Below are 47,483 nucleotides of genomic sequence, written 5' to 3'. Positions count from 1 at the left end.
CGCCTGCAAAATTGATGCAGGATCACTTGGCGGCTAAAGCCGCCTAAACGTTATGCACTTCAGATTTGAATCCGCGAAGTGTTTTTTTATTGTATTGAGATACAAGTTTATTAAGCTGTTGGGTTACTTTCTTGTAAAGCACTCATTGATGGGTCGCGTAAATAATTGAACAACATAGCTATAAATAAAATCACGGCAAACCCTGTGGCTAAGTAAAAGCCATAGCGCACATGGCCAAAGTAATCGCTGATCATACCCATAAATAAAGGAGCTAAAGCAGCTGATAATGCGGTAAAAAATAATATAACGCCGGCTACGGCTCCATGGCGCTCTGCAGGAAAACACGAGATACCTTTAGAGTTTAAAGTTGGATAAACCATAGACATAAATAAACCTGAAAGAGGTAGTAACCCTACAGCCCAGTCAACGCCACCAATAAGTGTACCCACATAACAAAGCGCAATGCCTAAGCTTAAATAAGCCATAACACCTTGCCAGCTATAACGATTTAGTAACCATACGGCAATAAAACGACCTGCAGCACGTAGTATAAAAAATATAGTAAGTGCATAAGTGGCAAGGAGCGGCCAAGAGCCTGTGTAGTCCTTTAATAGCGTTGGCATCCATACATAAATAGCCACTTCAGTCGCTACATAAAGTGCAATAGCTAAAGAAAAGCCAAGTGCATAAGGGTTTTTTACCATTTTCAGGGTGGTGGCCAAAGAGGCTGGCTTTTCAGTTGTTTTAACTACGTCAGGGTAGTCTGCGCGCCATGCTAATAAAGCAAGAATTAAACACATTACGCCCGCAATAATATACAGGTATGTCCAACTTACGTTTTGCACTAATAAAACACCAACTAGGGCAGGGCCTACAATAGCGCCAATGCCAAAAAAGCCCTCAACCTTGTTCATGGTTTTAGTATGGTCGTCGTTACTATGTGAAATATCGCCAAGCAATGCCAGTGCGCCGGTTTTAAATAAACCAATGGCCAAGCCTATGCAGCAAAGCAATACTAAAAAGAAGGTAAAACTGGTGCTAAATGCAAATAAAAAACAACTCGCAGAAAATATTAATAGACCTAGCATAATGGTTTTTTTACGGCCAAGGCTGTCAGCTAAAAAGCCTAAAAATAACCCACTAAAGGCTATTAATGCCATGGGAGCGTAATGAAATGCACTAGCTTGAGTCATGCTCAAACCGAAATCTTTTATAAGTTCGGGGATTATCATGCCGACTGCGTCAGAGGTCATGGCAAACATAAAAAACATCATGTATGTAAGCCAACGTATTTGTTGCAGTGGGTCGCTGCTTACGTGTGTGTGTGATTTTGTCATGTGTTTATTCCTCGTTAAATTCTCTATTAACACTTCGTAAGTCAGTCAGTTGCTTACTGTAGTATTACGTGAGCCACGAAATTTGTATGTAAAATTATTAAAAATTACTTGTAAATTCTTACTCGCTAGTTAAAGATATATCTTAATCGATTAAGTTTCAACATGGTAATCACATAATGATGAAGAATAAAGTTCAATTGATCACATATGCTGATCGAATCACTGGCCAAAATATAGGCGCGCTAACCACACTTTTAAACGGCCCTTTAAAAGGCGTATTTGGTGGTGTGCACTTATTGCCATTTTACAATCCTATTGATGGCAGCGATGCTGGCTTTGACCCTATTGATCATAGTGAAGTTGATTCTAGAATAGGCACTTGGGAAGACATACAAGTATTAGGTAAAGATCTCGACTTAATGGCAGACCTAATTGTTAACCATGTATCAGCGCAATCTTTTCAGTTTCAAGATGTATTAGCTAAAGGTAAGGCATCAGAATTTTGGGATTTGTTTTTAACCAAAGAAGATGTTTTTCCCGGTGGTATGAGCGAAGCTGAGCAAAAAGCAATTTACCGCCCGCGTCCTGGCAGTTGCTTTACCTCAATGAAATGTGGTGATGGTAAAACCTATGATTTTTGGACCACATTTACCGACAATCAAATCGATATAAATGTAAAAGTAGAAGCCGGTGTTGCGTATTTAAGTAACGTACTTACTAAATTTTCGGCTAACAATGTAAATATTATTCGTTTAGATGCGGCGGGTTACGCCATTAAGCAAGCGGGTACTAACTGCTTTATGCTTGATGAAACGTTTGGCTACCTAGATAACTTATCTAAGCAGGCAAACGATTTAGGCATGGAAACCATTGCAGAAATTCATAGCCATTATCAAACTCAGGTAGAAGTGGCAAAACGCGTAAATATGGTTTACGACTTTGCGTTACCACCGCTTATTTTACACAGCTTATTTAACAACGATGTAGATGCACTTCTCAAATGGTTACAAATTTCGCCACGTAATTGCTTAACCGTACTTGATACACACGACGGTATTGGCATTATTGACGCAGGACCAATGGGCGACAAAGCAGGGTTATTAAATGCACAGCAGATTGATAACCTAGTCGAAACAATGCACGGCAACAGCAACAATCAAAGCCGCCAAGCTACGGGCGCTGCGGCGAGTAATGTCGACTTATATCAAGTTAACTGTACGTACTACAACGCATTAGGTGCTAAAGACTTTGATTACTTACTGTCGCGTGCAATTCAATTTTTTGCTCCAGGTGTACCACAAGTTTATTACGGCGGCCTATTTGCTTGCGAAAACGACATGGAATTACTGACAAATACAAATGTTGGCCGTGATATTAACCGCCCATATTTAGATGCAAATATAATCGACAAAGCCTTAAATAAGCCTGTAGTAAAAGGTTTAATTGAATTAATTAAAATTCGCAATTCACACCCCGCGTTTGCAGGTGAATTTAGTGCCCAAGGTGAAGGCAGTATATGTTGTTTATCGTGGCAACTAGATGAGCAAACTATTTCACTTACTGTTGATTTTAAATTACGCCATGCGCTTATTACGCAAGTAAACGGTGATGAAGAAACAACGATTAACTTAAATTCATTTTTAGCTTAATACTATAAAAGTAATTTACAAACGCCATGTAAAGCAAAAGCCAAGCTTAAGTAGCTTGGCTTTTTAACACATAAAACTATTGCAAGGTTTGTAAGCTAACTACTCGCACCAATCTCTAATTCGTAACTGACTTCCTGAGTTTTTTCTTCTTTAGAAATAAATAATTCGGCGGCTATAACGCCTTTTTCTTGGCTGTTTTGATGAATAGTGGTGAGGCGAGGTACAAACCGGGCTGCTTCATCAATACCATCAAAGCCCACAATACGCAGTTCTTCACCTATTTTTATGCCTTGTTTTATTGCTTCTCGCATTGTGGCAAGCGCAATTAAATCACTCATACAAATAATAACGTTAGGACGCGGTGATGCACTAAGTACTTCTTTTGCAGCAATATTGGCAAAACGTTCGCTACTTTCAGGAATGTTCCAAATGCGATCGTCAGCTACCGTAATATTTGCCTCGCTTAAAGCGCGTTGATAACCACGTAAACGTTGATGCGAAATAGATTGTCCGGTTTCAAATTCGTGATGCTCATACACGCGGCATAATACGTTTTCATCAAGTAACCTAAGCCCTAATATAGCCACTTTATCGTTTTGATTATGTAGTACGTGTTTAGCAATTTCGTAACTTGCTTGCTCGTTATTAATATTTACAGAGGCATTGCGAGCAATATCAAAATCAATTGTCACTACATGTTTAGACACTGTTTTTAACTGCTCAACTAACGCGTTATTACGAGGGCGGCCATAACAAATAAAGCCATCTACAAAGTCGACCACGTTGTTAAGGTTATCGCTATTACCTGAAAACAATAAAACATTAATGCCATTTTTTTCAAGCACTGAGGTAACACCGCGCATAAAGCTACTAGCTACAGGGTCCGACACCATATACTCCACACTATCGGGCAGCACTAAAGCGACAATATTAAATGTGCCATTACGCAATGATTGCGCGGCCTTATTAGGCCCGTAATAGCCCAAATTTTTACACGCTGCGAGAATATCGTCTCGGCGTTTAGCCGATAGCTGATCAGGGCGATTAAACGCATTAGATACTGTCGCGTTAGACACACCTAACTCTTTAGCAATACTTTTTAGGGTCCAGCGGGTTTGCTTACTCATACCAATTCTTTACTCAATACTCATGTTAATAAACTAACATATTCAGGGCGTTAGCAAAGGGCAAATTTGCAAAATAGTCTTAATTGTTGGTGATTACACTTAAACTAAAAAGCCTAACTGCTTTAAAGCTATGCTAATACAGTGCTATATGATTTAAATAACATTATTAATTTTTGTGACACTTGGCTGATTGACGATTTTTAATTGGGGCGCTAACTTCATCTATAATTTGTGTTCACGCTTCTTTTATTAGGGCCTTATATAGGCTAAATAAGTGATTGCTAAATTAGGCTATGTATATCCACACACAGCCTAATATCACCTACAAGTCTCTTAAAGCTTGCTGAATAGGGGTTTTAAGTAATTTAACTAAAGGCGACAACGTTGCAGTTACACATAATATTAGTGTGGTTAAAAGTGCGATGAATAATGCAAGTAAGTCAAAGCCAAGTAAAGTTGATCCAATCAATTCATAAAAAATAAAACACGTAATGAGCGCCAATATAAAAGCAAAGAGTATTTGTTTGCAGCGATTAAAAACGATAAAACCGTCAGTAGCCCCTATAGCTAACAATACACAAATAGATTGTTTATCTAGCCTAAGTTGCGCGAGTACTTGATACCATAAGCCACTAAAGATCCCTGCAAGAATGATCAGTGTAATTATTAATCCAAACCAAAGTAAATCAGTTGATTGTTGATCAAATTTGGCCAAAATATCTGCTAATGTTGCTGCTTTATGGATATTAATATTTGAGGCTTGTTCGCTTAACCAACGATTAAAGTCACTGTTGTTACTAAGTGCGTCAATGTTGCTTGATAGAATTGAAAAATTTTTTAACACTTCCTCATCATATATATTCAAGGGTAAGTATAAAGTGGGCATAATGCTTTGCCTGCGACCCCAATGAGGAATATCCTCACTGATCCCAATAATTGTGAGTTGCTGGTTTTCTAAACCGTAACTAATCGTCGTGCCAATGAGTGAACTCAGCTCTTGCGTACTACTTAAATGCTTAGCAAGGGCGTGGTTGATGATCACACCATTTTGCCAATTAGCTAATTGTTTCCCTTGAACATCCACATCAAGTAAATCAAAAAAATGGCTACTCACATAGCTTGTTTTGATATCCATAGCTTCCTTTGCACCTTGCCCTGCAAGCGTATACTGTTGTAATTTTTCAAAAGGGGATGACAAAATTACTGCTTGCGGGTCTACTTGCTGTATCTTATTTAAGGCTTGGCGCCAAGAAATCGCAAAGTGTCCAGAGTCTACACTTACCTGAGCAACAGATAAGTTAATATTGCTGTGTTTATATTTTTGCCACTGAGAGAGAGCAACATTACTCAGCGCATAGGTGGCTGTTAGAGCAACGCTTAATTGAATGACTAAAATTCCTCCGGCTAACGCCTTTTGAAACAACGACACCCGAGTATTTGCCATACGAGTAAACAATGATCCCTTGAGCAAATTTACAAGGGGTATGAGTGAACATAAAATTACGCTCACAGTTATCATTGCGATTGCACTGATAAAACTTACACTATCTACAGACAAGTATTTATCAGTAAATAATAATTGGTAGCTGGTACTGCTAGTTATTAACTGACTAAGTAAGTATAGACTTAATACACTAAGCAAACTTATTACCACGATTTTCAGACATGAAAAAAGGAGCGCAGGTCGAATAAAGTCGTTCGATTGTGCGCCTAACAACTGTAAGGTTTTATACTCATCGGCAAACACAATAGCTTTACTGCTGGAAATTGAAAATAAACTAAATGTTAAAATAAAAAATAGCGTAACAATTAAACCTAATAATAATTGCCATAGTAGTACCATATGCTGATACGACTTAGGGTCAAAATTTATGCCCGAGAAAATAACTAGCGGCAATGGTGATTTACCAAAAGACATACCTTTAACACTTAAATCTATACTCTCCAATTGTTTTTTTGTTTGCTCAGGATCAAAAGACATTTTTGCAGAGAACACGCCATAATATAAAGGTGCAGCTTGTAAAAATCGGTCTACCATTGAGTCATTGGTAAAAGGAGTGGAATAGCGCAAAATATCTTCTGGTAGCCATACATCGACATGATTAACTCCCACTTGGTTATATTTTTTATTTAAAACACCAAGAATTTGTATACCTCGCTCAAGGCGTTTATAGGAAAGTATTTTTCCTTTAATATTGGCATCACTTTTGAGTGTTTCTCGCCAAAACTTTTCAGTGATCCACGCACCAGACACTTTGTTATTTTTTAGCACGTCAATCGCTAAATTGTCGGCCATATTGGGTGAAAAAATAGCACTTCTGACGTTGCTTAACTTTGCGTTATCAATCGAAAAGTTGAATTCTTTAAACACGAGCCATGATACATCTTCAACCATTGGTAGTGTTTTTAGCTGATCAAGCGCTTGTTTACTAACTGCACTTAAACGGTTATCTTCGCTCAACCTGCCTAGGGTATACAAAGGCTTATTTGTATTGGTCCAGCTTGGGTTTTCATAAAAAAGCATGCTGCCTAAGCGCAACGCGATACTTAAGAGGGCGGCGGTTAAAGCAAATCCAAGTAATAATATAGCCAGTTTTAAATATTGCCCACGCCAACGTCGCCATTGTGTCAACAGCTCAAAGCCTAGATTACTTACCATCATAATCTATCCGTCCATCTAAAATTCTGATTCGGCGCTTGCAGCGTTGTGCAACGCTTTCATCGTGTGTAACGACTATGAGTGTGCTGCCTTTATCACATAGCGTCTGTAATAACGCAATTACTTCATCACCCGTAGCTTGATCAAGGTTTCCCGTCGGTTCATCCGCTAATATCAGCGCAGGTTTATTTACCAGAGCCCTTGCAATGGCAACACGTTGCTGTTGGCCACCCGAAAGCTTATCTGGCGTGGTGGCGTGTTTGTCTAGTAACCCCACATCATTAAGCGCCTCTTTTGCACGGTCAATGTACTCACTAGATTTTATGGCTTTATTAAAGCGCATAGGCTGCACTACATTCTCCAGCACTGTCATACTGGCTATTAAATTAAAGTTTTGAAATATCCAGCCTATGTGGGCATTGCGCACCAAACTCTTTTGTTTACGGGTCAACGCTGTAATGTTTTCACTACGCAGTAAATAGTCACCAGCCGTTGGTTCATCGAGTAAACCAATAATAGATAATAGAGTTGACTTACCACTACCAGAAGGGCCCAAAATAGCGATTGATTCACCATCATTAATTGTTAAATTAATGTCTTCCAATACAGGCTTGGCATTGGCTGAAAATGACTTTGATACTTGCTCTAACGTAATTAACTGCTCCACTGTGCGCTCCTTAGCTGGGGTTGTTGTTTTTATTGTTATACCTATTTTTATTTTTACATCGCTTTTATAATTCAGTTAAATCATTTGGAAGTGTGCTTAATACTAAATCCCCTTCATTTAACCCAGCTAAAATTTCAATATATTGCTCACCCTGTAAGCCTATTGTTACTTCTTTAGCAAAAATTTCTCCCTCTTCGTATATATATACATTTTGTGTTAGTTGGCGAGGGTTTAAATAAATGGGTTTGGCGATACGTAATGCGTTTGCTTTGTCTGCTACTAATACGTTGGCAGCAATAGATAAGTTACTGATTGCAGATGTAGGTACTTGCTGTATAAATGCAGCTTCTAGTTTTATTTGATTCGCCTCAATACTTGGAAACACCCGCACAACTTTTGCGTTATATAAAGTGCCTTTAATTTCAACCTTCACAGGCATGCCTATTTTTATAGTATCAGCTGCGCTTGCGGGGGCGAGTAATTCGGCATAAAGGCTATTTTTATCTGATAGTTTAGCCAGTACCGTTCCTTTACTCACGGCTTGCCCAACATCAATTTCATCAAGCAACTCTGTTAAAATACCACCTTGTGAGGTTTTTATTTCAAGATTTTGTACATCGCTGTATGTGAGGGCGAGCTGTTGTTTTTCAGATTCAAGGGTTAGGTCTAATGCTTTTTCCTCATACTCACGCGCCGTTAAAAAAGCTTTTTCACTGCGTTTTGTTAAATCTAATTTTAAGCGAATTTGTTCAAGCCGCGTTTTAGCTTTTAAAAAATCAAGCTCACTTAGTAGCTGCTGTTTATGTAATACATCTAAAGTGGCAATTTCTTGCTCTGCAAATTTTAGTTCGCTTTGCGCCATAGCAACGTCGTTAGCCAGTTGCGTTGCTTCGCGCTGTAATTTAGCTAGTGCTGATACATGCATTGCTTGTGCTTTTTGCCAGTTTAATTTTGCTATATCGTATTGGCGTAATAACTGCGGGTTAGATAACGTAAGTACAACGGTATTGCTGGCTAAATGACTACCCGGCAGCACATTTAATTGGCTTACATGGCCATCAATTTGTGCCACTAAACTACTTGACACGCGGGGTTTTAACCGACCAAACACGGCAACTTGCTGCTGTACTGCACCTTTTTCTACCGCTGAATATTTGATTTCGTAAGCTTTATCACTAAATAATACCGTTAGCACAAGCCAAATTGTTACCACTAATACCAATACACCCAAAGCAAACAGTAAAACAGTTCGCGATTTTATTAAGTTAGAATCTTGCTTTGGAATAGTTAACATTTATTGCCCTTTTAGCTACTAAGCACGCATGGCGCTACAAATTAAACACTATTGCGGGTTGAACCCTATTAATGGGATCTCAATTAAATACCACGGGATAGTTGCATGCTTTTTCAGAGTAAGTGCAGCACTTTTTCGTCGTTTGATGGCTTTTATTAATGAGTCTGTAAAAGCCCCTCCTTCGGAATATAAGTAACTGCCATCTTTTGCAGTGGGTGTATCAAAGTATAAATACACATAATGTGTGTTTGTAGGTACTTGTATATTTGTAAAAGCGAGAAACTCTTCACGGGTGATATTAACGTTGAGTTGCTCACTGTTTAAGATACTTTTTAAATCAGGGGCGATTTTAATTGCCTCTTCATAGCTGAGCCAATGCTCGCTTTCAATATCAAAAATATAGCCTGTTTGGTAGTATGCATCGCCGCCTGCGTTTAAAAAAAACTGTTCAAAGGTATCAAAGCGCTTGGTAGTGCCGAGTTGCCACTGTTCTACTTTATTGGCTTTATCAGTAAAGCTTTTCATTTCTTCAGTGATCTGTATCTCGGCAAAGCTACTCATATGGGTAAAAAGTAATGCAGAGAAAGCGTGTTTTAGAAGGTGTTTTATCATTTTAATCTCCATTTAAAATGCAAACCCTAAATTGGGTACTTTCTATACTATCTAATGGTTTTTATTTTGTAAATAAAATGTTTATTTTTTAAAGTTAAACTAGACACTTATCATAAACCTTGCTTTTTTAGTCTAAATAAAAGCCACTCAAACACCCGTAATCTCTTTTAAAACGCCAATTAAAACACCCGTAATCTCTTTTAAAACGCCAATTAAAACAACATTAAACTCTTTTTTATATGCTGAGTAAAAGTACAGCAATAGATTGAACCAAAATAGGAACTCAGCTATGGTTTGTTTATTAATAAAAAATAAAAAACGAGTTAATTTATAGGCTCGTTACGTTCACAGAGAGTATGATGAAAAATCTAACTATTGGCTGGTTAATACTACTTCTTCTAATGAGAGGAGTTAAGTTGACTCAGGAACAAATTGTAGACGGGGAGCTAAATGGTCTAACTATAGTTTCATCAGCGATTTATCTTTGTTTAGTAGCCGTTGCCATTTACGGCATAGTGTCTAGAAAGAATATTGGCTACTTTTCTACTTTGAGCATACTAGGCTTGCTTAGTTTTGGTAGCGTGTTCGGCTTAATCTCATTGATACATACCCTGAACTATCCAGATTTCCTCGAGGAGTCTTTGTTCTGGATTATTTTAATTCAGGGTGTTGTTAGTTTTGTATTTTTTTGTGGTTGGGTTAAACACGGCAGGTTTCAAGTTGCCAAAACATAACAACTCGCCGTGAGGTGGGTAACTAGTAAAATTTAGCTATTGAAAACTTTAAAATGGTGCGCCTTTGAGCGGTATTAAATAAAACACGCATCTTAAATTATATATACCACAACATTTAAACGGATTTTTATGACTATAAAAACAAAAATAACCAATCATGTATTGCTCTGCGCTTTATTACTATCACCAGTTATAAATGCTGCACAAGAACCCATTCTACCTACTACACTTGAGCAGTGGCGCAGCATAACAGAGCGCGATATTAACGCGGCTTATAGTATTACTGCACAAAATCATCCTGGTATGTTTGATGTTAATAACCCAACTTTTCCTGATTTATTAAAACAAGCAAAAGCGGAGGCACTTAAACTCTCGGCTCAAGCGAGTGGGCCGCAGGCGCATGTAGCGGCAATTTCTCGTTTTAGTACTGTATTACAAGATGGCCACGCGGGTGCGTTTTCAAGCGTAGATAGACCCGCACGCCGCTGGCCGGGCTTTAGAACTGTGTGGCGAGGTGATGCGCTAAAAGTGTATTACAGCGAAACCAACAATATTAGTAAAGGCGACGTTGTAAGCCAATGTGATGGGCAAAGCACTGATACCTTAATGCGTGAGAGAATATTTAAGTTTCATGGTGAAGTTGCACAACCTGGGCATTGGTGGCAGCAAGGTTGGCGGTTACTAATTGACGAGGGCAATCCATTTTTAACTCCTCTAAAAGAATGCGAATTTGTTAAAGCCAATGGCGATACCTATACACACGTATTAAATTGGTCTGTGAGGCCTAAGTCAGCAAGTAAGCATTTAGAAAATGCCTACAACGGTGATGAACTCCCCATTGATTTAACGTGGCCTGAAAAAAACATTGGTTGGATTGCTATGCCTAGCTTTTCATCAACCGATAAACAAACTGCTGCCTACAATAAAGTGTTTGAAAAAATACAACAGCAACGTAGCAAGTTACTTACTGCAAAAGCCGTGGTATTAGATTTGCGCCATAACCAAGGTGGATCATCTTATTGGAGCTCACAAATAGCAAAAGGATTATGGGGCCAAAAAGTAGTAGAGCAAAAAGCAAATAATACTTCTCAAAACACGCAAGTATGGTGGAGAGCATCAAAAGATAATACTGACTATGTAGAGTCTTTATTGGACGTTGTAAAAGATCAATCCGAAGTACTGAAAACTTTTAAAACCGTCGCTGCTGGCATGGCTCTATCACTTGAAAATGATGCCCCGTTTTATGTAGAAGAAAAGACTAATACGCTAAATAACATACCACAAAAGCCTTTAGTGAGTGACTTTAAAAACAAGGTGTTTGTTATAGTGCCGCCGCAATGCGCTAGTGCTTGTTTAGATGCACTTGATAAGTTTAAGCTTTTTGAAAATACAACGTTATTTGGTGCACCAAGTAGTGCTGATTCTATGTATATGGAGGTACGTTTAGCTGATTTACCTTCAGGCTTAGGCAAAGTGATTGTACCTAACAAAGTATACGTAAACAGAGCGCGAGGGGCAGGGGATTTTTACAAACCCGATGTGGCGTATAACGGCCTTGATTGGACAACCAATGTGTTGCTTGAGCAAATAAAAACGCTATAAAAAAAGCCGCTTGTTGTAACAAGCGGCTTAACCTTCTAACTAGGAAATAGTTTAGAACGTGTAACGAGCACCAATTGAGTAACGAGGACCGTATTGATTAGCAAATAAGAACTGCTCTTCGTAACGTCCGTAACCTTCTTCGGTTGCATTGTTTAAGTTTATGCCATCAAAAAATACCGTTACGTTTTCGTTTACATCGTAGTTAACGCTCATATCCCATTGACCATACGCTTTAGCATATTGCGGAGGCGCATCAGCTGAACCTTGCGCTTGGCCTACACCAATTAGGTATGAGTCGCGCCATGCATAAGTAATTTTAACTGATAGGCCGTCTTTTTCGTAAAAGCCTTGGAAGTTAGCTGAGTCACTTAAGCCTGTAAGTGGTGCTTGTTGATCAAGGCTTTCGCTATCAAATTCAACGTCGCCATCTACAAACGTCGCGTTAACACCTACACCAAAACCGGTTTCACCAATTAAGTGCTGAACAGCTACTTCAAAACCATCTACCGATTTACTGTCGGTGTTTTGTGGTTGGCTAATATTCCATGTAATTAGCGGATCGTCGCTGTTTGGCTCAATAACGCCATTTGCATTGCCGTAACCGCTGGCAATCATTTGTGCAAAAATAGCGTCGGTTGTTGCTTGCTCGCCACGTGATTCAATATCGCTTACGGCTTGTAAGTAACGAGGGCCGTTTAAAATATCGTGCAAGCCATCAATAGTGGTTTGCGTAATGGTGGTTTGAATAAAGTTATCAACATCTTTTTTAAAGTAACCAACAGATGCGTAGCTGCCTTCTGCGTAGTAATACTCAAGTGATAAATCAAGGTTTGTTGATTCAAACGGTAATAAGTTTGTATTACCTTGGCCACCTGTACGAGAACCTGGTTTTGGGCTACCTGTTAAACTACGACCACCGGCTAGATTACCTAGTGGTGCACGCGACATTGTTTTACCCCAAGATACGCGGGCTACTACGTCTTCAGTTAAATCAACACTTACGTCGATTGAAGGCAGTAAAACATCGTAATCACCTTGTTGCTCTAAGAAGTTATCATCGCCGCCAGCAGCGTATTGCATGATCCACTCTGAAGCGCTGATCCAATTAACTTGATCTTCAACGCGTTGGCGCACAGTACTTGTTACGTCTGTTTGCTCATAGCGTAGGCCTGCATTTACTTTTACGTAGTAGTTACTTACGTCAAATTCCCAGCTTGATTGAACATAAAAGCTATTCGTTATTTCTTCTACGTAGCTCTCGCTATCTATTCCGTCTGCGTATGCATTAGCTGTATATGCATCGCCACCCGTTACATCAGCCGTTAAATAAGCAATTTGGCGCGCAACAGCTTCGTCAAAGTCATAGGTATAGTAGTAACCAGGTTGTAAGTCGCTGCCGCCGCCATCAAACTGATCTAAAAGGCCTGATGTGTCGTTGCGGGTAAACATGCTATCTGGGAATATTTCTGTATACGATGGGTTAAAGCCTGGACCACCTACTAAACCACTCCACGCGGTGTAACCACCGGTGTTTTGTTCTGTACGTGATGCGCCAAATTTAACTTTAACTAAACCAATGTCATAGCTTTCGTTATACCATGTTGTATGTAGCTGTAATTGTTCAATGTTTGATTCACCTGGTGAATGAATAAACTGACTAAAGTTTGAATCAATTTCGCCAGGCGTTAATTCACTTGTGCCATTTAACCAATTAACTTGTGCACTGGGTACTTCGCCCGTACGGTAATCATAAATTTTATTAGCTAGCTGATCAGAACCTAAAATTACTTGGCCGGCACTTCCCAGCCCATTATCGGCGCCGTTATCAGTTTCGTTTTTAGAGTCGTGGTAATCAAGCTCTACGTGCCACGTGTCGTTAATTTCCCAATCTAGATTTAAACCTAGAGAGCGCGCTTTTACTTCTGTAGTACCTTTATTAGCTGTGAATGATGCATCGTTACCGCTAATATCAGCATAAACAGCTGTACCATTTTCATCTAGTTCGTAGCCATTAATATTGCTACCAAAGTCGTTCCAAATACCCCAACCAATACTTTGAGAACCTGTTACAGCTTTACTTGCGGTGTAATCAAGTGTTGCTACAAAGCCATCTACCGGTGCAAACTGAAAAGTAACTTGTCCGTTCGTACGTTCACGTTCTACATCTTCAATAGAGTAGTTCATGTCTTTAGGGAAGTAGTAGTTACCTGATGTATCTGTACGGTTATCAACAACGTTGCTGCTATCTAAATCAGGTAGGTCTACGTTTGCTTGCCAGCCTTGAATATTGGCACTTTGTTTTTGAAAGTCACGCTCTTGGTGCGAAAACGAAAAACCAAAGCCAAAAGTGTCATCTACAAAAGTATTGCTGTAAACAGTAGAAAACTCTGGTGTTACGTCATCGCCAGCTTCGTTTGATGAGTCGTGGTTTGCTTTAACGGTTGCTGAAAAGTTCTGACCCGGCTTTTGAAAAGGGCGTGCAGTAGAAATATTAACCGTTGCACCTAAGCCACCGCTTGGCACGTCTGCACGTGCTGTTTTAAATACTTCAAGGGCACTTACACCTTCAGAGGCGATGTTTTCAAGGTTATACGAACGTGTATAACCTGTGCCCGGCATTTGGCGGCCATTTAAGGTAATTAAGTTAAACTCAGGGCCAAAACCACGTACTGTAATTTGGCTACCTTCACCGTTTGCACGGCTCACCGATACGCCGGTAATACGTTGTAATGATTCTGCTAAGTTGGTATCTGGGAATTTACCCATTTCTTCAGATGAAATGGCATCTACAATGCCAGAAGAGTCGCGTTTCATATCCATAGAACGAATAAGTGAACCACGAATACCTTTTACTTCAATAACTTCTACATCAGATGAAACGCTTGTTTCTGCTTCTGCCGCAATAGCTGTGTTTAATGTGCTCGCAGCAATGATGAGAGACACAGAAGCCGCAAGTTGGCTCTTTTTAAAATTGAATGTGTTCATAATAGCTCTGCTTTATAAAATGTTGTTGTGTAGCAATAGGCGCTAAGCGCCTATTGGTGTGTGTTTTATGGATTTGCAATAATCACGTTGTCTATACGGTAAAGCGCGCCATCGCCCATGTCCCAGCTAGGAAAAACCATAATTACGTTTAATGCGCTAATGTCTAAGCCGGCATCAAATAATTGCTGAAGAGAGAAGGTGTATGTTTGCCATTCGCCCGTTACAGGTACTTGGCCTTCAACACTGCTAGATAAAGCAAGCTCTACGGCACTCGATGTACCAATTGATTCAATTTTAAATAGCCATTGTGCGTCAATATCTGAAGGGGCTGATACAACTTTCATATCAAATTGAACTACACCATTTTCAAGTATTGCAGAGGCATCGAACGATACGTCTTCATCAGCAATAAAGCCCATTACTGTAGCAGTAGAACCAATGCTAAATTGCGCTACTGCGCCATGCGCGTCATCATCGGTTTCTGTTGTTGGTGTAGAGCCACCACAACAATCCCAAATACTCCACTGATCGGCAGCTGCATCTTTAAAGACAGTAAGCTCACCCGTTGCAGCTGGCGCTGCATTTGGATTATAAATCTTAACGTTATCTACACGGTAAACAGAGCCTTCACCTGCACCCCATGCTGGGAAAATCATTAGTACATCTATAGTACTTACATCTAAGCCAGCAGCTGCAAGATCAGACAGCTTAAACGTATATGTTTGCCACTCGCCAGTAACTGGCGCTACGCCTTCAACACTTGCCGTTAATTCAAGCTCTACTGCAGAGTCACCTTCGTTTGACTCAACTTTAAACAACCACGGTGTAGTTGGGTCACTCGGTGCAGACGTTACTTTTAAATCAAATTGAATAACGCCTTCATCTAAAATGCTACTAGCATCAAACGATTCACCTGCGCCACCTGACGATGTGCGGCTATTAAAGCCCATTACAGTAGGCTCTGCACCAATGCTAAACTCTGCGGTTAAACCATGCTCTTCATCATCCATAGCTTCAACAGGGGTTGAGCCACCACAACAATCCCACATTGGCCATGCTAGATTTTGCTCATCAGTAAAAATAGTAAGCTCAGGTGATACGCCTAAGTTATCTTGAGTAATCTCAACATCGTCAATTAAATAAACAGCGCCTTCACCTGCGCCCCATGCTGGAAACACCATGATCACATCAATTGCACTAATATCTAAATTTGCAGCATCTAGATCTTTTAATAAAAATGTATAAGTTTGCCATTGGCCAACAACAGGACTTACGCCTTCAATGCTATCTGTAATCGGCATTTCTAATGCGCTAGAACCTTCATTACTTTCAAGTTTTACAAGCCAAGCTGTATCAGCAGTGCCTGGTGCATTTGTTACTTTCATTTTAAAACGAACGTAACCTTCATCCAGCATTGGAGATGCATCAAACGGGCTGGCTTTTCCTGCTTCGTCAGTAATAAAAATCTCACGGCTAATAAAGCCCATTACAGTGGGTTCTGCACCTACTACAAATTCAACTACATTACCTTGGGTTTCATCTGCAACAATAGCGGGAGTAGATCCTCCACAACAATCCCATGCAGGCCAATTTGGATTAAATGACTCACCAAAAATAGTCAGTGGTGTTGCAATGCCTGTCGAAGGTGGGCTAGGAATTGGTGCATCGCCTTCAAGCAAAGCATCGTCTAGGCTATTGTAACCTGGGCGAATAGTTTCACAGCCTTTACCTGTTTCAGGGTTTGATGCACATTGATAAACACGTACGTAATCAATAGCAAAGGTTTGGCCGTTTTCAAATGCGCTAGCATCTATACCTAGATCATTAACGTTTTCAGGCCAGTCGCCGCCTACTGCTAGGTTTAGCAATAAGTGAAAGTCTTTATCAAATGGTGCGCTATCCCAGTGAGTTTCAAGCTCGCCAGAACCTTGTTCAAAGTATTCTGCAAACCAACCACGATGTTTTAGGCCTACAGCCTCACCACTTGCATTAGTACGCACTTCTGATTGACGCTGAGTTGCATAAAGGTAGCCATCTACGTACCAGCGAATTTCGCCTTCTTGCCATTCAACAGCATACGTGTGGAAATCATCTGCTGGATTAGTATCTTCAGGGAATTTGTATTCTTGCCCTGTGTAGCTGTTATCTGGCCACGCGCGTCCGTAATGAAGTGTACCGTGGATACTAGACTCTATACCGCCATCTTCATCTGGTGTTTTAAGGTTTACTGATTCTAAAACATCTATTTCGCCAGAACGAGGCCAAGTGCCGTAAACTTCATCAGTTGGCAGCATCCAAAATGCTGGCCAGCTACCTTGTCCTGATGGAAGTTTGGCGCGCACTTCAAAGCGACCATATGTAAAGTCGGCGTTGTAACGCGTATTTAAGCGCGCTGAAGTGTAAGGTTTTTCTGCACCTTCTTCAGCGGGTAGGGCAACAATGTTTAACACACCGTCTGCAATAAATGCATTTTGCTCACTGTCGGTGTAACACTGTTTCTCGTTGTTACCACCGCCATCGCAGTTTAATTCATAGTTCCATTTGTTTGTATCAATGGCTGAGCCTTCAAACTCGTCGCTCCAAACCATTTGCCAATCTGATACTGGCTCAGAGGCATCTACATTTTCAAAATTTGATTTAGTGGCAGAGTCACCACCACAGCCAGCTAACGTAACTAAAGAGATAGCGGCAAGTAAACGTGTAATGTGCGTTGTTTCAATGTTCATAACTGAACCCCGGTTTCAACAGATTATTGTCAGATTAATTGTTTTTTGAGCTTTGTTTTTCATGCTGTAAGCGCTTACATTTTAGATTGTGTTTTGTAAGCGCTTACAAATGATATTGTGGAGTACGCAAATGGTCAACATATTTGTTTATTTTATTTACAATTAGTTTACGGTAAGAGGCGTTTTAGTGTTACTTAATTCATAATAGGCTCTTTAATAAGAGCCTATTAAATATAGGACTAATCCGAGAATGTACGCGGTTTACTTATTTTTAAATGGCATGATCAATAAACCCCAAAGCGAGGCATTTTGCTTTTGGCTTGGGTATTCTTTTAAGCCAATATTTATATCTGCGTCGGCTTTTTTTGCTTTATCTTTGTAGCTACCAAATAATTTATCCCACCAAATTACACTAAAGCCATAGTTTGAGTTAGTTTCACTAACCACTTGGCTATGGTGAATTCGATGCAATATTTGCGTCATTAATATTAAACGCAGTGGTTTTTCAATGGCATTAGGTAGGCGTATATTTGCATGATTAAATAGTGCTAAACCATTAAGTGCTATTTCAAAAATAAGTACCGCAATGGCAGGTACGCCAAGAGCTGTTACTGCAATGAGCTTTATAAGTATGCTCAGTACAATTTCGATAGGGTGAAAGCGCAAGCCCGTACTTGTATCAACATGTGCATCGGCGTGGTGTACACGGTGCAAGCGCCATAAAATAGGCACTTGATGAAATAATCTATGCTGCCAATAAATTAATATATCGAGTAAAAGTATGCTCAATATAATAATTAAACTGCTTGGTAGGGCTATTTGATTAAATAAGCCAATGCCGTGCTCTTGATTGTAAAGTGCAACAGCGGTTAACCCAATGGGTACAACTAAACGTGCAATAACTGATGAAGCAAACACTAACCCAAAATTAGCAAACCAACGTGTACTGCTTTTAATAGGTGCTTGGCGAGCAGGCTTTTGCCATTCAAGCAGCATCATTATAATTAAAATGCTAAAAAAACAGCCGAGTCGCCACCATACTTCATTAGTCATTTATTACCTCATAATTTGCACTGCTAGGCACGTTTTCAGCTGCTTTGTTAGCATCGGCTTCTTGTTGCTTAAGCGTGTGATAACCGCCATGTATACGGGTAAAAATAGTTATGCCACACGCAATAGCAAAAATGCTCGCCATAACTGCAAAGTGCTGCGGCCAAATACAAAATGCAATAAATAGCGCTATTGTTTCAGTGCCTTCGGTTAAGCCATTTAAGTAGTAAAAGCTTTTGTATTTAAACTGCGGTTTTTCGAGTTTAAATTTTTCGGCGGCAATCGCAAAAGCTAAAAAGCTTGAGCCCGTACCAATAAAAGTGGCAAGTAATAACGATCCCGCTATCGCGTTTTGCTCAGGGTTTGCCAAAATAAAGCCAAGCGGAATAGCCGCGTAAAATAAAAAGTCGAGTGTGATATCTAAAAAGCCACCCGCGCTTGAACTTTGGTTTGCATAGCGTGCTAATGCGCCATCAAGTCCATCTAAAATTCTATTTAAAGCAATGGCAACTAATGCGCCGTACCAGATTTCAAACGCCAGTAATGGCACGGCTAATAAGCCAACTAAAAAGCCTACCACGGTGAGCTGATCGGCGGTTATGCCGCGTTTATGCATAATCATAACCACAGGTGTTAAAAGTGGCTTAATTACAGGGGTGATAAATTTGTCTAGCATGTTTTTTGCCTTATGCGTATTAAAGCTATGTATTAAAGTGCGCTACTTAAAGTAATGAGTTTGCCACTTGCAGCGTCGGCGTCGCTATGGTCGTGAGTTACCATAATTGCAGGTAGCTTATGATCGCGTATTTGGCTAAACACGAGTTCGCGTGTATCAACACGCAGTTGGGTGTCGAGTTTGCTAAAGGGTTCGTCGAGTAAAATGGCTTTAGGTTCGCTCAGCAGCATACGTAATAATGCAACACGGGCTTGTTGCCCACCCGATAAGTTATCGGGGTGGCGATTGCCCATATCTTTAAGACCTACTTGCTCAAGTGCGTGTTCTATTTTTTCACTGCGTTGTTTTTTATTACCTTTGGGCATTGCAAAGGCAATGTTACCAGCAACAGTTAAATGAGAAAATAATAAAGCGTCTTGATAAAGCACTCCAATATGGCGCAAGTGTGGAGGGGTGTTATCGATATTTTGACCATTAAGCCACACCTCACCATTGGCCTTAAAGCTACTAGGTAAAGTACCCGTAAGCCAATTTAATAAGCTTGATTTACCACTGCCTGATGGGCCCATAATAGTCAGAATTTCACCGCCATTAACTTGCTCGTTTAAGCTAAGTAACAGCTCATTTTGGCGATAAAGCTGACAATTTTTAATCTGTAACGATGACTGCATTAAAAAACCTTAACCCTGATAGTGTTAAACATGGGTGCTTTAAATATGTGCACTTTTAAGCACGTGCACTTTTGAAAAAATATTTAGGTAAACCCCATGCCAGTATAAATCCAATAAGCGGCAATGCCATTTGCATAATAGCGTACACGGCACTGGTGCGTCTGCTTGCGCCATTGGCAAGCGTAACGGCTTCGGTTGTTATTGTGGCTATGCGCCCGCCGCCAGCTAAAAGCGTGGGGAGGTATTGTCCAAAACTAATTGCTAAGCCCAGTGCGGCTGCAATTAAAATAGGGGCAAACAACTGAGGTAGTTTTACTTTAAAAAATACCTTGCACGGCGCTGCGCCTAGGCTTGCTGCAACATGAGCAAAACGAGGATCTAAGCGCCTATAACTGCTCGCAAGTGACAAAAACACATAAGGCAACACAAACAGTAAATGCGTAAGTACCACATTAAAAAATGCGGCTTGGTTATTTACCAATTGTTGTATCCATACTAGCCCAAACAAAAAGGCAATACTGGGTACTAATAACGGTAAGTAAATAATTAAACTGGTAAAACGAGAAATAGGTTTGTCATTCAACTGCTCTGATTCTAAACACAGTAAAGTAAGAATAATGGCAAATAGTGTGGTTACTAAACCGATTGCTAGCGTATTAAAAAGCGGGCTGCCCATTTGCATTAGCGCACTTTTAAAATGCAGTAGTGTAAATTGCTCAGGCATTGCATCTGGAAAGCGCCAAAAACCTGCAACCGACCACATAACTAAACCAATAAGCGACAACAGTATAAAGCCAATTACTAATGTGGTGAGTACGACCGTTATTTTTTGCCAATAAAATCCGCCGTATTCGCGCACTCCATTAGTGAGGGAGTCGCTAAATAGCACTTTTACGGCCTTTTCTGCGCCAAGCCAAAGGGCTAATAACCCACCTGTAACAGCCAGTTGTAATAAAGCACCCGCTGAGGCTTTAATACGCAGATTTAAATCAACATCGTTAAACCAATGCATTATTGCAACGGCTAACGTGGGTGGTGTATTTGGGCCTAAAATGAGTGGCATTTCTACACTGGCACTTGCATAGGCAAGCACGGCTAAAAGGGGCAAACGCAGCAGCGGATAAAGACTTGGCAGTATTACTTTAAAAAAGGCGGTCATTGGGCAATAACCCAAGTTAAGTGCAACCTTATGTTGTTGGCGTAATTTTTTGCCAAGCTCAGGTTGTGCAAGTACGCCCAGTGCCATTAATAATAAAAAGGGAAGCTCTTTTAGTGTTAAGCCTAAAATAATACTAATACCGAACGAATCGTGCGGAAACATGCCGTTTGGCGCAAGTTCCCAGCCGCTTAACCAAGGCGACGCTAAGCGTGAAATCATACCTGAAGGGGCAATTAAAAATCCTACTGCAATAGCAGCGGCGGCATGAGGTATAACTAATATAGGGCTCAATAAACGCTGAATTCGGTTAAGCCACGGGCTATTAAAAAACGCAGCTAAAATCATTAAGGTAATGATAAATGCAAGCAGAGTACTTATTAAGCCCGTTGCAACGCTTAAGGTAACCATTTGAGTAAGGCCAGGTGTTTGCCAAAGGGCATTAAAACCTTGCAAGCTAAATGTAGTTTGCTCAAGTACGGGCGCATAACCAAAGGCAGGCAGCAATACGCTAATTAAGCCACCAAGTACGGGTAGTATAAGTAAAGCGAGTAAAAATCGCGGGCTAAATTTTACAATGCGCGTAAACATATCGGTGCTGCACTGCGTTGTTGCTTTGGTATTAATAGGTACACTTTTTGAAATAACACTCATTGGCTTACTCCATAACGGGTTTGCCAACCTTGCATAATGGCGTTTACCCAGCTTGGATGAGGTTCGCTCAATGTGCGTTTAATACTGTTTAAAGGCAGTGCACTTGGATGCGGTTTAGCTGTTTTAAATAAGGCTTGCTGTTCAGGCGTTAACGTTGATTGAATAAGTACGCTTTTATCGCCCCATATATGCGCTTTTTGCTTTTGAGCTTGCGCCTCAGGGCTGAGTAAAAAATTAGCCACTAATTGCGCACTTTGCTGGTGGCTTGCATTGTAAGGAATTGCCACGAAATGGGTATTACTTAAACTGCCATCACTCATTGCGTAACTGCGAATGCTGTTTGGTAAATCATAGCGTTTTACAGCCGCTGGTACTTCAGGTGCTGAAAAAGTAAATGCGAGACTTAATTCTGTATCGTCCACAAGGCGGCGCATTTGAGCACCACTTAGCATAAAATGAGTGCCACCACGCCAAAGAGTTGGGTGTAATTTATCTAAAAAGTCCCATAACGGATTTAGCACTTGTGCAGTATTTAAAGCGGTAGCTGGTTGGTTTAACTGCGCTTTAATGTTTTCGCTGCTTTGCTGATGCAGTACAACTAAGGCGTATTTTAAAAAGCTCATACCTAAGAAGTCAGGCGGCTTTGGGTAACTAAAGCGACCAGGGTTTTGCGCGCTCCAGTTTAATAATTCGTTTAATGTAGTCGGCAATTTGTTGTTTGCATTACCATTTATTGCAATGCTGTCGTAATAAAACGTAAGTGACGCTTGCCCCCATGGAGCCTCCATCCCATTGGTAGGTAAACCAAAATCAAAGGTTACAGCAGGGTTATTAGCCGGATCGGTTAATGCAAAGTAGGGTAGTTTATTTGCCCATTTTTTTAAAAGCAGAGAGTGCTCACTCATGGTGGCAAAGTTAGCTCCGTTGATCCACATTAAATCTACGCTGCCTTGGTTGTTATTGTTTGCTGATTTTTCGGCAAGTACACGGCTTACTGCTTCGCTGGTGTCACTTAATTTTACATGTACCAGGTTAATGTTGTACTTAGTTTTAACTTGCTGTGCTGCCCATTGAATATAAGCATTTATTTGCGCGTCGCCGCCCCATGCATAAAAGTATACATCTTGATTACTACCAAGTGCTTGAACTTGTTGCCAGCGAGCTCCCTGTTGTTTGTTTATTACTAAAATACTTTTACTATTTGAGTTAATAACGGTATTAGCAAACGCGATGCTCGAAAAAGCAGCTAAATTTGCGATTGCACAAACGCAAAACGCGACACAGCAAAAGCTGTATCGCGCCAGTGTTTGCCAAAACTTAATGGCGAACATTTAAATCCCAGTTGTAGTCTAAAAATTTAACTTTCATGTCATCATTTTTAAGTGCTTTTTGCTGAGCGGGTATCAGTTTAAGTGCGTCGCTGTATTGCAGGAAAAACTGCTGTAGCGTGTTTGCACCTCTAAAACCTTTTTCAAAGTCATCGCCGTACCACTTAAATATTGAAGACACGCTTAGCGTATTTTCTTGAGCCATATTGCGTGTCATATCTGATAAAAAGCGCACTGTTTGCTCTTGCAATTGGCTCTCTAAATTAGTGGCTGTATACGCTTCTTCTCGAAGCGCTGGGCAACCAATACTCGCGCAATTTACTGCAAAGTGAATGCGTGGGTCGTTGTATTTACCGCTGCCACGTATTAAACCATGTTCTATATCATCAAGGCTGCGAGTTTTGCCAAGTAATGGCACAAACTCTTTACTCCATGGTGAGCTAAAAAAGCTCCCTAAGTCTTTAATTGACTTGAGATCAGGGTACTTAGTTAAAATAAGCTCAACAGTCCACGCATTATAAGCATTGATTAAAAAAGCGAGTTGCTTAGGCTTTTCCCATGCGTCAAATTCGCTTTGTGTTACAGCCGTTAACGAATCTAAATACGTTTTTAGCTGTGCATGCTCACGTTTTATGGCAGCGTAATCAACCTCAGTACTGTGATTATGGTTAATAGCGACAACATGCTTATTTAACAATGCATTCCAGCTATCGTGCATGTTTTGGGCTTGGGCCGAAAATGATGTTGCAAACGATGTTACAACTAAAGCCGAACCAAGTAGCAATGCTTTTAGAGGTGTTTTAAACATAATTAACCTCGACGCCAAGTGTGGTATTTTTCAAGCAAGTTAAGCACTTTTTCAGGTGCATGAGCGCGTTTCCACTCACCTGCTGCGTATTTGTTACCTTCAGCCCAAGTAGGGTAGCTGTGTATAGTACCGAGTATTTTGTTAAGACCTAAGCCGTGTTTCATTGCCAGTACAAACTCAGCAATTAAATCGCCAGCGTGTTCAGATACCACGGTAACGCCCAATATTTTGTCTTTGCCTTTGGGTGTAATTACTTTAATAAAGCCTTTTGTGGCGCTATCGGTAATTGCACGGTCTAGCTCTTCAAATTCAAAGCGAGTAATTTCGTAATCTATGCCTTTGTCTTTTGCGTCTTGCTCGTTTAAGCCAACACGTGCTACTTCTGGGTCAATAAATGTAGTCCACGGAATAACACGGTAATCTACTTTAAACTTTTTAAGGTGACCAAATAAGCCATTTACAGCTGCGTACCAACCCTGATGGGCTGCCACGTGTGTAAATTGGTATGGACCTACAATATCGCCTGCTGCAAAAATATTAGGGTACAGTGTTTCAAGGTACTCGTTAGTTACTACTGTGCGGTTTGTTTCTATGCCTAGCTCTTCAAGACCGTAACCTTTAAGGCGCGCACTTCTACCAACGGCACATAATAGCTCGTCATATTCAATATCTATTTCTTTGTCGTTATGTTTAACAACAATATATTTTTTACCATCGCGTGTTTCACAACGAAGTGCTTGGTGCGATGTTAAAATATTAACGCCACTTTCGGTTAACGCTTCGTGAGCAAAAGTAGACACTTCAAGGTCTTCTTTGATCATGATGCGTTCGCTCATTTCAATTTGCGTAACACTTGAACCTAAACGTGCAAAGCTTTGTGCTAATTCGCTACCAATTGGACCGCCACCTAGTACTACAAGTTTTTTAGGTGCCTCATCTAGCTCTGCAAATTTATTCCACAATGTATCGCTTGTTACATAGCCTGTTTCTTCAATACCAGGTAGTGGCGGTACAAATGGGCGTGCGCCAGTGGCAATCACAATAGTACGGGCAGTGAGTGTTTGCGTGCCACCGTCGTTAAGTTTAATTTCTACAGTCCACGGGTCTATTAATTTACCGTAACCTTTTACTACATCTACGCCTAAGTCGGTGTAGCGCTCAACACTGTCGTGTGGTGCTACATCGGCAATTACTTTATGTACACGTGCCATTACTTTTTTGAACGAAAACTGCGGTGTGGCGTTTTCTAGACCGTAGTTTTCACCGTGGCGAATTTGCTCTGCAATTTTAGCGCTTTTAATTACTGCTTTACTTGGAACACAACCATAGTTTAAACAGTCGCCGCCCATTTCGCCCGCTTCAATAAGGGTTACTTTTGCTTTAACAGCAGCGGCTATATAACTTGTTACCAAACCACCTGCGCCTGCGCCAATAACAATCATGTTACGGTCGAATTTTTTAGGCTTAGTGTAGTTTTTGTATACGCGACGTTTTTTAAACACGTTTAAGATTCCTTTAGCAATGAATGGGAAAATGCCCAATAAAGCGAATGATAAGATTAAGTTGAATGATAAAATTCCAGATAAGCTATCTATTTGAGCCAGTTGCGTACCTGCGTTAACAAATACAAATGTACCGGCTAGCATACCTGCTTGGCTTACCCAGTAATAAGTCCATGACTTTATTGAGGTAACACCCATTAGTAAATTGATTAAAAAGAACGGAAACACCGGCACTAAACGAAGGGTAAATAAGTAAAATCCACCTTCTTTTTCAACGCCTGCATCAATTGCGGCTAAGCGCTCAGGAAAACGTTGTTTAATAGTGTCGCGTAGTAAGTAACGCGATACTAAAAAGGCAAGTGTTGCGCCAATAGTTGAGGCAAAAGATGCAACCAATAAGCCTTCAACTAAGCCAAATAATGCACCTGCTGCAAGTGTCAAAATAGCCGCGCCCGGTAACGAGAGAGCAGTTACAACTACGTATAGTAAAAAGAACCCACCAATAACCAACAACGGTGACTGCTCTTTGTAATCGCTAAACTGATCCATTGACCCTTTTAAACCATCAAGCGTAAGTAGTTGGTGTAAGTCAAAATGAAAGAACAGGCCGACGACGGCCGCTGCAATCAATAATAAAAATATTTTTTTAATCATGTTCTCTCTCTTAAAAACTATGGGTAAGCGTAAGCTTGGCGTTAATTGGCAACTCAGGAAAAGCTAAAGTTGCACCAAAGTAACCGCCTTCAAATACTGGGCGCCAGTTTTTTTGATTCGTTACGTTGTTCACATCTAATCGTAACTTGGTACTAGGCGTAAAAGCATAGCTAGTATTTACGTTTAGTGTGTACTGATCACGAATTTTTACTGTCGCCAAAAAGTCTAGTGGGTAACTCTTTGTATATAGACCTGAAAAACCCGTTTGCCATTTCGAATTAATTGAATAATTTCCGTTAAAGCTGAACGATTGCTCAGGAATGCCCTGTACACGGGTGTTTGAAGGTGCAAAAGCGGTAAAGCTAGGTGCGCCAACACTGGTACCTTCAATAATATCTGGACGTGAGTTGTCAAATGCATCAGCGACTTGAGCTGAATCTTGGCTACTTGCAGAATTATCGTAGCGAGCATCAATATAGCTGTAGCCAGCACTTAGCCAATAAGGGTAAGCATCATAAAATACTTGGCTTTCAAAGCCGGTAGTACGAATGCCGGTATTACTACCATCACGGTTACGTAAACTACGACGTTGGCTAAACACTGCACCATCGGCGTACCAATCACTATCGGTTGGTGCGTATTTTAAACCAAATTCAACTAAGGTATTTTCGGTTGAAAAGTTTTGCGCGCTAATCGTGTTGTCGCCACCAAGAGACGTGCCGCCAGCCATGCTATTTGATGTGGCTTCGTTGTAACTTGCTGCACCATAAGTGGTGTAATCACCATTTAATCGGTAGTTAAAGCTTACTTGCCCCGAATGTAGCTTATCGTTAATGCTATCGCTCGCTGCAATTTCACCTTCTGGTGCTATTGGGTCGTGCGCGTCTACGTCATAAAAATCAATGCGGTAGCCAACGCTTGTATGAAACTTATCTGTCCAATCAGAATCTTGCTGAATAGCAAAGCCTGTTTGCCATGAACGCGAATCGGTCGTGTCTGATAAGTTAAAGTCGCCACTGCCGTCATTATTAATATCATATTGACCACCAGGGGATACAAATACACCTGGGCTAATTTCAATTAAACGCGCTTGTTGTACATCAGTTAAAGGAATGCGGCGATTTGAAAGTGGGCCAGTTAAATCAATAGGTAAGTCGGCTTCTGTTGTAAATTGGCTGTAGCCTAATACGCGGTTATAACGCACATCAAATGCAAAAATTGTTTGCTGGTCGCTATTCCAAAGATAGGTAAGCTCGGTACGGTTTTGCGCGGTATCGGCACCATCTATAATTTCAACAAAGCTATTTTGTGCAATTTCTTCGCGTTGTAAGTGCTGAAAATACGTGATGTTTTTAATGGATGCGTTGTTTGAAAGTTCACGCTTATAAATGCTGTGTAGTAAATAAGTAGTGGCTTCGTTCTGATTATCAGGATCGGTAAGTACTGTACTACGGTCTATTTTTACTTGCCCAGTTGGTGAGATTATTGAACCTGCTGCCGGTACTGTGCTGCCATTTGCTTGCACGCCTTGGCCGGTAATATAAAGGCCATTATCTATTAGCGCTTGTGTAGGGCGGTTAATACCTGCGTTATCGGTAAATTCAACTTGGTATAACTCAAAGTTAATATCCCAGCTGCTCTTGTCATCGGGTAATACGCGTAATGATGCAAATAAGCTGTCGCTTTTCGTGCCTGAAAAGTCGTAGTAACTGCCGTTATCTATGTGCTCAGCGCTTACTCTAAATCCTACTTTATCTTTTACAATGGGTGCACTGTAATCCACTAAAACACTGTACTGATCCCATCGGCCTGCAGATACAGTTGCTTTACCTTTACTTTCGTCAGTTGATGCTTTTTTAGAATGTAAGTTTACAAAACCACCGTTGCGTTGGCTTGAGCCAAATAATACCGGTGGCGCGCCTTTTACCACGTCTATCTGTTCTATAGAGTTGAACGATAAGGGCACACCAAAGCCATTATTACCAGCTTGGCGGCGTGTACCATCTTGGAAAAGCTCACCTAATTGCCCACGAATAGTAGGTAAACTTGGTGCGCCAAAACCACTGGCTGAATAGGTATTAGGGCTTACTGCGAGCACGTCTTGTAAAGTCGTAATATTGAGTTGCTCTATTAACTCGCTTGAAATTGGTGTGACTGAGCGGGCTATATCTTGTAGGGCTAAGTTGTCGCCAAAAGGGCCGTCTACAGTGGCGTTTTTAACCGAAAGACCTTGAGATTTAATAGCTTGGCCTGCCACCTCAATGCGCTCTATTGCGCCATCTTTTGTTGTTTTTGATTCTTCGGCTGCAAAAGCATTAAGTGGTGTATTTAATATGGTGGCTAGGGAAAGTGCTAAATATGCGTGTTTCAAACGTTTTCTCTCTACGGTTAAAATGTTGTTGGCGATAAAGACCGAAAGGATTAAAAATAAATTTCAGTAAAATTTCGATTCTTTTTGTTTTTTAGAACATAACAAAACAGATGTATTATAAAGGTGGTAATTAAGTACTATAGTTTTATCAGTCGATAAAATATCAATAGAGCGATTGTATTAGAGTGAATGTAAATATTTGCTTTTAATGGGCTTTTTAAATTATAGACTACTTTTCACCTGCTAACATTTTAAAGTTGTTAACTTTTACGCAGCATTTTTTAATTCCTAAAATAAGCTTCACTTTTATTACTACAAAGCTTAATTACTTTTTTAGTTAAAATAATTAAATTTTTTTGAAATAAAAAATAACTTATACGGTCTAGGTTACTTCAACGTTTATTAATATTCATTTAAGGAAATTTTATGACAGGTTCAATGAGTTCTGATGTGCAAAACCGTTTGCAATGGTCACTTTTATCTTTGCGTTTAGGCGTATTTATTGTAATGGTTATGTGGACGTTCGATAAATTCGTAAACCCTGGTCATAGCGCACGTATTTTCGAACATTTTTACGGTATTAGTGGCTCATCTGACATAGTTGCTTATGTTATCGGTGCTCTACAACTTGTATTAGTATTGGCATTTTTAGCGGGTATTAAAAAGCGTATAACTTACGGTATCATTTTTGTAATGCATGGCTTATCAACGCTTTCTTCGTACAACCAGTATATAGATGGCTTTAATAACTTATTATTCTTCACTGCATGGCCAATGTGGGCTGCGTGTTTCGCACTTTACTTATTACGCGACCAAGACGTAAAATTTACTGTAAAGTAATAAAATATATGCAAAAAATTGGTTATAAGCCATAAGGCTTATAACCAATAAGTACACAGGGAGTGCGGAAGTCGGTTTATACGTTAATGCATTGCATCGTTATACTGCTTTGCCAAGCTTTGTTTTTGCCCTTCGGTTAGTGCTTTACCCGCTAATTGAAATACTTCGTGTTCCTCTTCACTTAAATGATGATGTACTAAATGGTGTAGCTTTTTAGCTGCAACTAACCATGCAGACGAGCTCATTTCGGTATCTTCAAGTTGTTCAATTAATTCATCAATTTCGTGATGTTCAGCTACGCTGTGGCGCGCTTTTTCATGAGTTAAGTCATCAAACATAAGTGGGTTATAAAAGTAACGTTCTTCAAATTTTGCGTGTTGTTCTAATTCTGTTTTTAGCTCGTCCATTAGCTCGTGGCGCTGCTCTGTGTCGCCGTGCGTTTGAATAAGCGCATCTACTAATTCTCGTTGTTTGTCATGGTCATGACGTAGTGCTTCAAAAATATTCATAACTAATCCTTTTACAATTTATTTGCTTATATCATTAACTAGCAAACTAAATGCCAAATATTAAGTTGATGTATTTTATTGCTTTTATTTTGATTTTTTATTTTTAGGCTGCTATCACTGTAAATTTTACAGTGATATGAATGCAATAATTTCAGGCTTTTACGTAGTTCAATTATAAAAGTGAGTATAAATCCCTACAGAACCTTACAAATATTTACTGGTTGTTTATTTTATTGCAGTGATAAAGTAGCAACATTATTTAGGTACAATCTATATGTATTACTCCCACATATAATATCAATCGGTATAAATGCAGGTAGCACGTTAACTTAATAGGATAGTTTAAGGATGAACATAAAAAGCCCCATCGCCGCATTATTGCTGTGCGCTTTACTAAGTGCCTGTAGTACAGCCCCACGTTCTGACCCTAACTTATGCATTGAAGAGGCCGAAACGGTTGATCGAAATGGCGCTCAAACAAGCTCAGAAGTTTATAATCAATGCATTAGCGCACAAATTAAAAAGGATGAAAAAAATGACACTTTTTTTGATGCTATCGGTACGTTCTTTTTTGAATTTTTTGTAATGGTGGTAGAAAAGTAAATAGGCTAACTTGCAGCTGTAATTTAAAGTAAATAAGTTGCGTAAAAATAGGATTAGTTATGAAGCAATTATTGATAGTAATTCCACTTTTTTTATTACTAAGCGCTTGTGCGGCACAGCCTTACGCAGGTTCGGCAAAATGTATGGAACAAGCAGATATTGCATACGAAACCGATACACGTAAAAATGAAACATTAGATAATGAATGCAAAGCTGCAAAAGTAAATACGCCTAATAAAGAGCTTGAGAATCACGGTTTGGTTGATAGAAGTCTTTTACAGCTAATCGTTAGCTTTTTAAATGGCGTATTTCAATAGTACATATACAGTAAAAATATAACTAAATAAGGTATGTATGAGGGAAGAACTAAGAGCAAAAATAATTACCGTATGCGATAAAAAAATAGCAGTTAAAGGCGAAAATGTAGGGCTTTCTTTTTATGCCTTTTTTGCTAATAAAAACGACGACCCAGAGCTACTTATGGAAGCTGCTACTTGGTGGATACACACCCATAAATTAGATCATTTTGTAAAAGCACATAAAATTAAACAAATGGTTTTAGACGAACTTTAGTCAAGTAAATGAGCCAATACTTTTAGCTGTGTTTATTTAATCAACTACGACTTGGTTTCTTCCGTTTTCTTTTGCTTTATAAAGTAATTTATCTGCATGCTTAATAAGAATATCTAGTGTGCTTTTTAAAGGGCTACTTACAGAAGCTCCTGCACTAAAAGTGATTTTTGTATCTGTAGGAAAGTCTTCTATATTACTGCAATGCTCGGCGAAGCTAATGGCTAGTCGGTTAAATATATCGCGAATTATTCGTTCATCAACCGTATTTAGTGCAAATAACCATTCTTCGCCGCCGTAACGACCAAACTGATGATCATTACATAGTGTTTCTTTTGCAGCTTTTGCAAAGGCAATAAGAACTAAATCTCCAACATCGTGACCAAAATGGTCGTTAACTTTTTTAAAGTAGTCTAAGTCAACAATTGCTATCGTCATTTTACCTTCACCAAGCTTTGCTTCTGCTGCGCGCATTATTCCTCTGCGATTAGGGCAATTTGTTAGATAATCTGTTAATGAAATATCGTGATATTTTTGACGTTGTCGAGCTTGCCGATAAAATAAAAATAATGAAGCAATCACTAAAATAAATGCAATAGCAGCGCTGAGTCGCCAAATTATTTTTTGTTGATATTCTTCTTTAGCTTGTAGCTCACTAATGTCTTTTGCGTACTCTAGTTGCTGTATTTTGTCTTCTTTTTCTTTTACTTCAAACTGTATCTGTAGTGTTTTTATATTATTTTCACTGGTTGCTTCGTAGTGCTTTTTTGTATAAAGGATCTTTTGTTCAATTGCTTCAAAAGCCTCGTCAGTGTGGTTAAGGCGTCGCTTTAGCTCATAGCGTTTACTTAAAAAATCGGCTTTATAAATACTGCGGCTGAATTTATCTAATTTTAAAAACACCTCATCGTTTGCTTCATTTGCTCTCTCGAGTAAATCTTGTTTTATATATATGTCAGCTAACAAAATGAGCGATGCGAGTTGCATGTCGTAAACACCTGCAGAACGAGCAAGCTCAATGTTTTCTTTAGTTAAAGTTAAAGCTTTATCGTAGTTTGCTTGTAAGTACTCAATACTGGCAATTGAGTACTGAGCAAAGGTTAAGCCTTTTTGCATATTAACTTTTTTGAAATAGAGCAATGCTTTGTCTAGGTATATTAAGGCATCTTTAGGTTTCTTAATCTCCAGCAATACATTGCCTAAGCTCCAATATGCTTTTGAGGTAAAAAGCCCATCTTGTGTTTGCTCATATGCCGCAACCGCTTTTTTTGCATAATATACGGCTTTGTCTTTTTCGTTTAGATAATTATATGCATCGGCTATTTTTCTAAAAAAGTATCCTTGAGATGCTGAATCGTCATCTTTTAATGCTAATTCTAACCCCTCTAGTGCAACATTTAGGGTCTTTTTCAATGCATCTGTATCGGTGTAATAGTAAGCAAGTGCTCGTAAAATAATGATTTTTTCTTTAGTTGAATGCTGTTGCAAGCTCTCTTCTAATTTTGTGGCTAGCGTTTGTGCTGGAGCTGGGTTTGGCTCTCTCGCTAGAGACTTGAGTTGTGATTCGAGAAATAATAAATATACACTTTTTTGATTTGGTAACTCTTTGTTCTTTAAGTAATAGGATAAGTGTGTGTTTAACGCTTCGTATTTTTCTTGTCTAAAAAGTAACTCCGCATACAAAGCGGCCGCTTCTAGATGAAGGTTTTCCCAATTTTGCTCTTTGCTTATTTTAAACGCTTGAGTGAGCTTGTCTTCATTTTGAAGATAGTCTAGTTCATTCTGTTTTATGTTATTGATGAGAGTTTGAGTCGTGTCAAAGTCTAGCGCATGTAACGTTGCACTCAATGAATCGCCGTTAGCTGAGGCAAGCTTACTTAAAAGTAAAAATAAAATGAGAACAATATACTTTGCCAATAAAGTATTACCTAAAATCTTTATTTGTGTATTGTTAGTCATATTATTCCTTTGCTGACTTATTTTTATTATTGAAATACTTTTTCGCATTGCTTAATAAACTTGGGTTTGAACAGTTTCTTATACTCATCATTGAAAAAAATAAGACCATAAACAATATCAATTTAATTAATAAAAGCCAATATTTGTACGTTTTAGTAGTAGCGGTTTATGTGCTTTTGTTAAAAATCTGCGGCTACTTCAAACTCTAATTGTTTATCCGTAATAGGGTGAGTAAATGCTAAGTATTCTGCATGTAAATGTAATCTATCGGCTTTTTGCCCGTAATGTGTGTCGCCTATAATTGGCATGTTTAAACCTAAACTGTGCGCGCAATGTACTCTTAATTGATGAGTTCGCCCTGTTTTAGGGTATAACTGTAATCGGGTAATATCGTTGTTACGCTCTAAAACCTGCCATGTAGTAAGTGATGGTTTACCATTTTTGTAGCACACCATTTGGCGTGGCTTGTCATCAAAGTCGAGTATGAGTGGTAAATCAATCGTTCCGCTATCTTCGGGAACATTTCCTTCAACTAATGCTACATAGCGCTTATCTACTGTGCGTTCAATGAATTGTTTTTGTAGTGCTTTATGAACGCGTTTATTTAAGGCGATCATTAAAAGCCCCGAAGTGGACATATCTAATCTGTGCACAATTAGCGGACCAGATGCCTCTGGAAACTGCGTTTTAATACGCATATAAACAGAATCTTCAATATTAACGCCAGGCACAGATAAAAACTCAGCGGGCTTATTTACCACAAGTAAGTCGTCATCTTTATAAACAATATTTAAATCTTTACCTTGAGCTGGGTTGATAAGTAGCGGGTTATCTTCAACATCTAAACCCTTTAGCATGTGCCCAAGTATTGGTTGGCATTTACTGTAACAAGAAGGGTAGTAGTTTTTATGCTGCCTAATTGCTGATTTAGGCGCTGCTCCCCACCAAAATTCTGCCATAGCAAGTGGTTTTAAACCATGCTTATAGGCGTATTGTAATAATTTAGGCGCTGCACAATCGCCAGCCCCCGAAGGAGGAGTGTGCTCAGGTAATGCTGCAAAAATAGCATTTAAATCTGTAGTTTCACCATTTGCATTTAGAAATTGGTACTGTGCAAATAGCTTTTTTTGTAAGCTTTTAGAAAGCGTTTTACGGCGTTTTTTTAAATGAGTAATTTCATCAGAAATATTGATGTGTGTTTGCTGCAGTGACTCGATTATATTTTGCCAATAGGCTTTAAGTGCCAGCAGTTGCTTTTTTTCTACGATACTTTGCCCTGCAAGCTTATTTTTTAACTGCTCAAAATCACTTTCGCTAAGCTCTAATTTGCCTTCGGTACGTTGTATTTTTCGTTGCTGGCGACCGGCTTGCATTACTGCCTGTTGGGCTAATAGTGCTTGCTGGTAGCTTTGTGTTGCATCATCAAGTTTGCTATTAACTTCATGCAGTTGTTCGCTATTTTCTAATTGCTCAATTTGAGCATTAATATCGTTAATTATTTTACTTTGAGCTAAATAGCTATCGTCTTGCAGTTGCATGCTAGAAACTGGCGGTACAAAGCTAATATTGGCTTTATCACCTTCAATTTGCCCCGAATAAGCACTTAAAAAGCCTAATTGTTGCTTAGCATTTTGCACCACTAAAACCCCAAACATTTTACCGGCATTTTCTGCTTTTAAATGCGTTAACGTTTCAAGTTGTTGCTGTAATTGTTTTGTGGCTGCTACAGCTAATGGTTGCGGCTCGTAATAAAAAGGGAAAGTAAACTTTTCAGGAAGCGCGAGAGAATCAATATTTTGAGAAAATAATGTAAAGCACGAAGCAGAATTTGACATAGAAGTAAGAGAAAAGCATTCAGTAAAATAATTGAGCGCATAATAACATATTCATAGTTAAGCCACTAAAAATCTCGCACCCGCATATTCATAAACACTTTAAAGCGGACATTCATGTTTTATGTATCAGTATGAGGCGTAGCAAACCTAGGAGTATCGTTTGTTAGTAAAGTTTCAGTAGTAATATATCTATCATTATCAAAATATTTAAGCTTATCGATTCTCAATAATTGAGCGCATTTCGAAACGATGACTTACTTGATAGATCAGAGGCGAAAAATCAATTTACAGAATAACTGAATATTTAGGAGTTCTATATTATGAGTCAAAATATCGCAAGTTTTATCACTAAAACCCTCGAACAAGCTGGCATAAAACGTATTTGGGGAGTCACTGGCGATTCACTTAACGGCATTAGTGAAAGTCTGCGAAAAATGGGAACAATTGAATGGCTAGGAACGCGACATGAAGAAGTTGCCGCATTTGCAGCCGGTGGCGAGGCGCATTTATCAGGGGAGCTTGCAGTGTGTGCGGGTTCTTGCGGCCCAGGTAACCTTCATTTAATTAATGGCCTATTTGATTGTCAGCGTAATAATGTACCGGTATTAGCAATTGCCGCACATATTCCTTCATCTGAAATTGGCAGTAGTTATTTTCAAGAAACCCATCCGCAAGAATTATTTAAAGAATGCAGTGTGTATTGTGAAATGGTGTCGAGCCCCGAGCAAATGCCATACCTGCTAGAAACCGCAATGCGACAAGCAATATTAAACAAAGGCGTGAGTGTACTTGTGCTACCTGGCGACATTGCATTAAAAGATATGCCTAAAGCTATTAAGCCAAAATGGAACGTGCCAAAACCAGCAACGTATACCCCCGCTTTATCTGATATTGAAGCAATGGCGACTCATCTTAATAAAAGTAAAAAAGTAACCTTGTTGTGTGGTGCAGGTTGTAAGGATGCCCACGACGAAATTGTTGCGCTAGCCGAAAAATTACAAGCACCGATAGTGCATGCTATGCGTGGTAAAGAATTTATTGAGTACGATAACCCTTATGATGTTGGTATGACTGGATTTATTGGCTTTGCGTCGGGCTATCATGCAATGCAAGAAGCCGATACGTTACTTATGATTGGTACGAGCTTTCCTTATCGTGCTTTTTATCCTGAAAATACCACCATATTGCAAATCGATAATCAGCCAGCGTCACTCGGGCGACACGTGCAAATTGACTGTGGCGTATTAGGCGATACAAAAAATTCAGTGACCACACTGCTTGATTATATTAAAGGTGAACGGAGCAGTTCGCACTTACAAAAATGTGTTAAAAACTACAAAGAGTCTCGACAAGATCTTGATGAACTTGCCAGTGGCAAAACTTCGCAAAACTTAATTCACCCGCAATACCTAACGCGTTTACTAAACGAGCAAGCGGCTGACGATGCTGTTTTTACTTGTGATGTAGGTACGCCAACAGTGTGGGCTGCGCGTTATTTGTCAATGAATGGAAAGCGCCGTTTAATAGGATCGTTTAATCATGGCTCTATGGCAAATGCCATGTCGCAGGCAATGGGCGTGCAATCTGTAGATAGAGACCGCCAAGTAATTGCAATGTGTGGCGATGGTGGCTTTTCGATGTTAATGGGCGATTTAATCTCACTTAAGCAGCTTAATTTACCAATAAAGATTGTTGTTTATAATAATCGCTCACTTAGTTTTGTGGCTATGGAAATGAAAGCCAGTGGGTTTTTATCAAGCGATACCGATTTAGAAAACCCAAGTTTTGCTAAAATTGCAGAGGCCTGTGGCTTAAAAGGGATTTATGTGGACGACCCTGAAAAATTACCATCGGCAATGAACGAAATGATGAATCACTCAGGACCTGTTGTTTTAGAAGTCGATACAGCAAAACAAGAGCTTTCAATGCCGCCGCAAATCAAATTAGAGCAAGCAAAAGGCTTTAGTGTTTACATGATGAAAGCGCTGATAAATGGCAAAGGTAACGAGATTGTAGAGCTTGCCAAAACTAACTGGTCACGCTAGTTAAGTTACTTCCCTATTGAGTGTTTTTGCTCAATAGGGAAGTGTAAATTAGAAGTAGGATATGATTAAAATGGAAGGTTTTTTAGTATAGTGTTGGAATCACTACGATGCTTTTGAGCTCACTCAAGTGCGATGTAAAGAGCTAAAACACTTAGCATTGGCATCAATTGCTACTTGGTCGTTGTTTTAGTTTAACGTTTCACTCGCTTTACTCAATCAAAGTAAAGCGGGCGCTCAGTATCACTTACAAACTCTTTTTAGGCGGTAGGGCGACGTTTGCAAATATTAGTCCTGCAACAAGCGACATAAATATTAAAAACGTTTGTTGGCCTATGTGTTCTGCGTATATAAAGTCTTGGCCTTCAATTAGTGAGTTTAAGCCAATATAGGTTTTGCTACCTGGTACTAATACAATTAAGCCTTGCATGGCCACAATAGAGGCTGGCGCATTAGCAACGCGGTTAAACAAGTTACTAAATATACCCACCGATAAAGCACCTACAAACGTACCTAACGTGTAATCAAGGTACATAGCCGAGCCAATACTGGTGCCGTACGCTATAAAGCCTGATGCAATAGACCAAACCGCATGCTTAAGTTTGGTTCTAAAAATCACGATTAAGCTGCTACAAAGTAAAAATATAGCCAGCCATGCGGTCCATTTTGGTAATGGCTCTGGTTGTACAAAGTCGGCTTGCCCAAAGAGTGCAAAGCCAATACCTATACCAATAAAACCACCAAAATACAGTTTAAACAACAGCATAAACGAGTCCATGACTCGCGCAGTACCAGACACTAAATGCCGTGCTGCCAGCTCAGCTAAGCCAAGCGCAAGTGCTAAACCGGGTATAAACACAATAATGGCCGAAAGTACCACCAAGCGTATATTTATCTCAGGTGTTATATACACGCTTACTGCACAGGCAAGTATGGCTGATATTATGGCTACTAATGGTTCAAGCATATGAGCTACGCGTTTTGAGCGTCCAGACCAAAGCACAAACACATAAACAACTAAAGTAAGTAGCGATGACCAAATAACATCAGTCCAGCTAGTACCCATTAACATTGCAAACGCACCACCAGAAGTTGCAAACGCAACGCCTGTAACAAGTTTGTTGTATGGGTTTGGCATTATAAAAATAGCGTCTAGTTGCGCATCAACTTCTTGTAAACTTAGCTTGTCGTCAAGCATTTGGTTTACAAGGTCGTCGGTGTCGGCAAGTGAGCCTAAATCGTGATCGCCAGGGTCTACACGTGCAACGTGGGTGTACTCATCTTCGTGGCCATCGGTCCAAATAACAAACGTTACAGAGGTTGGCGACATAACAAATGACGATTTAAGTCCTAAGTAAGTAGCCACTTCCATGAGGTGAGCTTCTAGGCGGTAAGCAGGCGTACCATACTTGTGAAGCATCTTACCCAATTTAACGATAAATTTGCGTTTTTCTGTAAAGGTTGCAGTTTTCAAATCTTTTTGGACCAAATATTGCGATAACTAAGCTAAAAATATAGACAATACAGCTAAAACTGCCCACGTTTGATGGCCGCGATTTTAAACACTAATTGGTGTGTGTCTAGTCATTTTTAATCTAATTTTTTATTTTTTTCAGCTATCCATTGCGACATGTATTGAGTGCTGCGCATTGTATGATGTTTGAGCATTTGGCCTGTGAAGTTTTTTTCGCGATGAGCGTTTAAATCACTACTTATTGAATCAATTTTTTTAATTAACGCTGCGCTTAATTGGGCTTTATCGTACAGCGTATTAAGGAGTGTATTACCATCTTGCTGCGCTTGTTTAAAGTCACTTTGATTGTTGTGCATTTCAATGGCAGCGTTGGCAAAGTCATCGGCTGTGTTGGCTATTTTACCAGGCCAAGGTAAATCGTTATGCATGCCCTCTGCGCCAATGTTAGTGGTAACGCTGGGTGTTTGCATAATCATGGCTTCAAGTAATTTACCTTTAATGCCTGCACCAAAACGCAGTGGCGCTAAACATACGCGTGCGCTTTGCATTACATCAAACGCATTATCGGCCCAGCCTTTTATTAAAAACCCTGTTTTAGGGTTATTTAGTGCCGTGGCTTTTGGTGGTGGGTAAGAGCCATAAATATGTAGTTCTGCTTTTGGGAGTTGCTTGCGAATAAGTGGCCATATTTTTTGTAAGTAAAGTACAGCATCCCAGTTTGGTGCGTGCCTAAAGTTACCTATGGTCATAAAGTGTTGGCGCTGCTCAAACGTTTTTGTACTTGTAGGCAGTGAGCTTAAATCAACCATAAACGGTAAATGGTGTAATAAGCTTGGCTCTATTTTAAATACGCTGTTTAGCAGGCTCATTTCATAACTTGAAATAATTAAGCTTAGGTCGCAGCGTAAAATAGCGGCAATTTCGCGTTTTGCTATGTCTGAGTGTAAATCGCTGGTTGTAAATTCACGCTCACCTTTAAAGGCTTCGTGGCGAGCGTTACGCAGACATTGTAAGTCTTCGGTATCTAATATTTTAATCGCATGTGGGCAATGTTTATCGACGCGCCAGCCAAATTGTTCTTCCATCATAAAACGGTCAAACATGACTATATCTGGATTATAGGCTTTAACGTATTCGTCAAAGCTGTCGCAGTTTAGTGCAATGCTTTGGCTGGTTATGCCGAAGTCGTCAAGATTTACCATGTGGTCGGTGCGCTGCGCGGGCGTTGCAAATTCAACGTCCCAGTTTTGCGCTCTAAAGGCATTTAATAACGACATCATGTGCGTTCCCGCAGCAGACGAATTTGGCTCTGGCCATACGTAGCCAATTACCAGCACTTTTTTCATTGGCTAGAATCTCTAATTTGTAAGTTTACATTTACCAGTGTTTTTACTGGCGGGGCTGTATTTTGTAGTAGCTCTTGCAGTATTAAAAGACACCGCTTGGCTATATCGGTTGTACTAATAGCCACGGTGGTTAAGTGATCATTTATAACCGCGCTATTAGGAATGTGGTGGCAGCTCACTACTTTAATACAGTGATGTGTTAATGAGTTAATAGCGGCAATAACACCTTGAGCAATAATATCGTTTGCACACACCACTGCGTTTAATGTTGGGTTGTGTTTATATGCTTCTATAAATGCATTTTTAGCGCTAAGGGCTGTGTTTACTGCGCAGTGAATGGGTGCTAATGGTGTAATGCTGTGCTGCGCGCAAGCGGTATTAAAGCCACTTTGTAGTGCTTGTGAGTCATATAAAGTAAGTTCACTGCCTATAAATGCAATGTTTGTCACGCCTTGTGCGAGCAAATGCATACTGGCTACGTGGCTGGCTTTTTTATAGTCGGGTAATACACAAGGAGCTGCGCTAAAAGGCACTTCGCTCATTACAGTAATTACTTTGTGTTGCGCGCTGAGCGTATCAAGCCATTTGGGGCAAGTACTAGCAACGGGGCAAATAATAAATGCAGCAGCGTTGTATTCTTTTAAGTTTTTAACTGCGTTTGCTTGTAGTTCAAGACTATTATTACTGCTTACAATCATGGCTTGTAGGCCGTTGTCGTTTAACAAAAGTTGTAGGCTGGTAGCAAGGTGTGCCATAGCTGGGTTAGTTAAATCGTTTATTACTATGGCCACTAAATTTGAGCGCTTTGAGCGCATAGCAGCGGCATCACGATTATAAACGTAACCTAGCTCATCAATCGCTTTTAGTATTTTTTGTTTACTTTTATTGCCCACTTTATCGCTTTGGGTAAGTACCAGCGATACGGTTGATTTTGATACACCAGCACGCTCTGCAACATCAAAAATAGTGACTGATTTGGCTTTGTTATGCATTGTATTTTAAGTACCGCAGTGGTGAATAAATAGCGCTGTAGTTTAGCTTAATCAGCACTATTAAGTCATCTTTTAGAGGTGTTTAACTTACCTTAATACTTTATGAACAAAGCAAAACGTGTTTATATACGCTTATAAGAGTAAAAAATAACAAAAGGATAAAAACATGAGCGCTTTTAGGCTGTTAGTTGCCCTTATTTGTTGTGCGGCATTAGTACCAACAAGTTACGCCGAGCAGGGCTATCAAACTCCGTCACCTGAGCTTGCAGCTTTGGTTGATGCAAAGTTGGCACCCACTAGTTACTTGTCGAGTGATGGCCAGTGGCTAGGGTTGTTTGAACGCAAACGCGTTGTAACCCTTGACGAGCTTGCAAAAGAAGAGCTTAAGCTTGCTGGTATTAAGCTAAATCCCGCTAATTTTTCGCGCTCTCGTGTGAGTGCCAAATTTAGTGCCGTGGAGCTAAAGCATGTGCAAAGCGGGTCGGTGATTAGCATTAACAACTTACCTAATGGCATTATTCGCTCACCTCAGTGGTCATCTAATAGTAAATATTTAGCCTTTGTTGTTGAGCAACCAACCCAAGCCAACTTATGGCTTTACAGCGTTGAAACTAAACAAGCAAAAGAGTTAACTAGTGCTGCATTAAATTCGGTATTAACTGCCTCACCATATAAATGGCTGTCAGATAGCAGCGCCATTGTTGCAAATCTCGCTGTTAATTTTGGTAAACCAAGGCTTGAAAATAACAGCCAAAATGTAGTGCCTGTTATTCAACAAAGTACTGGCGAAAAAGCACCAGCACGTACTTACCAAAATTTATTAACCAGCCCGTTTGATGAATCGCAATTTAAGTTTTACGGTCAAGGGCAGCTGGCTTACATAACGCTTGATGGCAATACCCAAGCAATAGGTAGCCCTTCTTTATTTAAATCGTTTTCGGTGTCACCTGATTCTACCAATATTTTAGTTGCCGGTATTAATGAGCCGTTTTCGTATCAAGTGCCTTACAGCCGCTTTGCAAGCACGTGGCAAATATGGGGCATGCGCGGCTATGCATTAGCAGAGCTGGCAAAACAGCCACTTGCCGATAACATTCCACAAGGTTACGACAGTGTTCGCACTGGCCGCCGTGATTTTGAATGGCGAGCCGATCAAGGGGCTGAAGTTATTTGGGCCGAGGCGCAAGATGGCGGCGACATGAAAACCGACGTTGAGCATCATGATTATATTTACAGCTTACGTGCACCATTTAAACGCGAGCCTAAATTATTTGCCAAAGTAGAGCGTCGTTATTCTGGTATTGAGTGGGGCAACGAAAACGTAGCCATGCTGACAGACTGGCGCTTTAGCGATCGCCAAGTACGTACTTACATAGTACAACCACGAAATGCCGACAGAAACCGCGTGCTATTTTCAGAGCGTAGTTACAACGATGCGTATAAAGACCCAGGTAATGCAATTTACGAGCGCAACGATTTAGGCGCAAACGTAATTAAAATTGTAGGTGGGCGTTATATATATCTGCGTGGTAATGGAGCTTCAGAGCAAGGTAATATCCCGTTTTTAGACCAATACGATGTTAAAACAAATAGCAGCAAGCGTTTATGGCAATCAGAAGCACCATACTACGAGCGTGTTCGTGCACTGCTTGACGACGAAGGTGAGCGCTTTATTACTATTCGCGAATCTAAAACTGAGCAACCTAACTTTTTTATACGCAATTTAGATAACGACACGCTAACGCAATTAACGACATTTGAGCATCCGTACCCTGCATTTAAAGGCGTAACTAAAGAGCAATTACGTTATAAACGCGACGACGGTGTTGAGCTTTCGGGCACGCTTTATTTACCACCAGGGTACGATAAAACACAAGGCCCGTTACCTGTGCTTATGTGGGCTTACCCACTTGAATACAAAGATAAAGCCGTTGCATCGCAAGTACGCGAATCGCCTTATGCATTTACCTATATTGGCTATTGGGGGCCAATGCCTTACCTTGCTAAAGGGATTGCCGTGTTTGACGACCCTAAAATGCCAATAGTGGGTATTGATGGCAGCGAGCCAAACGATAACTTTAGAAAGCAGTTAGTATCAAGTGCGCAAGCAGCTGTTGATGTATTGGTTAAAAAAGGCATTGCCGATAAAGATAAAATTGCCATAGCAGGGCACTCATACGGTGCATTTATGGTTGCTAACTTATTGGCTCATAGCGATTTATTTAAAACAGGTATTGCCCGCAGTGGCGCGTATAACCGCACATTAACGCCGTTTGGTTTTCAAGGAGAAGAACGTGATTTTTGGCAAGCACAAAGTGTGTACGCTAATATGTCGCCGTTTTTTCACGCTGAAAAAATTAACGAACCAATGCTAATGATCCACGGTCAAGAAGATCCTAATTCAGGAACCTTCCCAATGCAAAGTGAGCGCATGTACGCAGCCCTAAAAGGTTTAGGTAAAGATGCTCGCTTAGTAATGCTCCCTTACGAAGCACATGGTTACCGTGCGCGTAAAAGCTTATTGCATGTATTGTGGGAACAAGAACAGTGGTTAGATAAGTATTTGCTAAATGATACAGCAGAGCCAGTAGAGATTATTACTGAACCCGTGGTAAGTACTGGGCAATAGTAATAAACATGAGTAAGCAACAGCGCGGCTACTTATAGCCGCGTTTTTGCTTTTAATATGAGAGTAAATTAATGATTGATGTAGCAGCACTTGCGGTTTTTATTCCTACGTTCTTTTTTGTGTCTATCACCCCAGGTATGTGTATGACCCTTGCCATGACACTCGGTATGAGCATTGGCGTGCGCCGCACATTATGGATGATGATAGGTGAGCTGTTAGGCGTAGCAACCGTTGCCATAGCTGCGGTATTAGGCGTTGCAAGCGTAATGTTAAATTACCCAGATGCATTTGCCATTTTAAAGTGGGTAGGCGGTGCGTACTTAATTTACATTGGCGTTAACATGTGGCGAGCCAAAGGCAAAATGTCGGTTGATACCTCAAAACCAAATGACGTAAGTAGAAAGTCGTTATTTACGCAAGGTTTTGTAACCGCAATCGCTAACCCTAAAGGGTGGGCGTTTATGATCTCGTTATTACCGCCGTTTATTAGTGTTGAGCATGCTGTAGCCCCCCAGCTTTTAGTATTACTTGGCGTTATAATGACCACCGAGTTTTTAAGTATGTTAGCGTATGCAACAGGCGGTAAAAGCTTACGTTTATTTTTAGCCCGTGGCGATAATATTAAATGGATGAACCGTATAGCAGGCAGTTTAATGATACTTGTGGGCGTTTGGTTGGCCCTTGATTAATAAAAAAGAGCCTCTGGCTCTTTTTTATTACACGCAAACTGACGATAAACCGCTTAACCAGAGTGTGTGTGGCTTAATTGCGCTTTTAAAAATGGCGCAGTTTTACTTTGTTTTGACTCAGACACCTTTTGCGGTGTACCTTGTGCGACTATCACGCCTCCCTGTTGCCCCGCACCAGGGCCTACATCAATTACCCAGTCACTATTTCGGGCTACTTGCATATCGTGTTCAACCATAATAACGGTATTGCCAGCATCAACTAATTTATTTAGCTGCGACATTAACATTGATACATCAGATGGATGCAGACCTGTAGTTGGTTCATCAAGAACATAAAGTGTGTTACCGCGCTGCGCACGTTGCAGCTCGGTTGCTAATTTAATACGCTGCGCTTCACCGCCCGAAAGCTCAGTAGCTGGTTGCCCTAAACGTAAATACCCAAGACCAACTTGCATAAGTGCATCGAGTGCTCGCAGTATTGCAGGTTCATTTTCAAAAAAGGTATGCGCCGATTCAACCGTTAAATTGAGGATATCGCTTATGTTTTTATCACGATATGTAACCTCTAGCGTTTGTTCGTTATAGCGCTTGCCATGACATACTTGGCAAGGTGAGTAAACGCTAGGTAAAAACAGCAGTTCTATACTTACAAAGCCAACGCCTTCACAGTTTTTACAACGGCCTTTAGCTACATTAAACGAAAAACGACCGGCATCGTAACGGCGCTCTTTTGCTTTTTGTGTTGAAGCAAATAGTTTACGCACATGATCAAATAAGCCTGTGTAGGTAGCTAAGTTTGAACGAGGGGTACGGCCAATCGCTTTTTGATTTACGGTAATTAGGCGGCTTATATTATTTATACCTTCAATGATTTTTCCGCCGGTGTGTGTTTGCAGCTCTTGTTCGAGTAAGTCGGCTTCGTCGGTTGGCGCTTCCGTTATTACTTTTTGCCCGAGCGCTTCGTAAACAAGCTCTACTAACGCTTGGCTTACTAGGCTTGATTTACCAGAGCCCGAAACCCCAGTAACGGTTGTCATAACACCTAGTGGAAATTCTGCATTGAGTTTTTTAAGATTGTTACGCTCAATATCTGCCAATTTTAACCACGCTTTTGGCTGCCTTTGCTCCTTTTTTTGCGCGCTGTTTTGAGTAGACTCTTGACTGGCGTTTTTAGCAAAAAGGTGACGACCGGTGTGCGAATTTTTTATTTTTCTTAACCCTTCAACAGGGCCGCTGTAAATAATGTCGCCACCATGCACACCTGCATCAGGGCCTACATCAACAATCCAATCGGCGTGTTTAACAACGCTAACGTCGTGTTCAACAACAAATACAGAATTGCCAGCCGCTATTAACTCGTCGAGCGCTTTTAAAAGTGCTTGAGTGTCTGCAGGATGTAAACCTGCTGAAGGTTCATCGAGCACGTAAACAACACCAAATAATTTAGAACGAATTTGTGTGGCAAGTCGCAATCGTTGTAGTTCTCCGGGTGAGAGCGTTGGCGTTGTACGCTCTAGCGACAAGTACCCTAAACCAAGCATGGTTAGTGCTTCAATACGGGTGAGTATATCGCTGGCAATGCGCTGCGTAACAATGGCTTGCTCTGGGCTTTTTGTATTTTCATTTACTTTGGTATTGGCGGCGTTACTTAGTTTTTTAGCAAGCTCGTTTAATGTAAGTTGAGATAGCTCGCCAATATCGAGCCCTGCAAATTTAACACTTAACGATGCTTGTTTTAATTTTTTACCTTGGCAAGTAGGGCACTGCGATATTTGCATAAACTGCGATACGCGCTTTTTAGTACGCGGGCTTTGGGTAGTAGCAAAAGACTGTAAAACAAAGCGTTTAGCGCTTGAAAAAGTTCCCATGTAGCTTGGATCTTCGCTATTTTTTATCGCATTTTGTGTTTGCTCATAGGTGTAATCTGGGTATACCGGCACAGTAGGTGTTTCGTCGGTAAATAAAATCCAATCGCGTGCTTTTTTAGTAAGTTTGTTCCAAGGCGTGTCTATGTTATATCCAAGGGAAGTAAGAATACGGCTTAGGTTTTTACCTTGCCATGCTGGTGGCCACGCTTCAATGGCGCGCTGGCGAATAGTTTTTGTATCATCTGGCACAAGTAGCTTTTCGGTTACTTCAAACACTCGGCCTATTCCTGAACATTCTGGGCACGCACCTTGTGGCGTATTCGGCGAAAACGCATCGGCGTAAAGTATGCCTTGCCCTTTGGGGTATTCGCCTGCACGTGAGTAAAGCATGCGTAGCGCGTTAGAAATAGTTGTTATGCTGCCAACGGATGAGCGAACCGACGGTGCGCCGCGTTGCTGCTGCAAAGCAACGGCAGGCGGTAGCCCTTCAATAGAATCAACATCGGGCTCATCAACTTGATCTATTAACCTACGGGCGTAAGGCGATACCGAATCAAGATAGCGGTGCTGCGACTCAGCAAACAGCGTTCCAAACGCAAGCGACGATTTTCCAGAGCCCGATATTCCTGTAAAAACAACCAATGCGTTACGAGGTAAATCAACGTCTACATTTTTCAAGTTGTGAACGCGCGCCCCTCTTACTTGAATGCTGTTACTGTGGTCAGATAAATCCATTGTTGAGTTTTTATGTGTGCTTGCCATACGTTTATACTCCTGTTTAATCGCGCTTTTTACTTTAAGTTAGCTTTGAATTATTTACTCTTATCACTCGTTATTACCCTAAAGTAGCGCAAGCACACTGAATGAGCGCTTAGTCTGTAGTGGAGCAGCCAAAGCGCTGGATAAAATTGCGATGATTGTTTGTTTACATAATAGGTATGGAATGCGAATATAATTTAAACAGTTATTGTTATGTAATTTACTAGATATTTTACTAGGTAATAAAAAGGAACTAACAGTGAATAAAGCCTTAGTGATCATTTTATTGGTGCTTTCGTGGGCAACCCAAGCCGACTCTATTAAAGCGCTAAATGTTGACCGTGCAGTACCAAATAGCATGCACTTATCGTTTGCAAACGATAGCAACATAACCCCTAAAAAAGGGGATTTTAAAATCGTTAATTATGTATTAATGAGCAATGAAGAGGGCGAACGCTGGGCTGTTATAACGCTAACTAACTTATCGTCGGGCAATCGCGAATTAGGCCAGGAACATTTACTTGCACTTTTTGCTGACGGCAGCCGATTCATGCCAATGGAATTTAAACTCGGTTTCAAAGGCAACGAAACACAATCGGTAACTGTATCGTTTGCTGATTATAAATTTCCTATTTTAAGTGTGTATTCGAGTAACGATTTGTAACTAATATTAGTGCAATTATGCTGCTTTAGAGTCTTGTATTGTATTAAATGGCAATTTTGTAATCGCAAAAATAGTATGCTGTTGGAGTTACTCTTCAGCTTGGTAATATAGCAAAGGCTTTTTAGAGTATTGAGTATCTGCAAATTGCATGTAGCTATTAGTTGGCTTAGAGTGCTCAGCAGTCATTCAGTGGGCGTTAGCTTAGTCATAATAAGAGGATACTTTCCCCTTTTTTACATGTTTAAATAAGCTACATTAAGCATAATATTTATAACTGGTAATAACTTACACTATTTGTTATTAATATAAGTTCATAAAATAAGGACGTTTTCACGCTAAAATAGGGAAAGTGTCCTCTGATAAAGTTGTTGAACTAAGCCGCTACGCGGAGATCCTATTCTGACCATTTGAGCCACACTTACCTTGGGGTTATCCCATATTT

The 47,483-nt window shown here is 40.2% G+C and carries 34 protein-coding genes; 11 read left to right on the top strand and 23 right to left on the bottom strand.

Features of this window, described 5'->3' with window-relative positions; genetic code table 11:
- Positions 1–110: 110 nt before the first annotated feature.
- Entirely contained in the window at positions 111–1,337 is a 1,227-nt protein-coding gene (locus AAEY62_RS17395; protein ID WP_024591931.1) for an MFS transporter, read from the bottom strand.
- Between the two features lie 176 nt (positions 1,338–1,513).
- Between AAEY62_RS17395 and gtfA the strand changes: the two genes are divergently transcribed.
- Entirely contained in the window at positions 1,514–2,986 is a 1,473-nt protein-coding gene (gene gtfA, locus AAEY62_RS17390) for a sucrose phosphorylase (RefSeq protein WP_350635529.1), read from the top strand.
- Positions 2,987–3,081: 95 nt separating this feature from the next.
- On the opposite strand, the gene AAEY62_RS17385 is transcribed toward gtfA, so the two are convergent.
- The 5 genes from AAEY62_RS17385 to AAEY62_RS17365 form a co-directional block, all read right to left on the bottom strand.
- Positions 3,082–4,113 (bottom strand): LacI family DNA-binding transcriptional regulator, encoded by a 1,032-nt coding sequence (locus AAEY62_RS17385; RefSeq protein WP_024607711.1) that lies wholly within the window; start codon positions 4,111–4,113, stop codon positions 3,082–3,084.
- A gap of 322 nt (positions 4,114–4,435) precedes the next feature.
- Positions 4,436–6,775, bottom strand: a complete 2,340-nt coding sequence (locus AAEY62_RS17380; RefSeq protein WP_350635527.1) for a hypothetical protein — start codon at positions 6,773–6,775, stop codon at positions 4,436–4,438.
- On the bottom strand, positions 6,762–7,439 hold the full coding sequence (locus tag AAEY62_RS17375; protein ID WP_024591920.1) for an ABC transporter ATP-binding protein: 678 nt from the start codon (positions 7,437–7,439) through the stop codon (positions 6,762–6,764). Before AAEY62_RS17375 ends, AAEY62_RS17380 begins: the two co-directional genes overlap by 14 nt.
- Before the next feature lie 64 nt (positions 7,440–7,503).
- Entirely contained in the window at positions 7,504–8,733 is a 1,230-nt protein-coding gene (locus tag AAEY62_RS17370; protein ID WP_290174254.1) for an efflux RND transporter periplasmic adaptor subunit, read from the bottom strand.
- Positions 8,734–8,781: 48 nt separating this feature from the next.
- Positions 8,782–9,345 (bottom strand): hypothetical protein, encoded by a 564-nt coding sequence (locus AAEY62_RS17365; RefSeq protein WP_101163227.1) that lies wholly within the window; start codon positions 9,343–9,345, stop codon positions 8,782–8,784.
- A gap of 416 nt (positions 9,346–9,761) precedes the next feature.
- On the opposite strand from AAEY62_RS17365, the gene AAEY62_RS17360 reads away from it, so the two are divergent.
- Both AAEY62_RS17360 and AAEY62_RS17355 read left to right on the top strand, forming a co-directional pair.
- On the top strand, positions 9,762–10,079 hold the full coding sequence (locus AAEY62_RS17360; RefSeq protein ID WP_157823341.1) for a hypothetical protein: 318 nt from the start codon (positions 9,762–9,764) through the stop codon (positions 10,077–10,079).
- Positions 10,080–10,208: 129 nt separating this feature from the next.
- Positions 10,209–11,681, top strand: a complete 1,473-nt coding sequence (locus AAEY62_RS17355; protein ID WP_350635525.1) for a S41 family peptidase — start codon at positions 10,209–10,211, stop codon at positions 11,679–11,681.
- A 51-nt stretch (positions 11,682–11,732) separates the two neighbouring features.
- Here AAEY62_RS17355 and AAEY62_RS17350 read toward each other — a convergent pair whose 3' ends face one another.
- The 10 genes from AAEY62_RS17350 to AAEY62_RS17305 all read right to left on the bottom strand — a co-directional run bounded on the left by AAEY62_RS17350 (position 11,733) and on the right by AAEY62_RS17305 (position 28,262).
- Positions 11,733–14,666, bottom strand: coding sequence for a TonB-dependent receptor (locus AAEY62_RS17350; protein ID WP_350635523.1), 2,934 nt, complete (start codon positions 14,664–14,666; stop codon positions 11,733–11,735).
- A gap of 65 nt (positions 14,667–14,731) precedes the next feature.
- Positions 14,732–17,392 carry a family 16 glycosylhydrolase gene (locus AAEY62_RS17345; RefSeq protein ID WP_350635521.1) on the bottom strand — a complete coding sequence of 887 codons (2,661 nt, stop codon included), beginning with the start codon at positions 17,390–17,392 and terminating at the stop codon, positions 14,732–14,734.
- A gap of 261 nt (positions 17,393–17,653) precedes the next feature.
- Positions 17,654–18,445, bottom strand: a complete 792-nt coding sequence (locus tag AAEY62_RS17340) for a sterol desaturase family protein (protein WP_182695378.1) — start codon at positions 18,443–18,445, stop codon at positions 17,654–17,656.
- The gene (locus tag AAEY62_RS17335) at positions 18,438–19,118 is read right to left on the bottom strand and encodes a CDP-alcohol phosphatidyltransferase family protein (RefSeq protein WP_350635519.1); all 681 of its coding nucleotides are present in this window, start codon (positions 19,116–19,118) and stop codon (positions 18,438–18,440) included. The genes AAEY62_RS17340 and AAEY62_RS17335 overlap by 8 nt, the downstream gene beginning before the upstream one ends.
- A 32-nt stretch (positions 19,119–19,150) precedes the next feature.
- The gene (locus AAEY62_RS17330; RefSeq protein WP_350635517.1) at positions 19,151–19,789 is read right to left on the bottom strand and encodes an ATP-binding cassette domain-containing protein; all 639 of its coding nucleotides are present in this window, start codon (positions 19,787–19,789) and stop codon (positions 19,151–19,153) included.
- A 55-nt stretch (positions 19,790–19,844) separates the two neighbouring features.
- Positions 19,845–21,599, bottom strand: a complete 1,755-nt coding sequence (locus tag AAEY62_RS17325) for an ABC transporter permease (protein WP_350635515.1) — start codon at positions 21,597–21,599, stop codon at positions 19,845–19,847.
- Positions 21,596–22,930 carry an ABC transporter substrate-binding protein gene (locus AAEY62_RS17320; RefSeq protein WP_350635513.1) on the bottom strand — a complete coding sequence of 445 codons (1,335 nt, stop codon included), beginning with the start codon at positions 22,928–22,930 and terminating at the stop codon, positions 21,596–21,598. Before AAEY62_RS17320 ends, AAEY62_RS17325 begins: the two co-directional genes overlap by 4 nt.
- The gene (locus AAEY62_RS17315) at positions 22,917–23,735 is read right to left on the bottom strand and encodes a DUF547 domain-containing protein (RefSeq protein ID WP_350635511.1); all 819 of its coding nucleotides are present in this window, start codon (positions 23,733–23,735) and stop codon (positions 22,917–22,919) included. The genes AAEY62_RS17320 and AAEY62_RS17315 overlap by 14 nt, the downstream gene beginning before the upstream one ends.
- Before the next feature lie 2 nt (positions 23,736–23,737).
- A complete protein-coding gene (locus AAEY62_RS17310; protein WP_350635509.1) occupies positions 23,738–25,891 on the bottom strand; it encodes a dihydrolipoyl dehydrogenase family protein in 2,154 nt (717 codons plus the stop codon).
- Between the two features lie 10 nt (positions 25,892–25,901).
- The gene (locus AAEY62_RS17305) at positions 25,902–28,262 is read right to left on the bottom strand and encodes a TonB-dependent receptor (RefSeq protein ID WP_350635507.1); all 2,361 of its coding nucleotides are present in this window, start codon (positions 28,260–28,262) and stop codon (positions 25,902–25,904) included.
- Positions 28,263–28,688: 426 nt separating this feature from the next.
- Between AAEY62_RS17305 and AAEY62_RS17300 the strand changes: the two genes are divergently transcribed.
- Positions 28,689–29,102 (top strand): hypothetical protein, encoded by a 414-nt coding sequence (locus AAEY62_RS17300; RefSeq protein ID WP_007581772.1) that lies wholly within the window; start codon positions 28,689–28,691, stop codon positions 29,100–29,102.
- Between the two features lie 83 nt (positions 29,103–29,185).
- Here AAEY62_RS17300 and AAEY62_RS17295 read toward each other — a convergent pair whose 3' ends face one another.
- Positions 29,186–29,611 (bottom strand): hemerythrin domain-containing protein, encoded by a 426-nt coding sequence (locus tag AAEY62_RS17295; RefSeq protein ID WP_010553639.1) that lies wholly within the window; start codon positions 29,609–29,611, stop codon positions 29,186–29,188.
- Between the two features lie 348 nt (positions 29,612–29,959).
- On the opposite strand from AAEY62_RS17295, the gene AAEY62_RS17290 reads away from it, so the two are divergent.
- Genes AAEY62_RS17290 through AAEY62_RS17280 form a run of 3 tightly spaced genes read left to right on the top strand, consistent with a single transcriptional unit; the run spans position 29,960 to position 30,787 of the window.
- Positions 29,960–30,214, top strand: coding sequence for a hypothetical protein (locus AAEY62_RS17290; RefSeq protein WP_101216404.1), 255 nt, complete (start codon positions 29,960–29,962; stop codon positions 30,212–30,214).
- Positions 30,215–30,273: 59 nt separating this feature from the next.
- The gene (locus tag AAEY62_RS17285) at positions 30,274–30,531 is read left to right on the top strand and encodes a hypothetical protein (protein ID WP_024591905.1); all 258 of its coding nucleotides are present in this window, start codon (positions 30,274–30,276) and stop codon (positions 30,529–30,531) included.
- 37 nt (positions 30,532–30,568) lie between these two features.
- Positions 30,569–30,787, top strand: coding sequence for a DUF6500 family protein (locus AAEY62_RS17280; protein WP_024600489.1), 219 nt, complete (start codon positions 30,569–30,571; stop codon positions 30,785–30,787).
- 36 nt (positions 30,788–30,823) lie between these two features.
- On the opposite strand, the gene AAEY62_RS17275 is transcribed toward AAEY62_RS17280, so the two are convergent.
- Entirely contained in the window at positions 30,824–32,743 is a 1,920-nt protein-coding gene (locus AAEY62_RS17275; RefSeq protein ID WP_350635504.1) for a tetratricopeptide repeat-containing diguanylate cyclase, read from the bottom strand.
- A gap of 179 nt (positions 32,744–32,922) precedes the next feature.
- Entirely contained in the window at positions 32,923–34,578 is a 1,656-nt protein-coding gene (locus AAEY62_RS17270) for an RluA family pseudouridine synthase (RefSeq protein ID WP_350635502.1), read from the bottom strand.
- A gap of 320 nt (positions 34,579–34,898) precedes the next feature.
- Between AAEY62_RS17270 and poxB the strand changes: the two genes are divergently transcribed.
- On the top strand, positions 34,899–36,623 hold the full coding sequence (gene poxB, locus AAEY62_RS17265; protein ID WP_350635500.1) for a ubiquinone-dependent pyruvate dehydrogenase: 1,725 nt from the start codon (positions 34,899–34,901) through the stop codon (positions 36,621–36,623).
- A 244-nt stretch (positions 36,624–36,867) separates the two neighbouring features.
- Here the strand turns inward: poxB and AAEY62_RS17260 are convergent, their stop codons facing one another.
- The 3 genes from AAEY62_RS17260 to AAEY62_RS17250 form a co-directional block, all read right to left on the bottom strand.
- A complete protein-coding gene (locus AAEY62_RS17260) occupies positions 36,868–38,094 on the bottom strand; it encodes a threonine/serine exporter family protein (protein WP_350635498.1) in 1,227 nt (408 codons plus the stop codon).
- A 116-nt stretch (positions 38,095–38,210) separates the two neighbouring features.
- Positions 38,211–39,440, bottom strand: coding sequence for a glycosyltransferase (locus AAEY62_RS17255; protein WP_350635497.1), 1,230 nt, complete (start codon positions 39,438–39,440; stop codon positions 38,211–38,213).
- Complete coding sequence (locus tag AAEY62_RS17250) at positions 39,437–40,432, bottom strand: LacI family DNA-binding transcriptional regulator (RefSeq protein ID WP_350635495.1); 996 nt, start codon at positions 40,430–40,432, stop codon at positions 39,437–39,439. The genes AAEY62_RS17255 and AAEY62_RS17250 overlap by 4 nt, the downstream gene beginning before the upstream one ends.
- A gap of 166 nt (positions 40,433–40,598) precedes the next feature.
- Here AAEY62_RS17250 and AAEY62_RS17245 point away from each other — a divergent pair, with 166 nt between their 5' ends.
- Both AAEY62_RS17245 and AAEY62_RS17240 read left to right on the top strand, forming a co-directional pair.
- On the top strand, positions 40,599–43,061 hold the full coding sequence (locus AAEY62_RS17245) for a S9 family peptidase (RefSeq protein ID WP_350635493.1): 2,463 nt from the start codon (positions 40,599–40,601) through the stop codon (positions 43,059–43,061).
- Between the two features lie 71 nt (positions 43,062–43,132).
- On the top strand, positions 43,133–43,750 hold the full coding sequence (locus AAEY62_RS17240; protein WP_350635491.1) for a LysE family translocator: 618 nt from the start codon (positions 43,133–43,135) through the stop codon (positions 43,748–43,750).
- Positions 43,751–43,803: 53 nt separating this feature from the next.
- Here the strand turns inward: AAEY62_RS17240 and uvrA are convergent, their stop codons facing one another.
- Positions 43,804–46,380 carry an excinuclease ABC subunit UvrA gene (gene uvrA / locus AAEY62_RS17235; protein ID WP_350635489.1) on the bottom strand — a complete coding sequence of 859 codons (2,577 nt, stop codon included), beginning with the start codon at positions 46,378–46,380 and terminating at the stop codon, positions 43,804–43,806.
- A 256-nt stretch (positions 46,381–46,636) separates the two neighbouring features.
- On the opposite strand from uvrA, the gene AAEY62_RS17230 reads away from it, so the two are divergent.
- Entirely contained in the window at positions 46,637–47,041 is a 405-nt protein-coding gene (locus tag AAEY62_RS17230; protein WP_007581806.1) for a hypothetical protein, read from the top strand.
- The last annotated feature ends 442 nt before the right edge of the window (positions 47,042–47,483 follow it).

This window comes from Pseudoalteromonas sp. GW168-MNA-CIBAN-0100, from assembly GCF_040309225.1.
Taxonomy (GTDB): domain Bacteria; phylum Pseudomonadota; class Gammaproteobacteria; order Enterobacterales; family Alteromonadaceae; genus Pseudoalteromonas; species Pseudoalteromonas arctica.
The sequence above is the reverse complement of the archived record's forward strand: the minus strand, read 5'-3'. Positions and strand labels throughout refer to the sequence as shown.

Bases quoted from the DNA above. Each gene is read 5' to 3' on its own strand.
- AAEY62_RS17395 (WP_024591931.1), bottom strand. From the start codon at position 1,337: ATGACAAAATCACACACACACGTAAGCAGCGACCCACTGCAACAAATA.
- AAEY62_RS17310 (WP_350635509.1), bottom strand. From the start codon at position 25,891: ATGATTAAAAAAATATTTTTATTATTGATTGCAGCGGCCGTCGTCGGC.
- AAEY62_RS17330 (WP_350635517.1), bottom strand. From the start codon at position 19,789: ATGCAGTCATCGTTACAGATTAAAAATTGTCAGCTTTATCGCCAAAAT.
- AAEY62_RS17320 (WP_350635513.1), bottom strand. From the start codon at position 22,930: ATGTTCGCCATTAAGTTTTGGCAAACACTGGCGCGATACAGCTTTTGC.
- AAEY62_RS17325 (WP_350635515.1), bottom strand. From the start codon at position 21,599: ATGAGTGTTATTTCAAAAAGTGTACCTATTAATACCAAAGCAACAACG.
- AAEY62_RS17295 (WP_010553639.1), bottom strand. From the start codon at position 29,611: ATGAATATTTTTGAAGCACTACGTCATGACCATGACAAACAACGAGAA.
- AAEY62_RS17290 (WP_101216404.1), top strand. From the start codon at position 29,960: ATGAACATAAAAAGCCCCATCGCCGCATTATTGCTGTGCGCTTTACTA.
- AAEY62_RS17280 (WP_024600489.1), top strand. From the start codon at position 30,569: ATGAGGGAAGAACTAAGAGCAAAAATAATTACCGTATGCGATAAAAAA.
- AAEY62_RS17245 (WP_350635493.1), top strand. From the start codon at position 40,599: ATGAGCGCTTTTAGGCTGTTAGTTGCCCTTATTTGTTGTGCGGCATTA.
- AAEY62_RS17385 (WP_024607711.1), bottom strand. From the start codon at position 4,113: ATGAGTAAGCAAACCCGCTGGACCCTAAAAAGTATTGCTAAAGAGTTA.
- AAEY62_RS17270 (WP_350635502.1), bottom strand. From the start codon at position 34,578: ATGTCAAATTCTGCTTCGTGCTTTACATTATTTTCTCAAAATATTGAT.
- AAEY62_RS17315 (WP_350635511.1), bottom strand. From the start codon at position 23,735: ATGTTTAAAACACCTCTAAAAGCATTGCTACTTGGTTCGGCTTTAGTT.
- gtfA (WP_350635529.1), top strand. From the start codon at position 1,514: ATGATGAAGAATAAAGTTCAATTGATCACATATGCTGATCGAATCACT.
- AAEY62_RS17250 (WP_350635495.1), bottom strand. From the start codon at position 40,432: ATGCATAACAAAGCCAAATCAGTCACTATTTTTGATGTTGCAGAGCGT.
- AAEY62_RS17275 (WP_350635504.1), bottom strand. From the start codon at position 32,743: ATGACTAACAATACACAAATAAAGATTTTAGGTAATACTTTATTGGCA.
- uvrA (WP_350635489.1), bottom strand. From the start codon at position 46,380: ATGGCAAGCACACATAAAAACTCAACAATGGATTTATCTGACCACAGT.
- AAEY62_RS17365 (WP_101163227.1), bottom strand. From the start codon at position 9,345: ATGATAAAACACCTTCTAAAACACGCTTTCTCTGCATTACTTTTTACC.
- AAEY62_RS17370 (WP_290174254.1), bottom strand. From the start codon at position 8,733: ATGTTAACTATTCCAAAGCAAGATTCTAACTTAATAAAATCGCGAACT.
- AAEY62_RS17380 (WP_350635527.1), bottom strand. From the start codon at position 6,775: ATGATGGTAAGTAATCTAGGCTTTGAGCTGTTGACACAATGGCGACGT.
- AAEY62_RS17335 (WP_350635519.1), bottom strand. From the start codon at position 19,118: ATGCTAGACAAATTTATCACCCCTGTAATTAAGCCACTTTTAACACCT.
- AAEY62_RS17285 (WP_024591905.1), top strand. From the start codon at position 30,274: ATGAAGCAATTATTGATAGTAATTCCACTTTTTTTATTACTAAGCGCT.
- AAEY62_RS17355 (WP_350635525.1), top strand. From the start codon at position 10,209: ATGACTATAAAAACAAAAATAACCAATCATGTATTGCTCTGCGCTTTA.
- AAEY62_RS17345 (WP_350635521.1), bottom strand. From the start codon at position 17,392: ATGAACATTGAAACAACGCACATTACACGTTTACTTGCCGCTATCTCT.
- poxB (WP_350635500.1), top strand. From the start codon at position 34,899: ATGAGTCAAAATATCGCAAGTTTTATCACTAAAACCCTCGAACAAGCT.
- AAEY62_RS17240 (WP_350635491.1), top strand. From the start codon at position 43,133: ATGATTGATGTAGCAGCACTTGCGGTTTTTATTCCTACGTTCTTTTTT.
- AAEY62_RS17350 (WP_350635523.1), bottom strand. From the start codon at position 14,666: ATGAACACATTCAATTTTAAAAAGAGCCAACTTGCGGCTTCTGTGTCT.
- AAEY62_RS17300 (WP_007581772.1), top strand. From the start codon at position 28,689: ATGACAGGTTCAATGAGTTCTGATGTGCAAAACCGTTTGCAATGGTCA.
- AAEY62_RS17340 (WP_182695378.1), bottom strand. From the start codon at position 18,445: ATGACTAATGAAGTATGGTGGCGACTCGGCTGTTTTTTTAGCATTTTA.
- AAEY62_RS17255 (WP_350635497.1), bottom strand. From the start codon at position 39,440: ATGAAAAAAGTGCTGGTAATTGGCTACGTATGGCCAGAGCCAAATTCG.